A 56,841-nucleotide genomic window follows, 5' to 3' on the forward strand; every position below is an offset into this window, starting at 1 on the left:
CCGCTGTCGATCAGATACGCCACGTACAAACGGCGATAGAAACTGCTTTTGGTCTTGCTGACGTCCATCCCCACCTTCCTGGTTGCGTACGGTTAAGCCTGCATATCCCGCCACGTCAGGTACACCCGCAGATCGAACTCGATCTGGTGATACCCCGGCAGCATGTACTCGCACAATTTATAAAAAGCTTTGTTGTGATCGGACTCTTTGAAGTGCGCCAGTTCATGCACGACGATCATTTTCAGAAAATCCGGCGCGGCGTCCTTGAACAGCGAGGCGATACGAATCTCTTTCTTGGCCTTGAGCTTGCCACCCTGCACCCGCGACACCGTGGTGTGCAGGCCCAACGCGCGGTGGGTCAGGTCGAGGCGGTTGTCGAACAGCACCTTGTCGATGGCCGGCGCGTTGCGCAGGTATTCCTGCTTCAGGTCCAGCGCATAGCCGTACAACGCCTTATCGCTCTGCACATCGTGCCGGCCCGGATAACGCTGGCTCAGGTAATCGCCCAAGCGCCCTTCGGCGATCAGTTGGCGCACCTGATCCTGCAATTGCGCGGGATAGGCCTGGAGGTACTTCAACACAGTCATGGACGGGCGACACGGTTCGAAAAAAGGTGCGCCAGTGTAGCGAATTCAACCGGGCAGCGCGCTCCAGTCGAAGGGCTCGGCGAAGCTTGCCGCGTCTTCGGCGATCAATGGCCGGGCGACCAGGAAGCCTTGCACGTATTCGCAGCCATGAGCTTGCAGCCATTGGTATTGTTCGATGGTTTCGACACCTTCGGCGATCACCAGCAAACCGTACTGTTTGCACAGGTTGATCACGGTGCTGACCAGCGACGCGTCGCGGGCGGAGTCCGGCAATCGGGCGATGAGGTGGCGATCGAGCTTAAGCGTATCCAGTTCCAGATCCCGCAGATGCGCCAGCGAACAAGGCCCGGAGCCGAAATCATCCAGCGCCACGCGCACGCCGAGATTGCGCAGTAGGCGCAGTTGTTTGCGGGTTTCGTCAGGGTTCTGCATCAGCGCTTCTTCGGTAACCTCGACCTCCAATTGCCGAGGCTGCAACGCGTGGCGCTCCATCACCTGACGCAATTCGGTGACCAGATTCGGCAGGCTGAACTGGGTATTGCTCAGGCTCACGCCGAGCACCAGGTCTTCGGCAAACAAGGTTTCCCAGGCTTTACGCTGACCGGCACCGCGATGATAAATCCAGCTGCCGAGGCGACTGATCAGCCGCGCTTCTTCCAGCAATGGCAGGAACAGTCCCGGCGGCACATCGCCAACGCTCGGGTGCTGCCAGCGTAACAACGCTTCGAACCCGCGAATCTGGCCAGTGTCGATGGCCACTTGCGGCTGATAGACCAGATTGAAATCGCGGTTCTCGATGGCCGTGCGCACGCTTTCTTCCAGCATCAAACGCGAACGCGCGCGGCCATTCATTTCATGATCGTAGAAACGGTATTGCTGGCGACCCGCGCGTTTGGCTTCATACATGGCGATGTCGGATGCGCGGAGCAGACCGTCGAGGTTCGAACCGCAATCGGGAAAAGTGGCAATGCCAATACTCGCGCCGAGCGCGATATCCAGGCCTTCGATCTGCTGACAGATCGACACGCGTTCGATGAGTTTTTCGGCAATCTTTGCGGCTTGCTCGGGGAATTCCAGATCCAGCAGCGCGGTGAATTCATCACCGCCCATGCGCGCGAGGATGTCAAACGGCCGCAAGCATGCCTTCAGTTGCTCGGAAACCCAGCGCAACACACGGTCGCCGGCATCATGGCCCAGCGAGTCATTGACCCGCTTAAAGCCGTCGAGATCCAGATACATCAACACCCAACTGCTGTCGCTGCGTTCGCCGCGCAGCAGCAGATTTTCCACGGTCTGGTAAAAGCCTCGGCGATTGAGTAACCCGGTCAGAGGGTCGGTGACCGCCTGAAACTCCAGCTGCTGATGCAGATGGCGCACGACCGACATGTCCAGCACGGTCACCACCATTGCATGTTGTTCGGACGGTAACGTCGCGCAGGACAAGGCCACCGGCACTTGCTGCCCCGGCGCCGTACGCAGCAGCGCATCGTGCAGACGCAAGGTCTCGCCACGTTTGTAACTGGCATAAAATTCGGAATCGGCCCACACCGGAATGTGCGGTTTCTGCAGATAGTCGAGAAACTCCTGCCCCTCCAGTTCCTTCACCGGTGCGTTGAGCAAGCGCGAAATCGCCGGGTTGGCGAAGCGGATCACGCCATCTTCACCCAACACCAGAATGCCCTCGGCGGCGTTATCCAGCACCGAAGCATTGAAGGCACGCGCCACTTCCAGATCGTGACTCAGACGCTGCAAGGCACGGCGATTGCGCTGGTGTTCCAGCAACGCCTGAACCTTGGGCTTGAGAATCTGTGGGTCGAACGGTTTGAACAGGTAATCCACTGCGCCGCTGGCATAGCCCTTGATCACGGCATCCTGCGACTGCTCGTTGGCGGTGAGGAAAATAATCGGCGTGAGCCGCGTCCGCTGGCTACCGCGCATCAGCCGCGCGACCTCGAAGCCGTCCATGCCCGGCATCTGCACATCCAGCAGCACCAGATCGACGTCATGTTCGAGCAATAGACTGAGCGCCTCGAAACCGGAGGCTGCGGTGATGACTTGCCAGTCCTGACGCTGCAGCAACGCACGCATGCTTATCAGGTTTTCAGGGTAATCATCCACGATTAAAAGGACAGAGCTGCCTTCACCTGGCTGGGGTTGCGCGCATTCCATGCTGCTTCTCTTGTCGGGACTACAGGTCGGTTCCGGTAAAAACCGTAGACATACTGAGCGTTCACTCTAGTCCCGGATCGGTAAAAGCAATAGCTGTCATCAGGCCATCATTTAACCAAAGCCTCGATTTACCGACTAACGGTCAGCGCTGAGGCCCCCGGAAACCGGGAAAGATGGCATTTCGACAGGATGTTGACGCCAATCATCTGCCAAACGGGCGTTAACAAAAAATCCCTCTACGCTTATAAAGGCCGCCCGAAAAGGCGCGGGCTAGAGCTTCTGGCACCCGCGTTCAGGATGAACAGAGTGGAAAAACCGACATGATCGATCTCGCAACCTGGAACCTTAGCGTTCCTGTCGGCAGTCCGCCGTACACCGTCGAAACCGCCAAACTGGTGAAGGGCTTCAAGGATCAATACTTCCATTCCGACACCGGCACATTGTTCTTCTGGTCACCGGTTACCGGATCAAAAACCGAAAACGCCATCTACCCGCGCACCGAACTGCGCGAGACCTACAGCAACGGCAAGTTGCGCAACTGGTACTACCCCGACGCCGACAACTTGTTGCGCGCGACCGTCACGGTCAACAAAGTGCCCAGCTCCGGCAAAATCGTCATCGGCCAGATCCACGCTTATGAAAGCCAGAAGCCGATGGTCAAACTCGAATACCAATACAAGACCAAAACCGAGACCGGCAATCTCGTCATCAAGGTCCGTATGCACCCGGATGATGACGAAAGTCGTGTGATCACTCTGGCGACCGGGGTCAAACTGGATCGCGAATTCAATTACCTCATCCACCTCAGCCCCGGCGGTGCGTTGGGTGTAAGTGCGGCGGGGTATCAGTGGGATTCACAGATCAGTGCTACGTGGCGGAACAAGCCGTTGTACTTCAAGGCTGGGGTTTATGTGCAGGACAACACCGGGTACACCAGCGAAGGTGGCCAAGTGACCTTCTCCAAACTCGACATCGATCACGACAAGTAACCAATCCCCACTGTAGGAGCTGCCGAAGGCTGCGATCTTTTGATCTTGTTTTTGATTCTAAAAAGACAAAATCAAAAGATCGCAGCCTTCGGCAGTTGCTACCTTTAAACAGCGCTGTTTAGATTTGTCGGCGGTTACTTCCCGAAGCCTACAACAGCTTGCGTCGTTGCCTACGGGTACGCCAGAATCCGCCGGCTTGTGCGCCTGGCGGGCCATCGGTAACTTGATTCGCGTCACTGATTTCCAGTGATCGGGTTTAGTAGCCCGTGGTGTTTTTCAGTTATGTGCAAAGCGCATCCGTCGGTGATTGCTGTCCGACTTGATGGTGGCTGTGTGCAGGGCGCTTCGGCGCGCCGGTAAATGCTGAATACTCCCCGGTCTACTAACCTGCGCACAGCTGCCCCCCTTCTTTTAGTAGAGAGGGAGAAGCGGCTCCATCAGGAGTTTTCAGCTTATGACCAAATCAACGCCACACCCGCCGGTCATCGACCCGGCCTCCCCGTACGAATCCCCCGACTCAAAAAAACTCAACGACGCCGCCAAACGCGCCCTCGACCACTACCTCAACCCCGCCGCCCTTATCATGGCAAGCACCAACAACCCAGACCCCATGTACCTCGCCAATCCGAAATACAACACCGAGTCCTTGCTGGCCAATGCCGGCGAAACGTTGGGCTCAGCCAGCGAAATGCTCAACAACTTCGCGGCGACGCTCGATACCTCGCACCGCAAGACAGCGCTGGGGATCGCGCAGGTGGTCATGCTCGGTGAACTGGCGGTGAATCAGGCTCTGGACCATGTGGAGTTGAAAGAGTAATCATCACGCCAAAAAACGTTATTAACCCTCTGACCAATGAAACCCCATCTTATGATGGGTTTCCTTCAGTTTTCGATTAAGTGATCTCGCTCCGTTAGCTCCTTAACAACTAAAGGCTAGAGCGAAACATTATAAAAAACTGTCATTTATTACAGGTGACCACTTTTCTGCGAAGAATGTAGCCTTGTTGACGAAACAGATGATTAAGAACCTAAACAAATTAGGGTTTTCCCGGCTTCCTTCGCAACAATGGAGAGTTCAAATGTCCGACATTCCTGTAATCACACAGCCTGAACCCAACAAAAGTGGTTGGGGTACAACGCCCAGAATATTCGGTACTGCACCCGCAAACTCCAGCGTAGAGATTTTCCAAGTTGATAGCGGTAATAGATTGGGGGGGTGGAGTGGCCATCAACGGATTCTGGGCTATCGACATCAACATCCCGCCGAACCAGTGGTTTATGATTACCGCTCGCAGCTACCAAGTGTATGGCCAGTTCTCGAACTGGAGCCCTCCTTTTAATATTCATAGTTAACCGATGCAGCGTATTTCTCTTTAAAACTTGCAAAACCGCACCTACAAAAAACCCGCCTCTCGGCGGGTTTTTTAATTCAGCTAAAACACCAGCGGCTTAGTTAACCTTAGCGTTCAACTCACCCTTCAGATAACGCTGATACATCGCTTCCAAGGAGATCGGCTTGATCTTCGAAGCATTGCCCGCAGTGCCGAAGGCTTCGTAGCGAGCGATACATACATCACGCATCGCAGTAACAGTCGCGCCGAAGAACTTACGCGGATCGAATTCGCTCGGGTTGGTGGCCATCAGGCGACGCATGGCGCCGGTGGATGCCAGACGCAGGTCGGTGTCGATGTTGACTTTGCGCACGCCGTGCTTGATGCCTTCGACGATTTCTTCAACCGGAACGCCGTAGGTTTCTTTGATGTCGCCGCCGTACTGGTTGATGATCGCCAGCCACTCTTGTGGCACCGAGGACGAACCGTGCATCACCAGGTGGGTGTTCGGGATGCGCTTGTGGATTTCCTTGATGCGGTCGATCGCCAGCACGTCGCCGGTAGGTGGCTTGGTGAACTTGTAGGCGCCATGGCTGGTGCCGATGGCGATGGCCAGGGCATCGACCTGGGTGCGCTTGACGAAGTCAGCGGCTTCTTCCGGGTCGGTCAGCATTTGGCTGTGATCCAGAACGCCTTCAGCGCCGATGCCGTCTTCTTCGCCGGCCATACCTGTTTCCAGCGAACCCAGGCAACCCAGCTCGCCTTCTACCGAAACGCCACAGGCGTGTGCCATGGCCACGGTTTGTTGGGTAACGCGGACGTTGTAGTCGTAGTCAGTCGGGGTCTTGCCGTCTTCGCCCAGCGAGCCGTCCATCATCACCGAGCTGAAGCCCAATTGAATCGAGCGCTGGCAGACGTCAGGGCTGGTGCCGTGGTCCTGGTGCATGCACACCGGGATGTGCGGGAATTCTTCGATCGCGGCCAGGATCAGGTGACGCAGGAATGGCGCGCCGGCGTATTTACGGGCGCCGGCCGAAGCCTGAACGATCACCGGGGAGTCAGTCTTGTCAGCGGCTTCCATGATGGCGCGCATCTGCTCAAGGTTGTTGACGTTGAAGGCTGGAACGCCGTAGCCGAATTCGGCTGCGTGGTCCAACATCTGGCGCATGCTGATAAGTGCCATTGTGTGTGTCTCTCCCGGTTTAGGGTCGTTAATCGTGCCAGCCTGCCGGAGCGGCGGCGGCTATTCAAGTGATTGCAGATCGGGGGTTGAGGCCCGGTCTGGTGATTCGATAAAGCAAAATCCTGAGAACTCCACAGCTCCCACATTAGAACTGTGGTGTGTCAATTACTGCGCTTTGCAGCCGCGGCCGATCAGGTCACTGGTGGCGACCCAGTAGACCAGGCCTTCGTCACCTTTGACGTGAAACGCCAGCATGCCGTCGCTGTACAGCGTGCCCGAGGCGCCCGGCTCTTCTTTCAGACGGTAGACCTGATCACCGCCACCCAGCCGCACGTCGACCTCCTTCTGGCCGGCGTCGGCGTAACGCCACAGCACTTTGGCCTGGCTGTCGCAGGTCCAGGTCGTCCAGTTATCTGCCGGAGCAGATGACTGAAACAGGTTCAACTGCGCGCAACCGCCCAACAATGCCAACGCCGCAATGGCGATCAAGCCTTTCATCCGTGTACCTCGACTGACGGCGCACGCCGCCAGCCCTGAGTTAAAGAGTCAGACCCGTCAAGGACAACCATGTTCCTTGGCCGGGGTTTGCGTCTCGTACTTCTCCAGACCGTCCGGGCCCGAGCGCTTGTTCAGCACCGGGTTGGTTTCGGCCTGCCAGTCGGCCTGATAACAGCCCTTCTGCGACTCGCTCGGTGCGGGCGTGGCTTCGGCCTTCGGGTTACTCCCGCAGGCCGCCAGCGTACCGGTCAGCAACAACAGCGCTAACGACTTGACCATGTAAACACTCCTTTGCCTGGCCAAACGGGCGGCCTCAGGCCTTGGCCCGGCTTTCCAGGACTTCAACGGCTGGCAGCACTTTGCCCTCGACGAATTCGAGGAACGCGCCACCACCGGTGGAAATGTAGGAGATTTGCTCAGCCACGCCATATTTATCGATCGCGGCCAGGGTGTCGCCACCACCAGCGATGGAGAACGCCGAGCTTTCAGCGATGGCCTGGGCCAGCACTTTGGTGCCGTTGCCGAACTGGTCGAATTCGAACACACCGACGGGGCCGTTCCACAGAATCGTTTTCGACGATTTCAGCAATTCGGCGAAGTTAGCTGCGGTTTGCGGGCCGATGTCCAGAATCATGTCATCAGCAGCCACATCAGCGATCAGCTTGACGGTGGCTTCAGCGGTTTCAGCGAATTCCTTGGCAACCACTACGTCGACCGGCAATGGCACGCTGACTTTGGCAGCAATGGCGCGCGCGGTGTCGAGCAGGTCTGGTTCGTACAGGGATTTGCCAACCGGGTGACCGGCCGCTGCGAGGAAGGTGTTGGCGATGCCGCCGCCGACGATCAGTTGATCGCAGATCTGGCTCAGGCTGTTCAGCACGTCCAGTTTGGTCGAGACTTTGGAGCCGGCAACGATGGCTGCCATTGGCTGAGCCGGTGCGCCGAGGGCTTTGCCCAGTGCATCCAGTTCAGCGGCCAGCAACGGGCCAGCGGCGGCGACTTTGGCGAACTTGGCCACGCCGTGGGTCGAACCTTCGGCGCGGTGAGCGGTGCCGAAGGCGTCCATCACGAACACGTCGCACAGGGCGGCGTATTGCTGGGCCAGTTCGTCAGCGTTCTTTTTCTCGCCTTTGTTGAAGCGCACGTTTTCGAACAGCACGATGTCGCCAGCCTTGACGTCGGCGCCGCCGAGGTAATCAGCCACCAGCGGCACTTCACGGCCCAGAGCCTTGCTCAGGTAGTCAGCGACTGGCTTGAGGCTGTTCTCGGCAGAGAACTCGCCTTCGGTCGGACGGCCAAGGTGCGAGCAGACCATCACGGCCGCACCTTTTTCCAGGGCCAGCTTGATGGTCGGCAGCGAAGCCAGGATACGCGCATCGCTGGTGACAACACCGTCCTTGACTGGGACGTTGAGGTCTTCGCGGATCAATACGCGCTTACCTTGCAGATCGAGGTCGGACATCTTCAACACGGTCATGGGTCGCACTTCCTACGGTTTTTTTGAAGTTGCTGTTTGCAGATAGTGTTCTGCAACGTCCAGCATTCGGTTGGCAAAACCCCATTCGTTGTCGAACCAGGCCAGGATGTTTACCAGTTTGGGGCCGGAAACACGGGTCTGACTGGCATCGACGATGGCCGAATGTGGGTCATGGTTGAAATCACAGCTGGCATGCGGCAACTCGGTGTAGGCCAGCAGGCCTTTGAGCGGGCCGCTGGTAGCGGCCTCGCGCAGGATCCGGTTGATCTCATTGGCGTCGGTCGCGGTGGCGGTCTGCATCGTGATGTCGAGGCAAGACACGTTGACCGTCGGCACGCGTACGGCTTTGGCCTGAATTCGCCCGGCAAGTTCCGGCAGCAGGCGCTCGATACCCCGCGCCAGACCAGTGGACACCGGGATCACCGACTGGAACGCCGAACGGGTGCGGCGCAGGTCTTCGTGGTGATAAGCGTCGATCACTGGCTGATCGTTCATCGCCGAGTGAATCGTGGTGATCGACACGTAATCGAGGCCGATTGCCTTGTCGAGCAAACGCAACAGCGGCACGCCGCAGTTGGTGGTGCAGGAGGCGTTGGACACCAGCAGTTCGTCGCCGGTCAGGCAATCCTGATTGACGCCGTAAACAATGGTCGCGTCGACATCCGCCTCGCTGGCCATCGGCTGCGAGAACAACACGCGTGGCGCGCCGGCGTCGAGAAAGCGCTGGCCGTCTTCACGGGTGTTGTAGGCACCGGAACATTCGAGCACGAGATCGACGCCCAGCGACGCCCAATCGATGCCTTCGGGGGTGGCACTGCGCAGAACCTTCACGCAGTCGCCATTAATGTAGAGACAATCGCCTTCTACTCGCACTTCGCCGGGAAAACGGCCGTGGGTGGAGTCGAAGCGTGTCAGGTATTCGATGCTGGCCATGTCCGCCAGATCGTTGATCGCGACAATTTCAAACCCGGCTTTCTCGCCTCGCTCAAACAACGCACGCAAGACGCAACGACCAATCCGGCCATAGCCGTTGAGTGCAACTTTGAAGGGACGCGGTTGAGGCATGGGGTTCTCGATTACCGTGGTGAATCAGGCAGTGCGATGTTGCCTGAACCAACACTTTCGCGAGCAGGCTCGCTCCCACATTGGAATGCATTTCCCTGTGGGAGCGAGCCTGCTCGCGAAGGCGTCAGCTCAGACGACATCTTTTCTGGATCAGTCTTCCAGCAGCTCTTCAGCCTGACCCAGGATGTTTTCCAGGGTGAAGCCGAATTCTTCGAACAGTGCCGAAGCCGGAGCCGATTCGCCGTAAGTGGTCATGCCGATCACGCGACCTTCCAGACCCACGTACTTGAACCAGAAATCGGCGTGAGCCGCTTCGATGGCGATACGTGCGCTGACCTGCAGCGGCAGCACGTCCTGCTTGTATCCAGCGTCCTGAGCATCGAACACACTGGTGCAAGGCATGGAAACCACGCGCACTTTGCGGCCTTGCTCGGTCAGCTTGTCGTAAGCCTGAACCGCCAGGCCCACTTCCGAACCGGTCGAAATCAGGATCAGCTCAGGCTCGCCTGCGCAGTCCTTCAACACGTAACCGCCACGGCTGATGGCGGCGATCTGGCCGGCATCGCGTTCCTGGTGTTGCAGGTTCTGACGCGAGAAGATCAGCGCCGATGGGCCGTCCTTACGCTCCAGAGCGTTTTTCCAGGCCACGGCCGATTCAACGGCATCGGCTGGACGCCAGGTGTCGAGGTTCGGTGTGGTACGCAGGCTGGTCAGCTGCTCGATCGGCTGGTGCGTCGGGCCGTCTTCGCCCAGACCGATGGAGTCGTGGGTGTAGACGTGGATGACTTGCTTCTTCATCAGCGCCGACATGCGCACGGCGTTGCGCGCATATTCCATGAACATCAGGAAGGTCGCGCCGTAAGGCACCAGGCCGCCGTGCAGGGTCACGCCGTTCATGATTGCGGTCATGCCGAACTCGCGCACGCCGTAGTACATGTAGTTGCCGCTGGCATCTTCAGCGCTGACACCTTTGCAACCTTTCCACAGGGTCAGGTTGGAACCGGCCAGGTCAGCCGAACCGCCAAGCAGTTCCGGCAGCAATGGGCCGAACGCGTTCAGGGTGTTCTGGCTGGCCTTACGGCTGGCGATGGTTTCGCCTTTGGCCGCAACTTCAGCGATGTAAGCCGAGGCTTTTTCGGAGAAGTCAGCCGGCAGCTCACCGCTCAGACGACGGATCAGTTCGTTGGCTTCGATCGGGAACTCGGCGGAGTAAGCAGCGAAACGCTGATCCCACTCGGCTTCGGCCGCCCGGCCTTTTTCCTTGGCATCCCACTCGGCATAGATATCGGCCGGGATTTCGAACGGGCCGTGGTTCCAGTTCAGCGCCTGACGAGTCAGAGCGATTTCCGCGTCACCCAGTGGCGCGCCGTGGCAGTCTTCTTTGCCCTGCTTGTTCGGCGAACCGAAACCGATGGTGGTCTTGCAGCAGATCAGCGTCGGCTGCGCGCTCTTGCGCGCGGTTTCGATGGCGGTCTTGATCTCTTCCGGGTCGTGACCGTCAACGTTGCGGATCACCTGCCAGTTGTAGGCTTCGAAACGCTTCGGCGTGTCATCGGTGAACCAGCCTTCGACTTCGCCGTCGATGGAGATGCCGTTGTCATCGTAGAAGGCAATCAGCTTGCCCAGACCCAGAGTGCCGGCCAGGGAAGCGACTTCGTGGGAAATGCCTTCCATCATGCAGCCATCACCCAGGAACACGTAGGTGTGGTGATCGACGATGTCGTGGCCAGGACGGTTGAACTGCGCGCCCAAAACTTTTTCTGCCAGGGCGAAGCCCACAGCGTTGGCCAGACCCTGACCCAGCGGGCCGGTGGTGGTTTCAACGCCCGGGGTGTAACCGAATTCCGGGTGGCCCGGGGTGCGGCTGTGCAGTTGACGGAACTGCTTGAGGTCGTCGATCGACAGGTCGTAACCGGTCAGGTGCAGCAGCGAGTAGATCAACATCGAGCCGTGGCCGTTGGACAGCACGAAGCGGTCACGGTCGGCAAACGATGGATTGCTCGGGTTGTGCTTGAGGTAGTCGCGCCAAAGCACTTCGGCGATATCTGCCATACCCATAGGGGCACCGGGATGGCCGCTGTTGGCTTTTTGCACGGCATCCATGCTGAGGGCACGAATGGCGTTGGCACGCTCACGACGGCTAGGCATCGCTGATCTCCTGGGTTCTGGTAAGTCGAAACGGAAAAAAGGAGGGCATTTTCCCTCACCGGAGCGCCTCGGGGCAATGACAGATAGTCATCCGGGGGCGTTTTTCCAATGGATAGCGGCGCTTTCTATTGGTGAAACCTTTCCGCTACTCGTTTGTAGAGTTAACCGTTTCGTGAGAAGTGCCATTTATCGAGCAATATCAAAACTTTTTGATATTGCCCTTGCGAGGAATTCTCACCGTCACTAGACTGCGGCCCTATGAATTTACGCGTGCCTTCCATTCGCCACGACGATTGCGACGAGCTGGCGGCCCTGTGCAAGGCCGGCGGCGATCCGTTGCGGCTGAATGTATTGCGCGCCCTGGCCAACGACTCGTTCGGTGTACTGGAGCTGGCGCAGATTTTCGGCATCGGTCAGTCCGGCATGAGTCATCACCTTAAAGTGTTGGCGCAGGCAGATCTGGTGGCGACGCGCCGCGAAGGCAACGCGATTTTTTATCGCCGCGCCCTGCCCCACACCGGATTGCTCGGCGGCAAATTGCACGCGGCATTGTTAGAAGAAGTCGACAACCTCGATCTGCCTGACGATGTGCGAGCGCGCATCGAACAGGTGCACGGCCAACGTGCTGCGGCCAGCCAGGACTTTTTCGCCCGGGTTGCAGAGAAATTTCGCGCCCAGCAAGACTTGATCGCAGGCCTGCCGCAATACCGCGACAGCGTGCTGGCCCTGCTCGACAAACTGAACTTCGACGGTGCAGCCACGGCCATCGAAGTCGGCCCCGGCGATGGTGCTTTTCTGCCGGAACTGGCCCGTCGCTTCGGCAGCGTAACCGCGCTGGACAACAGCCCGGCGATGCTCGAACTGGCGCGTCAGGTATGTGAACGTGAACAGCTGGCTAACGTCAGCCTGCAATTGGCCGATGCATTGAACGGCACCAGCCTCAAGGCCGATTGCGTTGTACTGAACATGGTGTTGCACCATTTCGCCGCGCCGGCCGATGCGCTCAAGCACATGGCCGACCTGCTGCAACCGGGCGGTAGCCTGCTCGTGACAGAGTTATGTAGCCACAACCAGAGTTGGGCCAGGGAGGCCTGCGGTGATCTCTGGTTGGGGTTTGAACAGGACGATTTGGCCCGTTGGGCCACCGCTGCGGGACTCGTTCCCGGGGAAAGCCTCTATGTAGGCTTACGTAATGGTTTCCAGATCCAGGTCCGCCACTTTCAGCGACCGGCTGGCGACACTCACCATCGGTAAATTCAGGAAAACATCGAGATGAGCGAATACTCCCTCTTCACCTCCGAGTCCGTGTCCGAAGGACATCCGGACAAAATCGCCGACCAGATTTCCGATGCGGTGCTGGACGCCATCATTACCCAGGACAAACACGCACGCGTTGCCGTGGAAACTCTGGTCAAGACTGGCGTGGCCATCGTTGCCGGTGAAGTGACCACCAGTGCTTGGGTCGATCTGGAAGAGATCGTGCGTAACGTGATTCTCGACATCGGCTATAACAGCTCCGACGTCGGCTTCGACGGCGCGACGTGCGGCGTGATGAACATCATCGGCAAGCAGTCCCCAGACATCAACCAAGGTGTTGACCGTGCAAAGCCTGAAGATCAGGGCGCCGGCGACCAAGGCCTGATGTTCGGCTACGCCAGCAACGAAACTGACGTTTTGATGCCAGCGCCGATCACCTTCTCGCACCAGTTGGTGCAGCGCCAGGCCGAAGCCCGTAAATCGGGTCTGCTGCCTTGGCTGCGCCCAGACGCCAAGTCGCAAGTGACTTGCCGTTACGAAGGCGGCAAGGTTGTCGGTATCGACGCGGTTGTTCTGTCGACCCAGCACAACCCTGAAGTGTCGTACAAAGACCTGCGCGAAGGCGTGATGGAGCTGATCGTCAAGCACGTACTGCCTGCCGAACTGCTGAGCAAAGACACCCAGTTCCACATCAACCCGACCGGCCAGTTCATCATTGGCGGCCCGGTAGGTGACTGCGGTCTGACCGGTCGCAAGATCATCGTCGACAGCTACGGCGGCATGGCCCGTCACGGCGGCGGCGCGTTCTCCGGTAAGGATCCATCGAAGGTTGACCGTTCGGCTGCCTACGCTGGCCGTTACGTTGCCAAGAACATCGTCGCTGCCGGCCTGGCCGAGCGTTGCGAGATTCAGGTTTCCTACGCGATCGGCGTGGCTCAGCCGACTTCGATCTCGCTGAACACCTTCGGCACCGGCAAGATCAGCGATGACAAGATCGTCAAACTGGTCCGTGAAGTGTTCGACCTGCGTCCATACGCAATCACCACCATGCTTGATCTGCTGCACCCGATGTACCAGGAAACTGCAGCGTACGGCCACTTCGGTCGCACGCCAGAGACCAAGACTGTTGGCGAAGACACCTTCACCACGTTCACCTGGGAAAAAACCGACCGCGCCGACGCCCTGCGCGCTGCTGCTGGTCTGTAAGCTTTCCCCGGCGGTACCTAAAAGCCCCGCACGGTTCGCGCCGTGCGGGGCTTTTTCATGCCTGCAAATTTTAATTTAGCGCCGTTGCAACACCCCGAAAAACACCCGCCCAACCTCGCTCAAAATCCTGACTAACCTTGAGGAACACCCATGAGCAAGGACGCTCACGATGCGTTTGTGTTTGTTTGTTTTGCTGCACCTTGTATGCCTGACGGGCTACGCGTCTCAATGCCCCGACTGGTCACCCACCCAAGCCAAGCGCGAAATAATCGCCCTGCAAAAACAGGTCAATCATTGGGACGACGCCTACCACCGCGAAGGCCGCTCACTGATTGCCGATGAACTCTACGATCAATCGCGCCAGCGTCTGAGTGAATGGCGTGAGTGCTTCAAGCTGCCCTCGTCGCCCGAACCACTGCGCACAGCATCCGGCACCGTCAGCCACCCCATCGTCCACACAGGTCTGGATAAAATTCACAAGACCGAGGCCGTGGAAGCATGGTTGCGGGATCGCCAGGCTGTGTGGATACAGCCAAAAATCGACGGCGTCGCGGTGACGTTGATTTATCGCGAGGGCGTTTTGCAACAGGCAATCAGCCGAGGTGATGGGCTTCGTGGTCAGGACTGGACGACATCGGCGCGAACCATCAGAGCCATCCCGCAACGCCTCACACAACCGCTGGATCTGCTGGTCCAGGGCGAACTCTATTGGCGCCTCAGCGAACATGTGCAAGTCCGCTCGGGCAGCGTCAATGCGCGCGCCACCGTGGCCGGATTGATGAACCGTCAATCCTTGAATGCAGAACAAGCCAGCGGCATCGGACTGTTCGTCTGGGACTGGCCGCAAGGGCCACTGGATCTGCCCGAGCGACTCACCCAATTGGCGACACTGGGTTTCGCCACCATTGAACCGTACAGCCATCCCGTCAGCGACTTCGCAGCGGCGCAGAAATGGCGCGATCACTGGTATCGCTCGCCGCTGCCCTTCGCCAGTGACGGCGTAGTTCTGCGCCAGAGCCGGCGACCACCCGCCGAACGCTGGCAGGCTCGCGCGCCGTACTGGGCCGTCGCCTGGAAATACCCGTTTGCCCAAGCGTTGGCCGAAGTTCGCAAGGTCAATTTCAAAGTCGGTCGCACCGGACGCATCACGCCCGTACTGGAGCTCAAGCCTGTCATGCTGGATGACCGGGAGATCAGGCGAGTCAGTGCCAGTTCCTTGAAACGTTGGCAGGAACTGGACATTCGGCCCGGCGACCAGGTTGCGATCAGCCTTGCCGGCCTGACGATCCCACGGCTCGACAGTGTGGTTTTACGCGCCAGCCAACGGGCCGACCTCAACGTCCCTGACGCTGAAGACTTTCACGCGCTGAGCTGCTGGCAACCGACCGCAGGGTGCGAAAGCCAGTTTCTCGCCCGTTTGACCTGGCTCAGCGGCAAGCAGGGCCTGAACATGCATCATGTCGGCCGTGGTACTTGGGAGAAACTTCTCGAAACACGCCGCCTGAACAACCTGCTTGATTGGTTGACCCTCGATGCGCCAGAGCTTGCTAACATTGCCGGCTTCGGCGAACGCAGCAGCGCGCGTCTGATTGAAAGCTTTCACGGCGCCCGCCAACAACCGTTTCGCCAATGGCTCAAGGCCTTGGGCTTGCCGCCAACCGGTCAGGCACAACTGGCTGACTCGTGGCAGGCGCTGGCACAACGTGACACCGAACAATGGCAGGCAGAAGCCGGCATCGGCCCGGGACGCGCGGCGCAACTGAGCGCATTCTTCCGCGACCCGCAGGTGCTGGCCCTGAGTGAAACTTTACGCGCCGCCGGAATCGACGGTTTTTGAACATGCAATCCCGGCTGGCCGGGAACCCAACGGCGGCCGAGGCGCTCCAACAGCGCAGTGCCCAACCGACCCGATTGCCTTTGCACATGGAGCTTTTATGAAATTTCTCGCACCGCTCGCCATGCTGACCCTTTGCGGCGTGATGGCCGCCCCTGTGATGGCCGACGAAGATGCGCCGGGCCTGACCGGTTGTGCTGCCAAGAAGCAGGGCATCATGAATCAGATCGAACAGGCCAAATCGCGCGGCAATGCCGATCAGCAGGCAGGCCTGGAAACCGCACTGCGTGAAGTGACCGAACACTGCACCGACGCAGGCCTGAAGAAAGAGCGCGAAAAGAAGGTGCTCGATGCCAAGCACGAAGTGAGTGAGCGCCAGGCCGATCTCGACAAGGCGATGAAGAAAGGTGATGCGGAGAAGATCAACAAGCGCAAAGACAAACTGGCCGAGTCGCGTAAAGAACTGCAGGAAGCGCTGGACGAAATCGACAAATAAAAATTAAAAGATCGCAGCCAGCGGCAGCTGTTGCCCTGATCAATGCAGGGGCTGCAGCAGGCTGCGATCCTTTAAATATCAATGATCCCGAAACTGTTTATGGCAAGCGCTGCAGGCATCTTCAACTTTCTGCACCGCCGGTCCGAGATTGCTGACCTTGTACGGTTGAACCTGACTGGCGATCACCAATTCACCGGTGGCCGCTTCAAGGTTGCGGGCCATTTCCTGAAACTGCGCCTGTTTCTGCCAGACGTCGTCCTTGGCGCTGGTGTGATCTTCTTCGCGCACCTGCGGGAAATGCTTCCACGGCTCATGGGACAGCGCATCTAGCTTGGCCGCGCCTTCGGCAAATTTCGGCCCGTCGAACGGAATGCGTCCGCGCAACATGCCGCCAAGGTCTTCGCCGGTCTTGAGCATTTGTTTGAAGATGGCCTTGCGCTGGCCCAGCGGGGAATTCGGATCGACACCGCCACAGGCGGACAAGGTCAGACAGGCCAGCAATACAACAGCAATGCTTTTAAGAGTCATGGTGGCTTCAGGTCACGGAATTCGGCGGCCAGTATCCTCGCGTCACCGCCAAACACCAATAGCCCTATTAAAAATACGGGTTGCCTGAGCGCATGGAGCACTCGGCCAACCGGCACAGGAATCACTCCATGAACAGCCGCTTCAAGGCCTGGCGTCATCCACTGATTGCAACCTTGCCGATACTGGCAATCCTCGCCGGCTGCACTGGCGGCGAGCCCGCCAAGCCAAAAACCCACGCCTTGGCGACTTACTCCAGCGCCACTTGGGAAGCACTGCCGGCCGTGTCCGACAGCGACTTGGTCGCCGGTTTCGGCTCATGGCGCAGCGCTTGCACCCGACTCAAGGCTGATGCGGTCTGGGGCACCACCTGCGCGGCAGCGGCCAATGTGCCGCAGAGTGCCAGCGAAATTCGCGCGTTCCTCAAGCAGAACCTCGATGTCTACGGCCTGCGTGCCGAGAACGACAACCCTAACGGCTTGATCACCGGCTACTACGAACCGGTCTACCCCGGCAGCCTGACACCCACCGACGTAGCGAACGTGCCGGTGTACGGCGTGCCCGAAGACATGATCATCGTCTCGCTGGACAGCATTTATCCCGAACTCAAAGGTAAACGTCTGCGTGGTCGGCTCGAAGGTCGAGTGCTCAAGCCTTACGACGATGCCGCGACCATCGAATCCAAAGGCGTGAAAGCCCCTGTGGTCGCCTACCTGACCGATCCGATGCACCTGCAATTTCTGCAGATTCAGGGTTCGGGGCGGATTCAGACCGAGGACGGCAAACAGCTGCGCATCGCCTACGCCGACCAGAACGGTCACCCGTATCGTCCGATCGGTCGCTGGCTGGTCGAGCAAGGTGAGCTAAAGAAAGAAGACGTGACCATGAGCGCGATCAGCAACTGGGCAAAGGCCAATCCGTCGCGCATTCCGGAATTGCTCGGCAGCAACCCGAGTTACGTGTTTTTCACCCGCAACCCGGACAGCAACGAAGGCCCGCGCGGTTCGCTGAACGTGCCGTTAACCGCTGGCTACAGCGCAGCGGTGGATCGCAAGGTGATTCCGTTGGGCAGTTTGTTGTGGCTGTCGACCACGCGTCCGGATGGCACCGCACTGGTGCGCCCGGTGGCGGCGCAGGATACCGGCGGCGCGATTGCTGGTGAGGTGCGTGCGGATCTGTTCTGGGGCACGGGCGATGCGGCCGGGCAACTGGCCGGGGACATGAAACAACAGGGGCAGATCTGGATGCTATGGCCAAAAGGCGCAGCGCTGCCGCAAGTGCCGCAGGTTGCGGATACACCCAAGGATAAATCCTGAGTTCTTCGATGCCTGATCAGCAGCTTTCGCGAGCAGGCTCACTCCTACAGGGGAACGCATTCCAACTGTAGGAGCGAGCCTGCTCGCGAAGGGACCATCAGCAACACCAAAAAAGCATCAGACCGACACAAAGAAGAACGAAGCAATCAACCCCATCCCCACAAACCACACCAGCGAACGCAGCGCCGCCCAGTCCGCCAGATAGCAAATGATGTAGAGCAGGCGACTGGTGATAAACAGCACCGCCAGCACATTGACCGTCACCAGTTCCGCCGTGCCCACCAAGTGCGCAACGATTACCGCCGCGGCAAACGCCGGCGTCACTTCAAAACTGTTGAGTTGCGCCGCGTGTGCACGACGAGCGACGCCATCGACGCTGTCGAGAAAATCCCGCGGATCGGAATTGTCCCTGAGCCTGAACCCACCCGACGCCTTCGCCACAATCGTGCACACGTACGGCAGAAAAATCGCGATCAACACACACCACAGAGCTACCGTCATAACGCCGTCCTTTTTTCGATTTATAGAATTCGCGGGCCGTCAGAACTTCATGATCAGCATGCCAATCAACACCAGCCCACAGGCTAAGAGCCGCGGCCGGCCGAAAGGTTCTTTGAGGTAGCGCATCCCGAACAGCACCACCAGGATCACGCTGATCTCGCGCAACGCCGCCGCTTCGGCAATCGAGCCCAACTGCATCGCCCATAGCACCAGAGCGTAGCTGGCCAATACGCAGACGCCCACCGCCAGGCCCAGCCGCCATTGCTCTCGCCAGAACAGCATGAACGCCGGACGCTTGGCGCCCCATGCCAGCAACGGAAACGGCCAGGCACTAAGCAGCGTGACCCAGACCAGATAATCCAGCGGATGCGACCAGCGCCGCAGCGCCTGGCCATCGATGTAGGTGTAGCAGCCGATGCACAGGCCGATCAGCGCCACCACCGGGAGCATCGACCACGGCAAATGCTTGCCACCGCCGCCCTGCCATAGCAGGCACACCATGCCCAACGGAATCAGCATGATGCCGAAAATCTGCTGAGTGGTGAGCACTTCACCGGCGAAGATCAGGGTCAACGCCAGCACCACCAGCGGCGACAATCCACGCATCAACGGATAGACCAACCCAAGATCGCCGACTCGATATGCCTGAATCAGCAAATAGCGATAGAGCAGCTCAAACGCCGCCGACGCGAGAATCCACGGCCAGATCTCCATGGGCGGCAAGCTCACGAATGGCAAAGCAATGGCGACCACCAGCAGCGCCACGGTGTCCATGCATGCCACCACCAGCAGACGTTCGGCGCTGAACTTGATCAACGTATTCCACGTCGCATGCAACAGCGCCGCCATCAATACCAAAACTGTCGCCAGCACGTGTCACTCCTTGATTTTTTTGTTGACCCTACACCAATGCGTGCGGCTGACCAACGGAGAGGACGGATTGTGTCCTCACCCCGAATCGGCCCATCCAACCTCTGCACCGAAGATTCGGAGCGCTGTCTTTCCACCCTTCATCCAAAGGACCCCGGATGCTTGAACTTGTCGCCGCTTTCATCTGCCTCACCACCCTCTTGACCTTCGTCAACTTCCGTTTTATCGGTCTGCCACCGACCATCGGCGTGATGGTTACCGCACTGTTGTTCTCGCTGATCCTGCAAGGCCTGAGCGTGCTCGGCTATCCCGGCCTCGAAGAACGCGTACAGCAGCTGATCGGCCAGATCGACTTCGGCGATCTGCTGATGAACTGGATGCTGTCGTTCCTGCTCTTCGCCGGCGCTCTGCACGTTAACCTCAACGACCTGCGCAGCTACCGCTGGCCCATCGGTCTGTTGGCGACGTTCGGCGTATTGATTGCCACCACGGTGATCGGCAGCATCGCCTATTACATCTTTGCCCTGTTCGGCTGGCACGTGAGCTTCTTGTATTGCTTGCTGTTCGGTGCACTGATTTCGCCGACCGATCCGATCGCGGTGCTCGGCGTGTTGCGCACCGCCAACGCGTCGAAGCCGTTGAAAACCACGATCGTCGGCGAATCGCTGTTCAACGACGGCACGGCGGTTGTGGTGTTCACCGTGCTGCTGGGCATCGCCCAACTCGGCGAAACCCCGACCGTCAGCGCCACGGCGATGCTCTTCGTTCACGAAGCGATTGGCGGCGTGCTGTTTGGCGGGCTCATCGGTTATCTGGTCTATCGGATGATCAAGAGCATCGAGCAGCATCAGATCACCGTGATGCTGACATTGGCCCTGGTCATCGGCGGTTCGGCCATGGCCACCGAGATTCACGTTTCCGCGCCGATTGCGATGGTGGTCGCCGGTCTGATCATCGGTAACGTCGGGCGCAATCTGGCGATGAATGACATGACCCGCCGCTATCTGGACGGTTTCTGGGAGTTGCTGGATGACATGCTCAATGCGCTGCTGTTCGCGCTGATTGGCATGGAGCTGTTGCTGCTGCCGTTCAACTGGTTGCACATGGCCGCAGCAGGTTTGCTGGCGGTGGCGATTCTGCTGTCGCGCCTGCTCACCGTGGCCCCGGCGATTGTCCTGCTGCGACGCTGGCGGACAGTGCCCGCCGGCACCATCCGCATTCTGACCTGGGGCGGTTTGCGCGGCGGTGTCTCGGTGGCACTGGCGCTGGCCCTGCCGCTGGGCCCGGAGCGCGATCTGCTGCTGAGCATCACTTATATCGTGGTGCTGTCGTCGATCCTGTTGCAGGGCCTGACCATCGGCAAACTGGTCAAGTACGCGACTCGCAACGAGCCGGCGACCATCAGCGAAGCCGCTCACCACTGATCATTTTTTGATCTGCTGCGGATCAGGTTTCTCGGCCTGATCCGCAGACTCCTTCGGCGCCCCGCTTTCGCTGCGAATCTGCGCATGGCTGATCAGCGCGAAAATACAGCTGCCGCCGATGATGTTCCCCGCCAGCGTGGGACCGGCGAACACCGCCCAGAAATCACTCCACGGCAACTCGCCGGCAAACACCAGATACGACACCTCCGCCGAACCCACCACAATGTGGGTGAAGTCGCCGAGCGCCATCAAATAGGTGATGAGGATGATGATCCACATCTTCGCGCTCTCCATGGACGGGATCATCCAGACCATGGTGGCGATCATCCAGCCCGAAACGATGCCTTTGGCGAACATCTGGCTGGCATGGTTCTCCATGACTTTGCGGCCGATTTCGAGGAAGGCGTGGTCAGTCTTGGTGTCGAAAATCGGCAGTTCGAGCATCACGTACGCCACCAGAATCGTGCCGCAGAGGTTACCGACCAGCACCACCGTCCACAGCCGGATCAGCCGGCCGAAGTTTTTAAGGGTTGGTTTGGTCATCACCGGCAGAACGGCAGTCAGGGTGTTTTCAGTGAACAGTTGCTGACGGGCGAGAATCACCGCGAGGAAACCGGCGCAGTAGCCAAAACTGGCGATCACTTTGAATTCATCGCCCTCGGGCAGGCGCGAATTGAGCAAGCCCATGCCCATCAGCGACAGGCCCATGGTCAGCCCCGCCGCCAGCGCCGACCACCAGAGCGCGGCGATGCTGCGCTCCAGTTCCTGATCGCCTTGCGAGCGGATGATTTCATGCAGAACGGCCGCGCGGGGCGGCTGGTTTTTCTCGACTTCGTGTTGCTCTTTGGCCGAGAGATCGGGGGTCTTGCCGTCGGTGGGGGTGGTCATGGCGTGGGAACCGTGGGGGTGGTGTTTAGCTACGACTCCCGCGGCTCACGACTGTTCAGTGGCCAGATGAAGATTCGGTGGCTGCACCACCGCCATCGCTAGCAGGGCCAGCTCCCACAGGTAAAGCGTGAACCTTGTGGGAGCGAGCTTGCTCGCGAAGAAAGCACCGCCGATGTTATTTGGTGACTAACTCATCTTCCTGAAACTGGTCTTTCACATATTTGATTTCAGTGCGGCCATGCGGCGCCGGCAAGCCGTCTTCGCCGAGGTTCACAAACACCATCTTCTCAACGGTGAGAATGCTCTTGCGGGTGATCTTGTTGCGCACTTCACAGGTCAGGGTGATCGAGGTGCGGCCGAACTCGGTGGCGGTGATGCCCAGTTCGATGATGTCGCCCTGACGCGAGGCGCTGACGAAGTTGATTTCGGAAATGTACTTGGTCACCACGCGCTGATTGCCCAACTGCACGATGGCGTAAATCGCCGCTTCTTCGTCGATCCAGCGCAGCAGGCTGCCACCGAACAGGGTGCCGTTAGGGTTGAGGTCTTCGGGTTTTACCCATTTGCGGGTGTGGAAATTCATCTTCACTCCTGAGGTCTTGCCGAACGATGGGCGGTATCTTGGCAGACTGAGCGGTCAGGCTCCATGCGGCTTCGACTATGGTCGCCATTAACGATCTTCATCTGGCCGACAGAAACCCTTTGGAAGATCAGTCTAGACGGCTATAATCGCCACCGTTTCAAAACGGTCATCTCCAATTGGTACCGTTTTCCCGCCACCTGTCCGAGGGGCGCTGCAGCAGGTTCGACCTGTCAGGCTCGGATGGGGCGTTGACTGGCCACGGCCAGACACTAAACGCACAACGGCGCCCATTCGCATACATTACGAATGGAGGCTCTTCATGAGCGCTGTCAACACGCCTGCAGATTTTAACGACTACAAAGTCGCCGACATGTCCCTGGCTGCTTGGGGTCGTCGCGAAACCATCATCGCCGAATCGGAAATGCCAGCCCTGATGGGTCTGCGTCGCAAGTACTCCGGCGAACAGCCGTTGAAAGGCGCCAAGATCCTCGGCTGCATCCACATGACCATTCAGACTGCCGTGCTGATCGAAACCCTGGTTGCCCTGGGTGCCGAAGTGCGCTGGTCGTCCTGCAACATTTTCTCCACTCAGGATCAGGCCGCTGCCGCTATCGCTGCTGCCGGCATCCCGGTTTTCGCCTGGAAAGGCGAAACTGAAGAAGAGTACGAGTGGTGCCTGGAACAAACCATCCTGAAGGATGGCGCGCCATGGGACGCCAACATGATCCTCGACGACGGCGGCGACCTGACTCAGCTGCTGCACGACAAGTACCCACAAGTACTGGATCGCGTTCACGGCGTGACCGAAGAAACCACCACTGGCGTACACCGCCTGCTGGACATGCTGGCCAAGGGCGAGCTGAAAATCCCGGCCATCAACGTCAACGACTCGGTGACCAAGTCCAAGAACGACAACAAGTACGGCTGCCGTCACAGCCTGAACGACGCGATCAAGCGTGGTACCGACCACCTGCTGTCCGGCAAGCAAGCGCTGGTCATCGGTTACGGTGACGTGGGCAAGGGTTCGGCTCAGTCCCTGCGTCAGGAAGGCATGATCGTCAAGGTTTCCGAAGTTGACCCGATCTGCGCCATGCAAGCGTGCATGGATGGTTTTGAACTGGTTTCGCCGTTCATCGACGGTATCAACAACGGCACCGAAGCAAGCATCGACAAAGCGCTGCTGGGCAAGATCGACCTGATCGTGACCACCACTGGTAACGTCAATGTTTGCGACTCGAACATGCTCAAAGCCCTGAAGAAGCGCGCTGTGGTCTGCAACATCGGTCACTTCGACAACGAAATCGACACCGCTTTCATGCGCAAGAACTGGGCATGGGAAGAAGTGAAGCCACAAGTACACAAGATCCACCGTACCGGCCCGGGCGCTTTCGACGCGCAGAACGATGACTACCTGATCCTGCTGGCCGAAGGCCGTCTGGTGAACCTGGGTAACGCCACTGGTCACCCAAGCCGCATCATGGACGGCTCGTTCGCCAACCAGGTGCTGGCGCAGATCTTCCTGTTCGACCAGAAGTACGCCGACCTGTCGCCAGCCCAGAAAGCCGAGCGCCTGACCGTTGAAGTACTGCCGAAGAAACTCGACGAAGAAGTGGCCCTGGAAATGGTTCGCGGCTTCGGTGGCGTGGTCACGCAACTGACCAAGCAACAGGCTGACTACATCGGCGTGACCGTCGAAGGCCCGTTCAAGCCGCACGCTTACCGCTACTAAGTTAAGAGCAGCTGCGAGTTTCCAGCTTCAAGTGGCAAGCGAGGTCAAAAGCCAGACTTGCCGTGCGAAGCCTGAGGCTCTGCCATCATTTCAAAACAGCGTCAGGCTACAGGCTACTAGCACAAGAGATCAGCGCACCTCCGCTGCTCTTGCAGCTTGTAGCTTGTAGCTTGTGGCTGGAGGTCCCCTCCGATGTCTCAAGACCGTCGCTACAGCTTCGAGTTCTTCCCGACCAAGACCGATGCTGGGCATGAAAAACTGCTCGCCACTGCCCGTCAGTTGGCCACTTACAACCCCGACTTCTTTTCCTGCACCTATGGCGCTGGTGGTTCGACCCGTGATCGTACCCTCAACACCGTTCTGCAACTGGAAAGCGAAGTCAAAGTACCGGCCGCACCGCACCTGTCGTGCGTCGGCGACAGCAAGGACGACCTGCGCGGCCTGCTGAACGAGTACAAGGCTGCCGGCATCAAGCGCATCGTCGCCCTGCGCGGTGACCTGCCGTCCGGCATGGGCATGACCAGCGGTGAGCTGCGTCACGCCAATGAACTGGTTGAATTCATTCGTGAAGAAACCGGCGATCATTTCCACATCGAAGTGGCTGCTTACCCGGAGATGCATCCGCAAGCACGCAACTACGAAGACGATCTGGCCAACTTCGTGCGCAAGGCCCGCGCCGGCGCCGACAGTGCAATCACCCAGTATTTCTTCAACGCCGACAGCTACTTCTACTTTGTCGACCGTTTGCAGGCGCAGGGTGTCGATCTACCGATCGTCCCGGGCATCATGCCGATCACCAACTACAGCAAACTCGCGCGTTTCTCCGATGCCTGCGGTGCGGAAATCCCGCGCTGGATCCGCAAGCAACTGGAAGCCTACGGCGATGACGCCCAAAGCATTCAGCGCTTTGGTGAAGAAGTCGTCAGCGAGATGTGCGAACGCCTGTTGCAGGGCGGCGCGCCGGGGCTGCACTTCTATTCCATGAACCAGGCTGAGCCGAGTCTGGCGATCTGGAATAACCTGAAGTTGCCGCGTTGAAGCAGCTACAAGCTTCAAGCTGAAAGCTACAAGCAAGATCAAAAGATCGCAGCCTTCGGCAGCTCCTACACTGGTATTAATCACCCGTGTAGGAGCTGCCGAAGGCTGCGATCTTTTGCTTTTAAATGCCCGAAACAGAGCTTGTTCAGGCACTTTCTGGCTCTTTCGCGTTTCTCGTCGTAATCTCAAGCCATGCCTTTGATCACACAGTTATTCGCCGTGCTGGTTTTTGCTTGCCTGAGCTTTGCCGCTCAAGGCGAGAAGCTGCGTATTGTCACCGAGCCATGGGCGCCATACGTGTATGAAGACGGCGGCAAGAACCTTGGCCTCGACTACGAAACCACCGCGATCGTCTTCAAACGCCTGGGCATTGAGGTCGATTGGCAGTTTTTGCCATGGAAGCGCTGCCTGTCGATGCTCGAAACCGGTCAGGCCGATGGTGCGCTGGATATCTTTCACAGCGCTGAGCGCGACGCCACCCTGCTCTACCCGAGCGAACCGCTGTCGGACGTAGAGTTCGTGATGTTCTACGCCAACGATCGACCGCACCCGTTTACCAGACTCGAAGAACTCAAAGGCCTGACCATCGGCACTTCGCCGGGCTATCTATACAGTCCGGACTTCCGCGAGTCGACGTTGTTCACCCGCGAACCGGCACCTACCCATGAAGCCAACTTCGGCAAACTGGTGCGCGGCCGGATTGATTTGCTGATCACCGATCGCCGTGTCGGTCAGCATTTGCTGGATGAGTTGAATATCCGCGATCAAATCAGCGAAAACCCCACGGTTATTAGCCGCCAGAGCCAGTTTTTAGCGGTTCGGCGCAATGCCGGGATGGATTTGCTGGTGCAGCGTTTCGGTGCCGAACTCAAGCGTTTCAAGCGCGAACCGGCGTATGCCGAGCTCAGCGCACGCTACGGCGCTGCTCCGGACAGTGGCCCCTCGATGGATTCGGCGACTGCCAACGGCAAAACCGTTGAGCAGCAGGAAAGCAGCGCGCAGTGATTGCTCTGTTATACTCCGGCGTTCCCGCCAGGCTCACGCCCGGACGCCCGGAACCGTAACAGGCCTCTCGACCCGCTACAGCGCAGCTTTCAGCCCGCGCGAGCGCTCCAGACGCGCCTTCGGAACCGCAGCAGGACCGGACGGGATTGCGTCCTCTTAAACGCCATTCGCGCCAGGCAAGACTCCCATTGGGCCAAGCCCTAACTAAAACAGGATTACTCATGTCCTTTGCTTCCCTCGGTCTCTCCGAGGCTTTAGTCCGCGCCATCGAAGATGCGGGCTATACCGAGCCTACTCCGGTGCAACAGCGGGCCATTCCCGCCGTGTTGCAAGGTCGCGACCTGATGGTGGCGGCTCAGACAGGTACCGGTAAAACCGGCGGTTTCGCCCTTCCAATTCTGGAGCGGTTGTTCCCCAACGGTCACCCGGACAAATCCCAGCGTCACGGCCCGCGCCAACCGCGCGTACTGGTCCTGACCCCGACCCGCGAACTCGCGGCCCAGGTACACGAGAGCTTCAAGATCTACGCCCGTGACCTGAAATTCGTCAGTGCCTGCATCTTCGGCGGCGTCGGCATGAACCCACAGGTTCAAGCCATGTCCCGCGGCGTTGACGTGCTCGTCGCTTGCCCGGGTCGTTTGCTCGACCTCTGCGGCCAGGGCAGCGTTGACCTGTCCCACGTGGAAATCCTCGTCCTCGACGAAGCCGACCGCATGCTCGACATGGGTTTCGTGCACGACGTGAAGAAAGTTCTCGCGCGCCTGCCGTCCAAGCGTCAGAACCTGCTGTTCTCGGCGACGTTCTCCAAGGACATCACCGACCTCGCCGGCAAGTTGCTGCACAACCCGGAACGCATCGAAGTGACGCCGCCGAACACCACGGTCGAGCGCATCGAACAACGCGTCTTCCGTCTGCCGGCCAGCCACAAACGTGCGCTGCTGGCTCACTTGATCACCGCCGGCGCGTGGGAACAGGTGCTGGTCTTTACCCGCACCAAGCACGGTGCCAACCGTCTGGCCGAATACCTGGACAAGCATGGCCTGCCGGCTGTGGCCATCCACGGTAACAAGAGCCAGAACGCGCGCACCAAAGCGCTGGCCGACTTCAAGGCCAACCAGGTACGCATCCTGGTCGCCACCGACATCGCCGCTCGCGGTCTGGACATCGATCAGTTGCCACACGTGGTCAACTTCGAACTGCCGAACGTCGATGAAGATTACGTCCACCGTATCGGCCGTACTGGCCGTGCCGGTCGTTCGGGCGAGGCGATTTCGCTGGTCGCGCCGGACGAAGAAAAACTGCTGAAAAGCATCGAACGCATGACCAAGCAGAAAATCGCCGACGGCGACCTGATGGGCTTCGATTCGAGCACCATCGAAGCCGAGAAGCCGGAAGTGCGTGAGCGTCCGGACGTGCGCAACCCGCGCAATCCACGTGGCCCACGCGGCGACGGCCCGAATGGCGGCGGCGGTGGCGGCGGTCGTAAAGACAAAGGCAAGGACAAGGGCAAAGAGAAGCCGGCCGGTGAACGTGGCGAGCGCCCTGCCCGTCAGCAAAAACCGCGCGAAGGCACTCCGAGCCGTGAACAGCGTCCGAGCCAGCCGCCGCGTGCTGCAGCCGATCGCGCACCGGACGAATTCCTCGACGACGATATCGATAACTTCGGTAACCGCGTTGACTACGTGCCAAAGCCAGCCCCAGCCGGCGGCCGTGGTCGTCGTCCAGGCGCACCGGCTCAAGGTGCTGGCGCAGGTTCGGGCGCACCACGCGGCGGTCAGTCGCAAGGTCGTCAGAACGGCCCGCGCAACAGCAACGGTTCGAGCACCGGCACCCCACCGGGCAAACGCAGCGGCCCGCGTAACGGCGCACCGCGTGATGGTCAGCCGGCTCGTCGCGACGACGCTTCGTCCTCGCGCAACCGCCGTCCAGCCCGCGACGATCAGCCACGCAGCGAACCTGCCGTGCAGAACCCGCGCAGCAGCAATGGCCCGAAGATCATGCACAAGGAATCGAAAGCCGACCGCTTCCCGACGCCTGAGCAGCTCGATCAACTGCCAAGCCGCCCGCGTGGCGAAAAACCAGCGCTGCTGACCCGCAATCGCTGATTTGACGCTGCAATGAAAAATGCCCCGACTCGCAAGAGCCGGGGCATTTTTTATGGCGCCACAAATCCCCCTGAATCACCGCACATCCCCTGTAGGAGCCAGCCTGCTCGCGAAAGCGGTCATTCAGCCAACATCATTGCTGACTGACCCGCCGCCTTCGCGAGCAGGCTCGCTCCCACAGGGGATGTGTGTGTGACGAGCAATAAAAAACGCCCCCGGCCTTGCGACCGGGGGCGTTTTTGTGTGGCGGGGGAAAGTTATTTAACTTTCACGCCTTCCAGCGAGATGTCCAGATCCGCAGTTTGCGAGGTAGGACCTGGGCCCTTGATCCCGAAATCGTTCAGGTTGAGGGTGGTCTTGGCGTTGAAGCCAGCGCGCTCGCCGCCCCATGGATCCTTGCCTTCGCCGTTGAAAGTGGCCTTGAAGGTCACAGGCTTGGTCACGCCGTGCAGGGTCAGGTCGCCGGTCACGTCAGCAGTTTTTTCGCCGGTCGATTTAACGGCGGTGGAGACGAACTTGGCATCAGCAAACTTGCCAACGTCGAGGAAGTCTTTGCTGGCGATGTGCTTGTCACGCTCAGCGTGGTTCGACCACAGGCTGGCGGTTTTCACATCAACCGAGATCTTGCTGGCTTCAGGCTTGGCCGAATCCCACGAGAACGTACCGTCGAAATCCTTGAAAGTACCGTGGATGAAGCTGTAGCCCAGGTGGCTGATTTTCCAGTCAACGAAGGCGTGCTGACCTTCCTTGTCGATTTTGTAGTCCGCTGCCATGGCCTGAGCCGAGAGCAGTGCAGAACCGATTGCCAGAGCGGCCAGAGTCTTTTTCAACATGCTTTCTTTTCCTTTGAGTCGAGGTTGAATTTCAGGCTTTGCGACCGAGCATTCGTGTCAGGGTCGCATCACGATCGATAAAGTGGTGCTTCAATGCTGCCAACGCATGGAGACCGGAAAAAATTACCAGTGCCCACGCGAGCCACAGATGAATCACCCCAGCGGTATCTGCCTGATCCGGTAGCCCGGAAACCAGTGCAGGAACTTCGAACAGGCCAAACACCGGGATCCCGACACCGTCTGCGGTGGAAATCAGGTAACCGGCAAGCATCACAGCGAACAACGCCAGATACAGAAACCCGTGGCCGAACTTGGCGCCGATACGGGTCATCCGACTGTAGCTTTGCAGCGTCGGCGGCGGTGGGCTGATAAAGCGCCACAACACTCGCAACACCATCACAGCCAGCAGCACCAGACCGATGCTCTTGTGCAGATCCGGCGCTTCTTTGCGCCAACTGCTGTAGTAATCCAGCCCAACCATCCACAGGCCCAGCGCGAACAGCCCGAAGACCACCAGCGCCACGCCCCAGTGCATGAAGATGCTGACCCAACCATAGCGCGAAGAAGAGTTACGTAGCTGCATTGCCCAAATCCTGTGAGAACTGCGAACCAAGACTAGCGAGTTATCTATCGAATTAAAGCGGAAAATTTCGCTTTGAAATATCGAGAAATACGATCAAGAGTCTGTAAGTGGCGTGTTAAGGAAAGATTAAAGGGAAAAGTGTGGCGGGATGTTGTTTCTAAGCAATGGATTTTTGTTGGCAGAGCTGGCCCTATCGCGAGCAGGCTCACTCCTACAGTTGGCCGTATTCCAACTGCAGAAATGCGATCCCTTGTAGGAGTGAGCCTGCTCGCGATAGCGGTCTTACAGGCAAAAAAAAGCGCGGCATAAAAGCCGCGCTTCTTCATTCACCGCAAGGATTACTGCGCCTTGGTCTCGGTCGTTGCTGCCGGCTTGGCCGCTGGCTTCTTCGCCGGCTCAGCCTTCTTCGCTGCCGGTTTCGCCGCGGGCTTTTTCGCCTCAGTTTTAGCCGCAGGCTTCTTCGCCGCAGGCTTGGCCGCGGCTTTCTTCGCCGGTTCAGCTTTCACCGGGGTAGCAGGTTTCGGCGCTTCCACCGGAGCTGGCGCAGGTGCCGGGGTTGGCGCAGGCGCTGGAGCTGGAGTCGGCTCTGGTGCTTTTACTGGCTCAGGCTTCTTCTCGTCATCCGAACCGCCGAACAGATTAGTGAAGAAGTTGCCCTTCTTCGCCGCCACGGCACCCGCCGCGCCTGCCGCTGCTGCAGCCGGCACCACTTTCGCCGGTTCAAACGATTTGCCCGCCGCCAGGTCTTCAACCTGACTGGCCGCACGCTGGCCGGTGCGCAGTGCGCCTTCCAGGGTGCCCGGGTACAAGGTGTCGGTGTGTTCGCCGGCGAAGGTCACGCGTTGCAGCGGACGTTCCCACAGGCGCCAGAACTTGCTGATCTGGCCCGGGCCGTAAGCCAGGTACGCGCCGCCCATCGACGGGTCGGTGCTGTAGCGACGGATTTCATAACCGGTGAACGAGCCACGAGCCTGTGGATAAAACGCGTGCAGACGAATCAGCACCTGATCGACCATCTGCTTGTCGCCAAACGCCTGCATCACGCGAGCATTGTCGCCAGACAGGTTGATCACCACGTTGGCGCCGCCCTTCAGCGCAGGTTCGATCCACAACATGCCGAGACCGGTGTTGCTGTAGATCTCGCCGGACATCCGCGCCTTGCTTTCCCACACGGGCGTCTTGAACTTCAGCATGATCTGGTCGCGCCAGCCGTAGTTGGTGCCTTTGATCGCAGCCATGTGCTGGGCATCCAGCGCTGGCGTCAACGCAATCTTGTTCAGTGCACGCAGCGGCACGGCCAGCACCACGTAGTCAGCCTGATAGCCAACGCTGCCGACCTTGACGGTCACGCCGTCCTTGTCCTGATTGATCGCCGACACCGGCGAGTTGGTCTTGATGGTTTTGATCTGTTTGACGAACGCTTGCGCCAGCACCTGGCTGCCGCCGACCAGACGCGAAGCGCGCAGGTCACGGTCGGAGATGCCGCGATACACGCGGTTCTGCTGAGCGAAGTACAGCAGCGACAGACGCGACGGCTCGTCGTAGTGAGTGCGGATGTCCTGGTTGATCAGCTGACGCGCGGTGGCCGGCAGATTCTGCTTATCGAGCCAGCTCGATACGGTGATCTGATCCAGTGTGTGCAGGGTGTTGGTCGCCGCCGGGTTCTGCGGATCGTCGATCGAACGCGCCAGATCGTCGAGGGTTTTCTGGTAGCGCTTCAAGGCATCGGCGGTGGCCGGTTGCTTGGTCGCCAGATCGGCGGCGGAGAAATACTCACCGTCGATCAGGTAGCCCGGGGTACGCACGAACTCAGGTGCCGGCGTGGTGCCCAGCTTGAACGTCGAGACGTACTTGTTCAGCACTGGCTGGGTCTTGTCATTGCCGATCCACTCGCTGGTGGCCATGCCGGAGCGACCGCCCAGGCTCGGCTTGGCTTCCAGCAGCGTGACCTGCCAGCCTTTGTTTTGCAGTTCGTAGGCAGCAGTCAGGCCCGACAGGCCGCCGCCGATCACGATTGCAGTTTTACCCTTGGCCAGCGCTGTAACGCTGAACAGCCCCAACATCACTAGCGCACAGGCGCGCAGCCAACCGACAGACATTCAGCGAACTCCGGAAATACACGTAGGAAAAAGCAGTTTTGCGGGTCAGACGACCCAAAGAACCGCGAAGAATACGTTAGCCATCAAAACGCCGCCAGCGACGTCTATCGGCTCATACAAAGTAGCTCAATCGACACAATGGGTTGTCCCCACGCGATGCATTGCATAGGCTTGCGCGATTGTTTGCCCGCGCCTGACGCGAGCCGCCTCGAGGAGACTGTAAATGGGCCTGAATAATCAGTGGATGCAACGCGACCTCGCGGTGTTGTGGCATCCCTGCACCCAGATGAAAGACCACGAACAGCTGCCGCTGATCCCGATCAAGCGCGGCGAAGGCGTCTGGCTCGAAGACTTCGAAGGCAAGCGCTACCTCGACGCGGTCAGCTCGTGGTGGGTCAACGTGTTCGGCCACGCCAACCCGCGCATCAACCAGCGCATCAAGGATCAGGTCGATCAACTGGAGCACGTAATTCTGGCCGGCTTCAGTCACCAACCGGTGATCGAGCTGTCCGAGCGTCTGGTAAAGATGACGCCCGAAGGCCTCAATCGGGTGTTCTACGCCGATAACGGTTCGTCCTGCATTGAAGTCGCGCTGAAAATGAGCTTTCACTACTGGCTCAATCGCGGTCAACCGAACAAGAAGCGCTTTGTCACCCTGACCAACAGCTACCACGGTGAAACCATGGCGGCGATGGCGGTCGGCGACGTGCCGCTGTTCACTGAGACATACAAAGCGCTATTGATGGATACCATCAAAGTGCCGAGCCCGGATTGCTACGGGCGCCCCGAAGGCATGAGCTGGGAAGAGCACTCGCGCAACATGTTCGTCGCCATGGAACAGACACTGGCAGAGAATCATGACAGCGTCGCGGCAGTGATCGTCGAGCCGTTGATTCAGGGCGCCGGCGGCATGCGCATGTATCACCCGGTGTATCTGACCTTGCTGCGCGAGGCCTGCGATCGCTACGGCGTGCACCTGATTCTCGACGAAATTGCCGTTGGTTTCGGCCGCACCGGGACGATGTTTGCCTGTGAACAGGCCGGCATTCGCCCGGACTTCCTCTGCCTGTCGAAAGCCCTGACCGGCGGCTATCTGCCGCTGGCGGCGTGCCTGACCACCGACGAGGTCTATAGCGCGTTCTACGACGACTATCCAACCTTGCGCGCCTTCCTCCATTCGCACAGCTACACCGGCAACCCGCTGGCCTGCGCCGCGGCACTGGCGACGCTGGATATCTTCGAGCACGACAACGTGATCGAGAACAACAAGGCGCTGGCACAACGCATGGCCTCGGCGACGGCGCATCTGGTCGATCACCCGAACGTCTCCGAAGTGCGTCAGACCGGCATGGTGCTGGCCATCGAGATGGTCAAGGATAAGGCCACGAAAGAGGCCTACCCTTGGCAGGAACGACGCGGCTTGAAAGTGTTCCAGCATGCGCTGGAGCGTGGCGCGTTGCTGCGGCCGCTGGGTAGCGTGGTGTATTTCCTGCCGCCGTACGTGATCACCCCGGAGCAGATCGACTTCCTCGCCGAAGTCGCCAGCGAAGGCATCGACATTGCCACGCGTGACAGCGTTAGCGTGGCCGTGCCAAAAGACTTCCACCCCGGCTTCCGCGATCCGGGCTAACCGTAACTTCTCGTTCCCACGCTCCGCGTGGGCATGCAGCCCGGGACGCTCCGCGTCCCAAAGCGGACGCAGAGCGTCCATTGAGGCATTCCCACGCAGAGCGTGGGAACGATCTAATCTGAGAGACCCGAAATGAGACTGTCCCGCTTCTTTATCGACGCCCCCCTGAGCACCGGCGAACACGAATTGCCGGAGGCCCAGGCGCATTACATCAGCCGCGTGCTGCGCATGGCCGAGGGCGATGCGGTGCAGTTGTTCGACGGTTCCGGCCATGAGTTTCGCGGCGCCCTGCTGGAAGTCGGCAAGAAGCGCGTGACCGTGCAGATCGACGAGCAATTCGCCGGTCAGGTCGAATCGCCGCTGCACATCCACCTCGGCCAGGGCTTGTCCCGAGGCGAGCGCATGGATTGGGCGATTCAGAAAGCCACCGAGCTGGGCGTGAATGAAATTACGCCGATCTTCAGTGATCGCTGTGAAGTCCGCCTCAAGGACGAACGCGCCGACAAACGCCTGCTGCACTGGCGTCAGGTAGCGATCAGTGCGTGTGAACAGTGCGGTCGTTCGCGGGTGCCGGTGATTCATCCACCTGTGTTGTTGGCGGACTGGATCAAGCAGACTGAAGCCGAGTTGAAGCTGGTGCTGCACCCGGTGGCCGAGCCGTTGGTGAGCCATGCCAAACCGGCGACGCTGGCGTTCTTGATCGGGCCTGAAGGTGGGCTGACTGACGCCGAAGTCGAGCAAGCCAAAGGCAACGGTTTCCACGCCGCCCGCCTCGGCCCGCGGGTGTTACGCACCGAGACGGCGCCGGTGGTTGCGCTGGCGGTGGCTCAGCAACTTTGGGGTGATTTCTAAACCTTTTTGCCGGACTGATCGTTCCCACGCAGAGCGTGGGAACGATCAGTCAGCCGGGCTACAGGACATAAAACAGAATCGCGACAAAGTGCAGCAAACTCCCGGCAATCACGAACAAATGCCAGATCCCATGCGCATGCCGCAACCGGTGATCCAGGGCAAAAAAGATAATCCCCACCGTGTACAAAACCCCGCCCGACGCCAGCCAGGCAAACCCGGTCGTACCCAGCGCCGCAATCAACGGCTTCACTGCCACCAACACAATCCAGCCCATCACCGCGTAAATCACGATCGACAGAATCCGCGCCTCCGATCGCGGTTTGATCTCTTGCAGGATGCCGATCAGCGCCAGCCCCCAGACAATCCCGAACAGCGTCCAGCCCCACGGACCGCGCAGGGTCACCAGGCAGAACGGCGTGTAACTGCCGGCGATCAACAAGTAGATCGAAAAGTGATCGACCTTCTTCATGATTGCTTTCTTGCGCCCGCGCACGCTGTGGTACACGGTTGAAGCGCTGTACAGCACTATCAGGGTAAACGCGTAAATCGCCACACTGACAATCTTCCACGGGCTGCCGTCCAGGCAGGCGATCACCAGCATCCACACGCCGCCAACAAAAGCCGCCACTGCCCCGACCAAATGGGTCCAGGCGTTCAATCGTTCTCCGTGATACATGTATTGCTCACCTCACATTCGTTACCGCAGCGCGCAAGGCTCGGGCCTTGAGCGTAAAAGCGCAATGTTTCTGTTCAACACGGACCAGCGCACGTCGTGGTAATTGGGCACAATCGGCCGATACCAAAAAGAGTCCGCGCCATGCTGATCGACGAAGAATTGACCCTGAAAAAACTCGAGGTGTTCCTCGCTTTCATGCGCACCGGCAACCTCGCCCGCGCCGCGGCCGAGTTGCAGACCAGCAACGTCAGCGTGCACCGCGCCATTCATTCGCTGGAAAGCGCCCTGCGTTGCCCGCTGTTCAAACACGAAGGCCGCAACCTGACGCCGCTGGAAAGCGCTTATGTGCTCGAAGAACGCGCGCAGAAGCTGATCAGCGACGTCGTCGAAAGCGTACGCCTGACCCGCGAGGCGGCCGGGTTCTCCGCCGAACGCTTCAAACTCGGTTCGCTGTATTCACTGACAGTGAAAACCGTACCGCAACTGATCATGGGCCTGAAGATTCGCCGCAGCGAACTCAACATCGACCTGATCCTCGGCTCGAACATCGACCTGCTCTACAAGCTGAAGAACATGGAAGTCGACGCGATCCTGGTGTCGCTGGACGACAGCATCAACGACCCGGATTGCGAACAGATCCCCCTGTTCTCCGATGACATTTTCCTCGCCACGCCGGCGGATTCAAAGTTTGCCCAGCGCAGTGAAGTGGATCTGGCCGAAGTGCGCGATGAAACCTTCATCACCTTGACCCAAGGCTTCGCGACGCATCAGGACGGCAACCGGGTGTTCAAGCAGGCGGGGTTCGAGCCGAAGGTGGCGATGCAGGTGAATGACATCTTCACGCTGTTGAGCATGGTCAGCTCGGGGGTGGGTTATGCGTTGCTGCCGGGAAGGATTGCGGCGGTGTATGAGAACCGGGTGAAGCTGATTCCATTGCAGGAGAAGTACCGGTTGCAGCAGCACATTGGCGTAGTGTTTTTGAAAGCCAAGGAGAGGGATCCGAACTTGCTGGCGTTGCTGGCGGAGTGTCGGATGTATGCCAATCGGCAGATCACCCCATGATCGTTCCCATGCTCCGCGTGGGAATGCCTCAATGGACGCTCCGCGTCCGCTTTGGGACGCAGAGCGTCCCGGGCTGCATTCCCACGCAGAGCGTGGGAACGATCAGTTAGAGGCTCAGCCCACAATCCCGCGAACAATGAAGAACAACAGCGATGGCCCAAGCAAACACCCCAGCCCGGTATGGAAAGTAGCGGTCAACGCCCCATAAGGCACCAACCGCCGATCCGTCGCCGCCAATCCAGCTGTAACGCCGCTGACAGTCCCGGCCAAACCACCAAACACCATCGCCGAACGCGGGTTATCCAACCCCATCCAGCGCGCCGCGACCGGCGTGCCGACCATCACCAGAATCGCCTTGATCAACCCGGTGGCAATCGACAGCGCCATCACATCCGAAGTCGCGCCAATCGCCGCGCCAGTCACCGGCCCGACGATGTAAGTCACCGCGCCCGCGCCAATCGTGGTCATGCTCACCGCATCGCGGTAACCGAACGCCCAGGCCATGCACGCGCCGACAATGAACGGCAGGATAGTGCCCAGCAGCAAGGCGATCACACCAATCAACCCGGCCTTCTTCGCCTCGGTCGCCTGCACTTCAAATGCCGTGGCCACAATCGCAAAATCACGCAGCATCGCCCCGCCCATCAGGCCGATGCCGGAGAACAACGTCAGATCCGCCAGACCTTTCTGCCCGCCGGTCATGGTGCCGCCGACCCACGCCAATACCAGACCGATGACAATGGCAATCGCCGAGCCGTGAATGCGTCCGAACGTCAGGCGTTTGGACAGAATCACCGACACCCACATGATCACGCCGACGAAGGCAAATGCAGTGACCAGCCCGTTGTGTTCCAGACCTTTCTCGATGAGATCCCACATATCAGCGGCCTCCTACTGGCGTGCCGACCGGGGAGATTTCCGCCGGCTCGTCAGGCAATGGCTCGCCCTTATGAGTGCGGCTGATCAGCGCAATCGTAAAACCACAGACCACCACCGAACCAATCGCCGCCAGCACTGCGACCGTGCCGCCGTGCAGCGCGGTAACGACGTTCTGTTGCGCCGCCATCGCCACCACCACCGGGATGTACATGGCGCCCCAGAAGCCGACGCCCATCTCGCAATCCTTGGTCATGCCGCCGCGCTTCTGCATCCACAACCGCGCGCAGATCAACAGGATCATGGCGATGCCGACCCCGCCGACATTGGATTTGACGCCCAACAACACGCCGAGCATGTCACCCATGATCACCCCTGCCAGCGTACAGATCGCGAGCAGCGCCACACCGTAAATAATCATTGTTGTAGTCCTCAAAGTGCATCGTCGAATGTTGTTTTTGTTGTTCGAAGCTTGAGTCGCGGCGGTTTAGAGTTGGCGGCTACCCTCCTCACGCAACAGCGCTTGCAGGGTGTCGAGACGCGCACTGTCGAAGGCAGTCACGGTGCCTTGCTCGAACACCCGGCGCGCCAGCCCGGTCAGTACGGCGCCGGGCGGCAATTCGATCTGTAAACGCACGCCGCGCTCGTAGGCGCTTTGCACGGTGCCGCGCCAATCCACGACGCGACACATGTTGAAGGCGAGGTCGTCGCGCAGCGCTTCTACTTTGGTCACAGGGCGTGCGCGACTGCCGCTCAGGTAAGCGATTTTCGGGGTTTTCAGCTCAACCTTGGCGAAGGCTTCGGCGAGGGTTTGCGCCGGTTCGTCCAGCAGTGGGCAGTGCGACGGTACGCTCACCGCCAGACGTTTTGCCAGACCGGCGCCGCGACTGCGCGCCAGTTCGGCGACGGCTTGCATCGCCTTGTCGGAGCCAGCGATCACCACCTGGTTGTCGGCGTTGATGTTGGCCAGATACACCGGCGAATCTTCGCTGTGTACCTGCGCCAGCAACGTTTCGACTGTGGATAATTGCAGGCCGATGATCGCGGTCATGCCGTAGCCCTGTGGATAAGCTTGCTGCATCAGTTCACCGCGCAGGCTGACCAGATGTAACGCATCGCTGAAGCTCAACGCCCCGGCGACCACCGCTGCCGGGTAAGCACCGATGGACAGGCCCGCGACGTAATCCGCCGTGAGTCCGTCCTGCAACAATTGCCGTGAAGCTGCGACGCCAGCGATCAGCAGGCAGAGTTGAACCGCCCTTGTGGTGCGCAATGCTTGAGCAGAATCGAGCAGCAAAACAGCTTCACCAAGCACATCGCTGGCCTCGACCAAGGTCTCGCGGGGCAAGCGCTGAAGCATTCCCGCCTGCTGCGCGCCCTGGCCGGGAAACACCAGCAGACTGCTCACGCTGCCTGCTCCTGCGGGTTCCATGGATCAATCACCAGGCAAGCTTGATGAGCATTTTTCAGCATCACTCGCGTCGAAGCGCTGGCCCATTCACGCAGCGCCACGGCACCGAACGGTGTCTGCAATTGCATATCGACCCGGCACACGGCTTGATCGAAAATCGCGAGGAATTTGCGTGCCTGATTGCGGGTGATCAGTTGCGGTGTACGCACAATCAAATCGAGGTCGCTGGCCGCGTGCATCGCGGTGAAACCACTGGCCAATTCAAATCCGACACTGCCGCTGACACCCCAGACCCAACCGCAATCGTCGAGCATTGGCCGCAGTTGTTTGAGCGCCTGCATGACCGGCAGATCGCGCTCGCTGTCGACGTGACACAGCGCCTCCGGGCTGACCCGACAGGCAATCGAATCGACCGCCATAACCGCTGCCAAGCGCTGCTCACGCAATACACCGCGCACGCCGACCGCGACGTAACCTTCCTCGCTCAACGCCCGCCGCACTACCACCGGTTGTCCGGCGGCCAGTGACTCGACCGCCCACAGCGGCGCATCCGCCGGCAACTGCGCCGGGGTCATGCCCCAGAGCAGGTCGTGGGCCAGAGGCGTGTTCACCACTGCGCCCTCAACAGTTCGCGAACCTTGCTGGAGGCCGCACGATTTTTCGCGCCGAGACGATTGCTCAGATCAGTGCTGGCGACATCACCGATGGCTTGCTTCAGGCACTCGTTAACTCTCGAAAGATCCTCCGACGTCGGCTGTTCAATCTGCTCAACCGACAGGGTTTCCCAAAGCAATCCGAGGCTCGCGTAACTGTCGATGTCATAAGCCATCGGCGGCACACTGGCGGCCAGCGCCTCCAGTTCCTCAACACTGCGCAACGTCACCCGCGCCGCCGACGCCTTGCCCATTGCATGCACCATCACGCCGGGATCGCGCAGCGCGATCAAACGATTGGCCTGATAACCATGCGCCAGAAAAGCCCCGGACATAGCCTTGCCCACCAGCAATGCAATCACCGGATGCCCAGCCAAACGCGCGCGGGCATAACTGTCCGCCGCACCGGCCAGCGCCTGATGGATGCCGAGGGCTTCTTCGCGACGACCATAAGCCTGGCTCGGCACATCGACGATGGCGATGATCGGGCGCTTCTGCGCCTTGTCACGATCAGCGCTGATCGCATCATCCACAGCCTTGGCCAGACCCCAGCCCTCAAGCAACCCGACTTCGCCCTTGCGAGCACGCGGAAAACGATTGTCCGGATCAGCGACCACAGCGATGAAGCGCCCCAGCTCACCGTCAGCAACCTTCAACGAGTGCGGCAGCCCTTCAACGCTTGTAGCGCCCGCGCTCAAGGCTTTGAACCAGTTCAAACCGCGCAGTGAATAACCGCTCATGAGCGCTCTCCTTGATACAGATCGCGAACCACCGACGGTTCGATTTGCGGGTCAGTGTTCAGACTGCCGAGGCGCTGCAGAAACCATTCGGCGCGCTGGCTGCGCGGCTGCGCCGGCAAACCCTGCTGCAGTAATTCACCGACCTGCTGACGAATCTGCGCCACGTCATCGGCGACATAACGATCCACCAGACCACTGGCGAAACGCTGCTCGCCACCGGTCAGGCTCCAGATGAAGGGGCGGTCGCGAGAGTCATATTCTTCGATCCCCGCTTCCTGTTCGATGACCTGCGGGCCGTTCAAACCTAGGCGCGCTTCCTGAGTCACCAGCAAATAACTGCACAGCGCGGCAGCAATCGACATGCCGCCGAAACATCCAACGCTGCCCGCCACCACACCGACCACCGGTTGGTACTGCTGCAAATCGACAATCGCCGCATGAATATCAGCAATCGCCGCCAGCCCGAGATTGGCTTCCTGCAAACGCACACCACCGGTTTCCAGCAGCAACACCGCGCGGGTCGGAATGCCTTTGCGGTTGTCTTCAGCCGCCAGTTCCAGCGCGCCGGCAATCTTCGCCCCGCCGACTTCACCGAGGCTGCCGCCCTGAAACGCACCTTCAATCGCAGCGATGACCACCGGCAAACCGTCGAGGCTGCCCTTGGCAATCACCACGCCGTCATCGGCCTGCGGCACCACGCCCTGACGTTCCAGCCACGGCGACATCACCCGTTGAAACGGGTCGAGCAATTCGCGAAAGCTGCCGGCATCGAGCAAGGCTTTCGCCCGTTGCCGCGCGCCAAGTTCGACGAAGCTGTGTTTGTTGAGCAACGCGGCGCTGTCAGTCATGGCCGATCTCCTCGAAACCTTGTTCCAGACGCAAACGCACCACCCCCGGCGTCGCGCCGAAATCGTGGATATCGATGGCCATCGCCGGCGGCGTGGTGCCGTCGAACATCCGCGCAAACAGGTGCTGCCAGCGCAGCTGCGCGCCGTTGACCGAGGTCTGCACATTGATCGTCAGCTTGCCGGCCAGACCTGGTTCGATCAGCACTTCCAGATCACCCGAGCCAACACAACCGACCAGCGCACGACCGCGTGGCGGCTGCCCGGCGGGGAATTCAAACGATAGGGTTTCCATCAAAACGCTCCCTGAAGGATGCCGTTGTGCTCGATACGATCGAGCAGCAGCGTGGCGGCGAGCAAGTCGGCGGCGCCACCGGGCGAGGCATTCAATGCGATGAGTTGTTGATCCAGTTCGTGCAGCCGGCGGCGACCGCTGAGGCTGGCGCTGCCGCCAGCGTCGAGCACCGCTTGTGCGCCTGACTGCATGGCGTGCAGGCCCTCTTCACCGGCGCGGTAGAGCACGCAGGTGTCGGCCAGATTGGTCATGATTGCGAGCAAGGCGTCGAGCCGGGCGTTCTGCTCGCCGTGGCCATTGGCGCGGCTGCGCTTGAGTTGTGGCAGGCCGCGTTGCAACACCGATGGGAAGCCGAGTTGCGCTTCTTCACGAGCACCGCGTGCGCCGTAACGCAGGGCGACTTGGGCACCGTGGCTCAAAGGTTTTGGTGCGTAGCGGTCATCCAGCAAGGCTAGGCGTGCGGCGCGCAGAGTGACGGCATTGACGCTGGAGGATTGCGTCTCCAGTGCAGCGGCGGTCACCAACAGACCCAAGGCCCAGATCGCTCCGCGATGTGTGTTCACACCGTTGGTGGTGGCGAGCATGGCTTGCTCGCCTTCACGGCCGATGCGGCCAATCGCTTCGCGCAACGTTGAATCGACTTCGCCGATCTCGACCGCCGTCTCAGCCATTTCCTTGAACGCCGGCCACAACGACAACGCCGACGCGTGCATCAGGCCCAGGTGCAGATCGGTGTGGGCGCCACTGCCGCGACGGTCGACCAGCGCCGGTTTCGGCGACAGATCGGCTTCGTCGATCAAGGCGTCCACCGCCAGATCAGCCAATCGATCAGCCAGGGACAGCGGTTTCGCTTGCAGGTTAAATGCGTGCATTACCAGCTCCTGAATTTCGCGGGCGGGTTGTACAGGCCGCCGGACCACTCGACCAGATCGGCCACGCTCTTCGCCGCGAGCAGTTCGCGAGTGGCGTCGGTGCGGCGGATGCCGAGGTCTTCGGGCAAGGCGATCAGGCCTTCACGGCGCATGCGTTCGGTGTCTTTCGGGTTGTGGCGCAGGCCGATGGCGGTGACGCCGGCGACCGCTGCGATCATCGCTTGGCGTTCTTCCAGCGAGCGCGCCTTGTACAGGTAGGCGATGCCTTCTTCGGTGAGCAGGTGGGTGACGTCGTCACCGTAGATCATGATCGGCGCCAGCGGCATGCCGCTTTTCTTCGCCACTTCGACCGCGTCGAGGGTTTCGACGAAGGTCGGTTTGCCGCCCTCCTGGAACGTCTCGACCATTTGCACCACGAGTTTTTTGCCGCGTTCGAGCATCGGTTGCTGCGAGTCGTCATGACGCATATCGAGCCACGCCGGGGTGCCGTGACGCCGACCGCGCGGGTCGTGGCCCATGTTTGGCGCACCGCCGAAACCGGCGAGGCGGCCTCGGGTCACGGTCGAGGAATGGCCATCGCCATCGACCTGCAACGTCGCGCCGATAAACAGATCCACCGCGTATTGCCCGGCGAGTTGGCAGAACATTCGGTTGGAACGCAGTGAACCGTCGCGGCCGGTGAAGAACACGTCCGGGCGCGCGGCGATGTAGTTTTCCATGCCCAGTTCGGTGCCGAAGCAATGCACGCTTTCCACCCAACCACTCTCGATCGCCGGGATCAATGTTGGGTGCGGGTTGAGCGTCCAGTTGCGGCAGATCTTGCCTTTGAGGCCGAGGGATTCGCCGTAGGTCGGCAGGATCAGCTCGATGGCGGCGGTGTTGAAACCGATGCCGTGGTTGAGCGACTGCACGTTGTGTTTTTCGTAGATGCCGCGAATCGCCATCATCGCCATCAGCACGTGCACAGGTTTGATGTGGCGTGGGTCGCGGGTGAACAGCGGTTCGATGTAGAACGGCTTGTCGGCGACCACGACGAAATCGACCCACGACGCGGGAATGTCCACGCGCGGTAGCTCGCTGACGTCGTCGACCAATTGGTTGACCTGGACGATGACAATGCCGTCGCTGAACGCGGCCGGTTCGATCAGTGCCGGGGTGTCTTCGGTGCTCGGGCCGGTGTAGATATTGCCGGCGCGGTCGGCCATGAACCCGGCCGAGAGCACGACGTTGGGGATCAGATCCACCACCAGCCGGGCGTAGAGTTCGATGTAAGTGTGGATCGCACCGATTTCCAGCATGCCGTCTTCCAGCAGCTGGCTGATGCGCAGGCTCTGGGTGCCGGCGAAGGAGAAATCCAGCTTGCGGGCGATGCCGCGTTCGAACAGGTCGAGGTGCTCGGAGCGACCGACGCTGGGCATGATCATGTGCAGATCGTGGAGTTTTTCCGGGTCGGCTTTGGCCAGCGAGCGCGAAAGGAAATCCGCCTGCTTCTGGTTGTTGCCCTCCAGCACCACGCGGTCGCCGGGATGGATCAGCGCTTCGAGCGCGGCGACGATCTTGTCGGTGGGCAACACCACACCGTCGGCCAGCCCGCGCACCTTGTCGAGGCGGCGCTGCTTCTCATCGCGCCGCCGCGTCCAGCGCGAGTCGGGGGAAATTGTTGTTGTCATGCTCACTCCACGGGGTTAGCTGTCGTGGAGTTAAGGTAGGCGTGTGGGATGGGGGCATCAATCAAGCGCGGTGGTGAATCATTACGCTGAGCGTAATGGTCACTGCTCGCGAAGAGGCCAGCCGAAGCAGCGCAAATTCTGGATCAGCCCGCCGATGATCGTTCCCACGCTCTGCGTGGGAATGCCTCAACGGACGCTCTGCGTTCGGCTTTTTGGGACGCGGAGCGTCCCGGGCTGCATTCCCACGCGGAGCGTGGGAACGATCAACCCAGGATCAGTGAACGAGCCCCGCATCCACCAACAACTTCTCCAACCCCAACAAGTCCGGCACCTTCGCTACCTGCTCCCCCACCTGCACCGCCGCCTGCTCCAGCGAGCACAACGGCACATCGACATAGCTCAACTGACTGTCGAGCTTGTACGACCGCGGAATCCCCTGCACCAGCAGCGCAATGAACTTCAACTCCGGCAATCCACCCAGCGCATTAAGAATCACGATCCGCGCGCGCTCGCCAATGACAATTTTCTGCCCGCACGCCGACTCGAAACTCAGGAGCGGAATCTGCCGCTCACGCCACTTCACGCGCCCCAGATACCACGGTGGCGTATCCAGATCGAAGGCGCTGGCCTGGTAATCAATCAATTCAGCAACAGCGACGTTAGGCAGGATCAAATTGCGATCCGCCAACGGCAGCAACAACCCGGTCAGTTGGCTGGTGCGCTGATTATGCCGGCGCTCATGCATGTTTCTTGCTCCACTGGGCAATGCTTTCAAGCAGCACCGACTCTTGATACGGCTTGCCGAGGTAGTCGTTGACGCCAATCGCCATCGCGCGATCGCGGTGTTTCTGCCCGGTGCGCGAGGTGATCATGATGATCGGCAGGTGTTGCAGGCGCTCGTCATTGCGCACCTGGGTGGCGACTTCGAAGCCGTCCATGCGCGGCATTTCGATGTCGAGCAGCATCAGGTCGGGCATGTGCTCTTCGAGGAGCAGCATGGCGTCGACACCGTCCTTGGCGGTCAGCACGTTCATGCCGTGGCGTTCGAGCAAACGGCTGGTGACCTTGCGCACGGTGACCGAGTCATCCACCACCATCACCAGCAGCGGCTTGTGCGGTTCGCTGTCGATCTCCGGCAGCGCCGGTGTCTGCGCAACCCGCGATTGCATCGCCCGAATCGGCGCGAGCAAATCGAGAATCAGCACCACCCGGCCATCGCCGAGAATCGTCGCCCCGGACACGCCCTGCACTGCCGCGAATTGCGCGCCCAGGCTCTTGACCACGATCTCCCGCGTACCGGCCATGGTGTCGACCTGCACCGCGATGCGCCGGTCGTTGTAATGCACCAGTAGCACCGGCAATGGCAGATTCTGGCCGAGCAGTTTCGGTCGTGGCGCGGTTTTCAGCAGTTCGCCGAGGTAGCACAGTTCATAGGTCTGGCCGCCGTACTGGTAACGCGGCGGATCAACGCGGAAGTGAGCTTCCAGATCATTCGGCAACACGCGAACAATGCCTTCGATGGTGTTCAGCGGAATCGCGTATTGATCCTCACCACACTGCACCATCAACGCGCGATTGACCGATACGGTGAACGGCAGCCGAATGCGGAAATGCACGCCCTGTCCCGGTACCGAATCGATACTCATGCTGCCGCCGAGCTGCCGCACCTCTTCGTGTACCACGTCCATGCCGACGCCGCGCCCGGAAATCTGGGTAATCTTTTCCGCTGTGGAAAACCCCGGCTGAAGGATGAACTGCAACACGTCGCGGTCGCTGATCTCGGCTTCCGGCGCGAGCATGCCGCGCTTGATTGCCTTCTTGCGCACCGCTTCCAATGGCACCCCGGCGCCGTCATCGCGAATGTCGAAAACGATGTCGCCGCCCTCGCGGGACAGGTCGAGCCTGATCTGCCCTTGCGCCGGCTTACCCGCTGCCAGCCGCACCTCGGCGGACTCCAGACCATGGTCGACGGCATTGCGCAGCATGTGTTCCAGCGGCGCGGCCATGCGCTCGAGCACGTTGCGATCCATCTCGCCTTCAGCGTTGCCGACGACGAAGGCAACGTCCTTGTCCAGCTCTTCAGCGACCTGACGGACGATGCGTTTCAAGCGCGGCAACATGCGCTCGAACGGCACCATGCGCGTACGCATCAGGCCTTCCTGCAATTCGGTGTTGATGCGCCCCTGTTGCTGCAACAGGTTCTCGGCGTCGTGGTTGCGGCGGTCGAGGGTTTCCTTGAGATCGAGCAAGTCCGATGCCGATTCGAACAGCGCCCGCGACAGTTGCTGCAACTGCGAATGGCGATCCATTTCCAGCGGGTCGAATTCTTCGTAGCCGAGGCGTTCGGCATCGACTTGCTGACGGCTGAGAATCCGCCCCTGGGTTTCGGTGTCGAGGCGGCGCAACTGATCGCGCATGCGTTCGATGGTGGTTTCCATCTCGTTCAGGGCAATCTGCGCGTCGTTGACCTGCTGTTCGATACGGCCACGGAATATCGAGGTTTCCCCGGCCAGATTGACCAGTTCATCGAGCAATTCGGCGGAGACCTTGACCATGTCCGCGCCAATATCCGGTGCCGCCGCTTCAGTCTTGACCGCAACAGGCAGCACTGGCGGCGTTTCTACCGTCAGCGGATGGCTGAAATTCTGAATCGCATTGATCAGCCGATCGGCCGGTGGACACGGCTGGCCCGCGCGCACGCCATCAAGCATTTGCGCCAAGCGATCATGCCCGCGCTGCACCAGCGCAAAAAGCTCCGCCGATGGCTGCAACGCGCCGCTGGAAAGACTTTCGTAAAGGTATTCCAGCTCATGGGCGAGGTCGCCGATCGGGCCGATCTCGACCATCCGCGCGCCACCCTTCAGGGTGTGCAGATCGCGCAGCAGGGTTTCCACTTCCTGACGATTGCCCGGCTCGGCCTGCCAGCGCAGCAGCGCGGCACCGGAGTTTTCGATGATGTCGAAACCTTCTTCGAGGAAGATTTCCAGCAGTTCCGGGTCGTGACCGGCGCTGTCGTGATCGGTTGTTGCCGGCGATGCTTCCGCAACGTTCTGACCTTGGCGGACCTGACGGATGACTTCGATCAGATCCTCTGCCGGGGTCAGTGGCTGATGGTTTTGCAACTGATCAAGCAACAGCGCCAAGCGGTCATGGCTCTTGAGCAGCAAACGCCCCAGGCTTTCGCTGTAGTGATAACGACGATCGACCAGACCTTCGTAAAGGCTTTCCAGCTCCTGGGCCAGATCGCCGATGGCCTCGACTTCGGCCATCCGCGCGCCGCCCTTGAGCGTATGCAAATCCCGTTGCAACGAGGACAGCGGCGCAACGTTGTCAGGGTCGCTGAGCCAGCGCTGCAAGGCTTGGCCTGAGCTATCGAGAATGTCCACGGCCTCTTCAAGGAAGATCTCGACAATCTCGTCATCGGGCTCAAGCGCCGTTGCCTTTTGCTGCAACTCAGCGGTGGCGCTGCCCAGTTCTCGGATGCTCAAGGTACGGCTGCCGTCGCTGCGAATCAGGCCCATGGAAGAAGGATCGAGGCTCTGATCGAGCAGATCATGCAGGGCCCGAATACGTTCTGGCTGCGGCGTGACTTCCTGACCCGCCGCCAGTTCGTCGAGCATGTTGATCAGCGCTTCGTGAGCGTTTTGCGCTTCCTGGAAAAACCGTTCGCTGACCGCCAGGCTGCTTTCTTCGACCGCGCCATAGAGGTCGAGCAAGGCTTCACACAGCACGTCGACCGGCAGCAGATCGGCCATGTGCGCGCCTTCGCCGAGGGTGGTCAGTTCATCCAGCAAGGCGCTGAGTTCCTGACGCTCGCCGGGATGTTGCTGCCATCGCTGCAAGAGGTTTTCGGCATCGAGGAGGATGTCCATGCCCTGAGCGAGGAAGTTGTTGATCAGTTGCGGATCACGCTTGATACGCAAGCCGGTATTCGGTGCATTGAGGATGGTTTCCAGGCGTTCCGCGAGCAGCGTGTCGGTGCGTTTGATCAGCGACTGCGCCCCGACAATCGGCGCCAGCGGATCATGCTTGAGCTGGCGCAAGCCGATACGGAACAGGCCCTCGGCTTCGAGCAGTAATTCCACTTCGTCGAGGTCCAGCGGCAACTGATGCGCTTTGAATTCGCGGGCGAGTTGATCGAGCGACGCGGCCAGCTCGGCAATCGGCAATACGCCCGCCATCGAGGCGCTGCCCTTGAGCGTGTGCAGGGCGCGCTGCAATTCATCGCTGGCCTGTAGCGGCACATGCTCGGCGGCTTGATCGAGAAAACGGTTGAGGCTGGCGAGGTGGGTTTCGGCTTCTTTGCGGAAGATCTCCAGCAACAGCGGATCGAGCGCCGCGACATCGTCGACGTCTTCGGCGGCCAACGGCTCGTCACCTTTGGCCAAAGCGTGGGCACGGGCAGCGAGTTGATCGACATCGCTGCGCTGCCGTTGGCTGTTGGTGGCGAATTCGCTGATCAACTCGGGCAGCAACAGCACGGTGTCGGTCAGCACTTGCTGCGCCACCGAGCCCGGTTCGACACTTTGTTCGAGCACACGGTTGAGCAGGTTTTCCACCGACCACGCCAGCTCGCCGAGGATCAGCGCACGGACCATTCGCCCGCTGCCCTTCAAGGTGTGAAAGGCGCGACGCAGCTCGGTCAGCGCATCGCGGTCCTGCGAATTGGCGATCCAGCGCGGCAAGTATTCGTGGAGGACTTCGAGGACTTCATCGGTCTCTTCGAGGAACACTTCGCGCAGTTCATCGTCGACCGGTTCTTCATCAGCCGGCGGCGGCATCAGGCTGCCGGGCGTGCTCAATGCCGGCGGGTTGAGCGCTGAAACCGGGCTGGCCAGAACGTCGGCCAGCGATTGGACAATCTCGGGATCGTCGAGCGCCTGCATGTCCTGCATCACCAGCGCTTCGCTGGGGCTGAGCACGTCTTCGAGCACTGGCACATGCTGGGCACCGGGCTGCTCGTCGGGGAAGAAACCGAGGCTAGCGAGGGACTTCTGCGCGACATCCAGCAGTTGCTCGCCCGGTGCCTGCGGGTCATCGCTCAAGCGTTCCAGGTAATACTCGAGGCTGCTGATGACATCGGCCAGATGATCGAGTTGTTCCCAACCCGGCTCGTGCGGATCGAGCAGCAGATGCTCGCGGATAAAACCGTTGCAGGCTTCGACCAGACTCGCCGCACGGCTGAGTGGAATCATCGCCAGCGCACCGCGCACTTGAGTCAGCAGCGCCGGCAGCGGTTGCAGGTGCTGGCGATCCCAATCGGCGTCGATGTAGTCGACGATCATGTCCTTGGCCTGTTGCAGGCAGATGCGCGCTTCCTTGATGACGATCTGATGGATCTGCGTCAGGTCGGTGGTCGGCAGGCGCGAATCTTCCGGACTTTCCGGCTCGACGGTGCCGACCATGCCGGCCAGCGTCGCTTCGACGTAGAGCAGCGCGCCGGCGACGTCCATCAGGATTGCGTCATTCGGTTCGCGCTGGCCCTGAGCGAGGCTGAGCACCACCGCCAATTGATCGATGATCACTTTGCGCGGTTGGCCGAAACCGAGCACGGCGAGGGTGTCGGCGATCTGCCGCAACGGCGCCAGCAAACTCTCAAGATCCGAGGTGTGCTGGCGGTCGCTGCGCACGAACAGATCGAGGCGTTCCTTGACCCGCACCAGTTCCTCACACAGCGCTGCCAGCACCGAGCGCATCGCATCGCGGTCGGGGCCGGCCAGGCGCGCGCGTTCTTCGTCGACCATCGCGCTGTCGGGCAACGCGTCGTCCAGCGAGTAGCGATCTTTCATGGTCAGCATCTGCCCGGTGGGATGTTCGGCTTTGGCAATATAGAACAACAGGCTTTTCAGCAGCTCCGCCGGCGCCGGCTGATTGAGTCCGGCCATGCCCTGATCGAGCAGGCGCTTGAGTTCTCTATCGGCGTCCTTGAACAGGCTGCGCAGCGCCGGGCTGTTGGCGATCACGCCTTCGCGCATGCCTTCGACCAGCGCCGAAGCGACCTGCCAAAGTGGGCTCAGGGGTGAATCGCCGCTCAGCGCTTCGAGGCGAGTAAAGACTTTCGCCAGATAGTCGAGATGCGTCTGGTCATCCTGTTCACGGAGCAAACCGACCAAAGCCATTTGCAGCATCTGGCGTAATTTACGCAGCACGTTCGGCAACTCTGCTGGCTCTAGCAGTGCCAGCGCATCAGCGCTCAAGGGCGGCAGTTCGGGCAGTTGCGGGCTGAACAGGCTGGTTTCCGAGAGCAGGCTTTCGCCACGGGCGCTGCGCAGATCGTTGATCAGCGGCAGCACCACCAACGGCAGATCTCGGCGGGCGCGCTGTACGCGGTCGAGGTAGATCGGCAATTGCCCGAGGGCTTGCAGCAACAGGTGCAGCGCTTCGTCGCGATGGCTGACGCGTTCGTGTTGCAGGGCTTCGACCAGATGCTCCATCTCTTCGGCGAGCAATGCAGCGCCGTAGAACTCGACCATCTGCAAACTGCCGTGGACCTGATGGATGTAATCCAGGCACTCGTCCAGCCCCGGAAAGGCCTGCGGATCATCAAGCACGGCTTCAATCGCCTGATGCGCCAGCCTCAGCGTTTCGGCAATTTCGCCCTTGACCCATTCGAGGGCCACATAGTCGTGCCGATCACCCATAACCACTCCACTCACGCTTTATCTGTCGCCGCCGGCAAGGTGAATCCGGACACCGAACGCCGCAGCTGACTGGCCATTTTCGCCAGGTTGCCGATGCTTTCGGCGGTGGCCGTAGAGCCGGACGAGGTCTGCGAGGTGATCTGCTGGATCACATTCATCGTCAGCGAGATCTGCCCGGCCGACGAGGTCTGCTGCTGCGCCGCGTTGGAGATGCTTTGAATCAGCGCCGCGAGGGTCTTCGACACTCCTTCGATTTCTTCCAGGGCCACACCGGCATCCTGCGCCAGTCGCGCGCCGCGCACCACTTCGGTGGTGGTTTGTTCCATGGAAATCACGGCTTCATTGGTGTCGGTCTGGATCGCCCGCACCAGGGTTTCGATCTGGCGGGTGGCGGCTGAGGAGCGTTCGGCGAGGCGCTGCACTTCGTCGGCCACCACAGCAAAACCGCGCCCGGCATCACCGGCCATCGACGCCTGAATCGCGGCGTTGAGGGCGAGGATGTTGGTCTGGTCGGCGATGTCGTCGATCAGGCTGACGATGTCGCCGATTTCCTGTGACGACTCGCCGAGGCGCTTTATGCGTTTGGCGGTGTCCTGAATCTGTTCGCGAATGTTGTCCATGCCGTGGATGGTGTTGTGCACCACCTCGTTGCCCTTGTTGGCGATCTCCACCGAGCGCTCGGCTACGGCCGAGGATTCGGCAGCGTTGGCCGAGACCTGATCAATGGATTCAGCCATGTCGCTGATTGCCGTCGACGCTTCGGAAATCTGCTGGGCCTGATGCTCCGAGGCCTGCGCCAGGTGCATCGCGGTGGCTTGGGTTTCCTGTACGGCGGCGGCGACCTGGCCGGCGGTGAGGTTGATGGTCGCGACCAGATCGCGCAGTTGGTCGACGGAGTAGTTGATCGAGTCGGCGATGGTCCCGGTGAAGTCTTCAGTCACCGAGGCGGTCACGGTGAGGTCGCCATCAGCGAGGTCTTCGATTTCGTCGAGCAGGCGCATGATCGCGTTCTGGTTGCGCTCGTTCTTCTCGGCGGTTTCGCGCAACTGGCGATTGGTCTCGCGGACCATCACCAGACCGATGAGGATGATCGAGGCCAGCGCCAGCAAACCAAGGACGTAGCCGCCGATGGTGTCGGTGTTGCGCCCGCCGGCAAGGTTTTCGAAACCGGTGGCCAGGTGCGAGGCTTCATCGAGCAGCGTCTGCGAGAGGCTGAAGATATTGCTCGCCGATTCGCGAACCTTGAACAGCTCTGGCGAGGTTTCGAGGATTTCATCCACCGAGCCGGAAACGAACTGGAACAGCTCGGAGATTTCACTCAAACGCGCACGGGCGTCACGGTCTTCGACCTGGCTGATCTTCAGCGCCGGATTGCCTTGCAGCATGCCGTTAAGCACCTGACCGAAACGCGTGGCATCGCGGCCAAAGGCATCGGCGGCTTGCTGAGAGTTTTCGTCGCCGGCGAGCACGGTGTTGACCGCGCCGAGGATGCGTTCAGCCAACAGCGACTGACGTTGGGCCATCGCCACTTGTGCCGCCGGAGCACCACGCTGGAGGAGAATTTCGACGACTTTTTCGTATTCGATCTGCAACTGCGGCACGGTTTCGGCCAGGGTCGCGGCGACCTGATGCAGCGACAGCACGGTCTGTTCGCTGGAGAGAATGGCGTCGGTGTTTTTCAGCAAGCGTTCCCAGTCGAGCTGCACGGCGCGCATCTCCGGGCGCACGGTGGCGGGCGCTGGCGGCAGGCCGGTGACCGGGTCGCCCTTCTTCAGGTAACCCCAGCGCTGGGCGAAATCGTTGCGCGCATCGCTGAGCAGCTTGAACGCGGCAGCCTTGCCGGCGGCGGCTTCGGTGGCGTTCTTGGCGATGCGTTGCGAGAGCACGCGCAGTTCACCGGCGTGGCCGATGTACTGTTTGTCGTAGTTCGCCTGGGTGTTGAGGTAAGCGAAGTTGGCGAACAGCAGCATGATGAACACGATCAGTGCGATGAACAGCACGATGATCTGCGAGCGACTGCGCGATCCTTCCGCCGGCTTGCCTGTTTTTGCTTTTATCATCGGTCCTCGCCCTTAACCCACACCTTTGAGGCCTACTGCAATCCCTGTGGGAGCGAGCCTGCTCGCGAAAGCGCTGGGTCAGCCAATATTTGTCTTGCCTGACACGCCCTCTTCGCGAGCAGGCTCGCTCCCACAGGGGACGGTGTTGAATCTGTTATATCGCGACGCTCATGAACACCGGGGATTTCGCCAGGGCAAACAGGCTGAACACCCGCCAGTTTTGCTCGCGGCGGAAATAGCCTTTGACGAACTCGGCCTTCGAGCCCTGGCGTTTGCTGATCGACAGCGGTTCAAAGCTGTTCTGCTCAAAGTGCTGCAGGCCGATGACTTCATCGACCATCAACCCGGCGAACACATCGCCATGTTCCACCACCAATACCCGCCGCTGTTTACGCAGCGGCGACAATTCATGGCCGAAAAAGCCGCACAGATCCATGATCGGCAACAGCCGCCCACGCAGGTTGGCCACGCCTTTGACCCATGGCTTGACCCCAGGCAACTGGGTGAAGCGTGGTTCGTGCAGTACTTCGCTGACTTCGCCCATCGGCGCCACGTACCAATGCTCGCCGAGGCGAAAGCCGATGCCGCTCCAGCGATCCTGGCGCGCCGGTTGCGACGGCAAGTCCGCCGCCAGCACGCGGCAGCGCTGGTCGATTTGCCAGAGCAGTTCGAACGCGGTCAGCGATTCGCTCATGGTTGCGCGATCAGCCTTTGAGCACGTTGTTCAGGGTCTTGATCAGGGTGTCTTCGTCGACCGGTTTGGTCAGGTAGTCCTTGGCGCCCTGACGGGTGCCCCAGACCTTGTCGGTTTCCTGATCCTTGGTGGTGATGATGATCACCGGGATATGACTGGTCTCGGCATCCTTGGTCAACTGGCGGGTGGCCTGAAAACCATTGAGGCCGGGCATGACGATGTCCATCAATACCGCGTCGGGTTTTTCCTGACGGGCCAGGGCCACGCCGTCGGCGCCGTTTTCGGCCTTGAGTACTTCATGGCCGTGCTTTTCGAGCATGCCGGTGAGTTTGTACATTTCAGTCGGCGAATCATCGACGATCAGGATACGTGCCATGGTTTTCCCCATTTTTTCTTGTCGACGCGCGGCCCGCTGGCCGAGCGTCTCTGTACGTGTCTTACTGCGGCAAAACGGCGGCAAAGCCCGGAACGTGGGCCTGGATCGCGTTGAGCAGTTCTTCCTTGCTGAAAGGCTTGGTCAAAAATTGATCGGAACCGACAATCCGCCCCTTGGCCTTGTCGAACAGCCCGTCACGCGATGACAGCATGATCACCGGCGTGGCTTTGAACGCACTGTTGTTCTTGATTAAAGCGCAGGTCTGATAACCATCCAGACGCGGCATCATGATGTCGACAAAAATGATCCCGGGGTGGTTATCGGCGATCTTCGCCAACGCGTCGAAACCGTCAATCGCCGTGATCACTTCACACCCGACATTCTTCAGCAATGTTTCGGCGGTGCGACGAATCGTTTTCGAGTCGTCGATCACCATGACCTTCAAGGCGCTGGACTGCTGTTCCATAAGAGGGCTCTACCGTCGCCTTTGCGAATCAAATTGTCCGTTTTGCGATGAGTAATGGCTGGAAACCCTTGATGCTCAAGGGCCAGCACCGCTTGGCAGCCTTTTTAGCACAGTCTCCAGATGCAATCTATCGACGGGTTTTTCCTTGACCGAAAACCCGCCCGGCGCCACTCTGGCGGCACTTTTTCAATACCGATCCGGTAGCCAATTTTCGAGGAAAACCCAATGAGCGTTCGCGTCGGGATTGTCATGGACCCTATCGCCAGCATCTCCTATAAAAAGGATAGCTCGCTGGCCATGCTGCTGGCCGCGCAGAAGCGCGGCTGGGAACTGTTCTATATGGAACAGCGCGACCTGTATCAGGGCGAAGGTCAGGCACGGGCGCGCATGAAGCCGCTGAAAGTCTTCGCCAACCCGGAAAAATGGTTCGAACTGGACGCCGAGCAGGACAACCTGCTGAGCGATCTCGACGTGATCCTGATGCGCAAGGATCCGCCGTTCGACATGGAGTTCGTCTACTCCACCTACCTGCTCGAACAGGCTGAAACCGCTGGCGTGCTGGTGGTGAACAAGCCGCAAAGCCTGCGCGACTGCAATGAAAAGCTGTTCGCCACGCTGTTCCCGCAGTGCACGCCGCCGACCATCGTCAGCCGCCGCGCCGACGTGCTACGCGAATTCGCCGCCAAGCATGGCGACGTGATCCTCAAGCCGCTGGACGGCATGGGCGGCACCTCGATCTTCCGTCACCGCGCGGGCGATCCGAACCTGTCGGTGATTCTGGAAACCCTGACCGCCCTCGGTGGCCAGCAGATCATGGGCCAAGCCTACCTGCCGGCGATCAAGGACGGCGACAAACGCATCCTGATGATCGACGGCGAGCCGGTGGATTACTGCCTGGCACGGATTCCGGCGCAGGGCGAAACCCGTGGCAACCTGGCTGCCGGTGGCCGGGGTGAAGCGCGTCCGCTAACAGACAAGGATCGCTGGATCGCGGCTCAAGTCGGCCCGACGTTGCGTGAGAAAGGCCTGCTGTTCGTTGGCCTCGATGTGATCGGCGAAAGCCTCACCGAAATCAACGTCACCAGCCCGACCTGCATCCGTGAAATCGATAATGCGTTTGGTACTGATATCGGCGGCATGCTGATGGATGCTATCGAGAAGAAGCTGCAAGCCACGAGCCGCAAGCCGCAAGCTTGAAGTCAGCGGTGTGCAGCTTGTCGCTTGAAGCTAGTCGCTTGCAGCTAAAAACCAACATTGCGTTATCATGCCGAGCCCGTAAAAACGCGATGTTGGTTTTTCTGTCATGACCCTCCCGTCCGATCTGCCCGCAGAACTCGCCCACCGTGGCGTGCGCCCGGCCGATCGCCTCGGTTTTACCCTGTTTCTCGCGGCGCTGATTCATTTGGCGCTGCTGCTTGGCGTCGGCTTCACGATGGTCGAGCCCAAGCAAATCAGCAAAACCCTGGAAATCACCCTCGCCACCTTCAAGAGCGAAAAGAAGCCGGAGAAGGCTGACTTTCTCGCGCAGGAAAATCAGGAAGGCAGCGGCACGCTGGACAAGAAGGCGATCCCGAAGACCACCGAAGTGGCGCCGTTCCAGGACAATCAGGTCAAGAAAGTCACCCCGCCCCCGGCCGCCAAGCCAGAAGTGCAGGAAGCCGCGCCCAAGGCTGCGGTGACTACGGTTGCGCCGAAGCCGAAAAAGGCGCCGACCAAGAAAGAAGAAACCAAGACCGAGGTCAAACCGACGGTCGACGCGCCGGAATTCGACAGCTCGCAGCTGTCCAGTGACATCGCCAGCCTCGAAGCCGAACTGGCCAAGGAACAACAGCTGTACGCCAAGCGCCCGCGTATTCACCGTTTGAGCGCGGCTTCGACCATGCGCGACAAGGGTGCCTGGTACAAGGACGACTGGCGCAAGAAAGTCGAGCGCATCGGCAACCTCAATTACCCCGAAGAAGCACGGCGCAAGCAGATCTACGGCAATTTGCGCCTGATGGTGTCGATCAATCGCGACGGTTCACTGTACGAAGTACTGGTGCTGGAATCGTCCGGCCAGCCGTTGCTGGATCAGGCGGCGCAGCGCATCGTCCGGTTGGCGGCACCGTTTGCCCCGTTTACCGGCGATTTGTCGGATATCGATCGGCTGGAAATCATTCGTACCTGGAAATTCGCCCGGGGCGACAAGCTCTCGAGCAATTGAATGCACCGCATAACCCTCTGTGGGAGCGAGCCTGCTCCCACATTGGATCGGTGTGTTGCTTGCATCTCCAGCTTGTCAGTTTGCCCCCCGAACGCCACACTAGCGCACATGAAAAACGTCAGCCCCAGCTACCTCAAGCATCAATTCCTGATCGCCATGCCACACATGGCCGACCCGAACTTTGCCCACACCTTGACCTACATCGTCGAGCACACGGCCAATGGCGCTATGGGGATTGTGGTCAATCGACCGCAAGAGCTGAATCTGGCCGACATTCTTGAGCAATTGCGCCCGGACATCGACCCGCCAGCACTGTGCCAGCACGTGCCGATCTTCATCGGCGGCCCGGTGCAGACCGATCGCGGTTTCGTCCTGCATCCGGCCGGCAAGACCTTCCAGGCCACTGCGCAACTGGACGGCGATCTGGCCCTGTCGACCTCGCAGGATGTGCTGTTCGCCATCGCGGACGGCGTCGGCCCGGCAAAAAGCCTGATTGCCCTCGGTTACGCCGGTTGGGAAGCCGGGCAACTGGAAGCCGAACTGGCCGACAACGCTTGGCTGACCTGCCCTTACGACGCCGACATCCTCTTCAACACCAGCAGCGAACTGCGACTCGAAGCGGCGGCCAAGCACCTGGGGATCAACCTCAGCCTGCTGACCAGTCAGGCAGGTCACGCCTGATGGCCCTGCGCCTGATTCTCGGCTTCGACTACGGCACCAAACAGATCGGCGTCGCGGTCGGCCAGGTGATTACCGGCCAGGCCCGCGAGCTGTGCACCTTGAAGGCACAGAACGGGGTGCCGGACTGGAACCAGGTCGAAGCCCTGATCAAAGAATGGAAGCCCGACGCCGTCGTCGTTGGTCTGCCGCTGAACATGGACGGCACACCGAGCGACATGTGCGTACGCGCGGAAAAATTCGCCCGCCGCCTCAATGGCCGCTTCAACCTGCCCTTCTATACCCACGACGAGCGCCTGACCACGTTCGAGGCCAAAGGCGAGCGCCTGGCCCGTGGCGGCCAGAAAGGCAGTTACCGCGACAACCCGGTGGATGCCATCGCCGCCGCTCTGCTGTTGCAGG

52 protein-coding genes and 1 riboswitch (2 of these 53 only partly in view) are annotated in these 56,841 nt (G+C 60.1%); of the genes, 19 read left to right on the forward strand and 33 right to left on the reverse strand.

The window, feature by feature from the left end:
• The 3 genes in view from ACQ4OE_RS06410 to ACQ4OE_RS06420 are tightly spaced (at most 45 nt apart) and all read right to left on the reverse strand, a layout consistent with a single transcriptional unit that may run on beyond the window.
• Positions 1-68, reverse strand: partial view of a winged helix-turn-helix domain-containing protein gene (locus ACQ4OE_RS06410; protein ID WP_430946133.1) — the 5' portion only. It extends 229 nt beyond the left edge of the window; 68 of the gene's 297 nt are visible here — the first part of the coding sequence; it begins with the start codon at positions 66-68; its stop codon lies off the left edge, out of view.
• Between the two features lie 24 nt (positions 69-92).
• On the reverse strand, positions 93-587 hold the full coding sequence (locus ACQ4OE_RS06415; protein WP_430946134.1) for a M48 metallopeptidase family protein: 495 nt from the start codon (positions 585-587) through the stop codon (positions 93-95).
• Between the two features lie 45 nt (positions 588-632).
• A complete protein-coding gene (locus tag ACQ4OE_RS06420; RefSeq protein ID WP_430946135.1) occupies positions 633-2,756 on the reverse strand; it encodes a putative bifunctional diguanylate cyclase/phosphodiesterase in 2,124 nt (707 codons plus the stop codon).
• A 320-nt stretch (positions 2,757-3,076) separates the two neighbouring features.
• On the opposite strand from ACQ4OE_RS06420, the gene ACQ4OE_RS06425 reads away from it, so the two are divergent.
• Both ACQ4OE_RS06425 and ACQ4OE_RS06430 read left to right on the forward strand, forming a co-directional pair.
• The gene (locus tag ACQ4OE_RS06425) at positions 3,077-3,745 is read left to right on the forward strand and encodes a polysaccharide lyase family 7 protein (protein ID WP_430946136.1); all 669 of its coding nucleotides are present in this window, start codon (positions 3,077-3,079) and stop codon (positions 3,743-3,745) included.
• Positions 3,746-4,199: 454 nt separating this feature from the next.
• The gene (locus ACQ4OE_RS06430) at positions 4,200-4,562 is read left to right on the forward strand and encodes a DUF6124 family protein (protein ID WP_430946137.1); all 363 of its coding nucleotides are present in this window, start codon (positions 4,200-4,202) and stop codon (positions 4,560-4,562) included.
• Between the two features lie 632 nt (positions 4,563-5,194).
• On the opposite strand, the gene fba is transcribed toward ACQ4OE_RS06430, so the two are convergent.
• The 6 genes from fba to tkt all read right to left on the reverse strand — a co-directional run bounded on the left by fba (position 5,195) and on the right by tkt (position 11,447).
• Positions 5,195-6,259, reverse strand: coding sequence for a class II fructose-bisphosphate aldolase (gene fba, locus ACQ4OE_RS06435; RefSeq protein ID WP_008081027.1), 1,065 nt, complete (start codon positions 6,257-6,259; stop codon positions 5,195-5,197).
• A 165-nt stretch (positions 6,260-6,424) separates the two neighbouring features.
• Positions 6,425-6,757, reverse strand: a complete 333-nt coding sequence (locus tag ACQ4OE_RS06440) for an MliC family protein (protein ID WP_430946138.1) — start codon at positions 6,755-6,757, stop codon at positions 6,425-6,427.
• A gap of 57 nt (positions 6,758-6,814) precedes the next feature.
• Entirely contained in the window at positions 6,815-7,036 is a 222-nt protein-coding gene (locus ACQ4OE_RS06445) for a hypothetical protein (protein WP_064119176.1), read from the reverse strand.
• Between the two features lie 34 nt (positions 7,037-7,070).
• Positions 7,071-8,234 (reverse strand): phosphoglycerate kinase, encoded by a 1,164-nt coding sequence (locus tag ACQ4OE_RS06450; protein WP_430946139.1) that lies wholly within the window; start codon positions 8,232-8,234, stop codon positions 7,071-7,073.
• Between the two features lie 12 nt (positions 8,235-8,246).
• Positions 8,247-9,299 (reverse strand): erythrose-4-phosphate dehydrogenase, encoded by a 1,053-nt coding sequence (gene epd / locus ACQ4OE_RS06455; protein ID WP_430946140.1) that lies wholly within the window; start codon positions 9,297-9,299, stop codon positions 8,247-8,249.
• A 150-nt stretch (positions 9,300-9,449) separates the two neighbouring features.
• Positions 9,450-11,447, reverse strand: coding sequence for a transketolase (gene tkt / locus ACQ4OE_RS06460; RefSeq protein ID WP_430946141.1), 1,998 nt, complete (start codon positions 11,445-11,447; stop codon positions 9,450-9,452).
• A 258-nt stretch (positions 11,448-11,705) separates the two neighbouring features.
• Between tkt and ACQ4OE_RS06465 the strand changes: the two genes are divergently transcribed.
• The 4 genes from ACQ4OE_RS06465 (at position 11,706) to ACQ4OE_RS06480 (ending at position 16,240) form a co-directional block, all read left to right on the forward strand.
• A complete protein-coding gene (locus ACQ4OE_RS06465) occupies positions 11,706-12,701 on the forward strand; it encodes an ArsR/SmtB family transcription factor (RefSeq protein ID WP_430946142.1) in 996 nt (331 codons plus the stop codon).
• An 18-nt stretch (positions 12,702-12,719) separates the two neighbouring features.
• Positions 12,720-13,910: a methionine adenosyltransferase gene (gene metK / locus ACQ4OE_RS06470; RefSeq protein ID WP_008081040.1), complete on the forward strand. Its 1,191-nt coding sequence runs from the start codon at positions 12,720-12,722 to the stop codon at positions 13,908-13,910.
• A gap of 169 nt (positions 13,911-14,079) precedes the next feature.
• Entirely contained in the window at positions 14,080-15,747 is a 1,668-nt protein-coding gene (gene ligB, locus ACQ4OE_RS06475) for an NAD-dependent DNA ligase LigB (RefSeq protein ID WP_430946143.1), read from the forward strand.
• A gap of 97 nt (positions 15,748-15,844) precedes the next feature.
• Positions 15,845-16,240 carry a DUF1090 domain-containing protein gene (locus tag ACQ4OE_RS06480; protein ID WP_430946144.1) on the forward strand — a complete coding sequence of 132 codons (396 nt, stop codon included), beginning with the start codon at positions 15,845-15,847 and terminating at the stop codon, positions 16,238-16,240.
• 78 nt (positions 16,241-16,318) lie between these two features.
• Here the strand turns inward: ACQ4OE_RS06480 and ACQ4OE_RS06485 are convergent, their stop codons facing one another.
• The gene (locus ACQ4OE_RS06485) at positions 16,319-16,768 is read right to left on the reverse strand and encodes a cytochrome c (RefSeq protein ID WP_122594716.1); all 450 of its coding nucleotides are present in this window, start codon (positions 16,766-16,768) and stop codon (positions 16,319-16,321) included.
• A gap of 128 nt (positions 16,769-16,896) precedes the next feature.
• Between ACQ4OE_RS06485 and mltA the strand changes: the two genes are divergently transcribed.
• Entirely contained in the window at positions 16,897-18,081 is a 1,185-nt protein-coding gene (gene mltA / locus ACQ4OE_RS06490; protein WP_430946145.1) for a murein transglycosylase A, read from the forward strand.
• Positions 18,082-18,198: 117 nt separating this feature from the next.
• On the opposite strand, the gene ACQ4OE_RS06495 is transcribed toward mltA, so the two are convergent.
• Together ACQ4OE_RS06495 and ACQ4OE_RS06500 are read right to left on the reverse strand one after the other, a co-directional pair.
• Positions 18,199-18,582: an MAPEG family protein gene (locus tag ACQ4OE_RS06495; RefSeq protein WP_122594714.1), complete on the reverse strand. Its 384-nt coding sequence runs from the start codon at positions 18,580-18,582 to the stop codon at positions 18,199-18,201.
• 39 nt (positions 18,583-18,621) lie between these two features.
• The gene (locus ACQ4OE_RS06500) at positions 18,622-19,455 is read right to left on the reverse strand and encodes an EamA family transporter (RefSeq protein ID WP_430946146.1); all 834 of its coding nucleotides are present in this window, start codon (positions 19,453-19,455) and stop codon (positions 18,622-18,624) included.
• 155 nt (positions 19,456-19,610) lie between these two features.
• Between ACQ4OE_RS06500 and ACQ4OE_RS06505 the strand changes: the two genes are divergently transcribed.
• Positions 19,611-20,876, forward strand: coding sequence for a cation:proton antiporter (locus ACQ4OE_RS06505; RefSeq protein ID WP_430946147.1), 1,266 nt, complete (start codon positions 19,611-19,613; stop codon positions 20,874-20,876).
• Here the strand turns inward: ACQ4OE_RS06505 and ACQ4OE_RS06510 are convergent, their stop codons facing one another.
• Positions 20,877-21,764 carry a formate/nitrite transporter family protein gene (locus ACQ4OE_RS06510; RefSeq protein WP_122594711.1) on the reverse strand — a complete coding sequence of 296 codons (888 nt, stop codon included), beginning with the start codon at positions 21,762-21,764 and terminating at the stop codon, positions 20,877-20,879.
• Between the two features lie 175 nt (positions 21,765-21,939).
• Positions 21,940-22,347 carry an acyl-CoA thioesterase gene (locus tag ACQ4OE_RS06515; RefSeq protein WP_016984776.1) on the reverse strand — a complete coding sequence of 136 codons (408 nt, stop codon included), beginning with the start codon at positions 22,345-22,347 and terminating at the stop codon, positions 21,940-21,942.
• Between the two features lie 197 nt (positions 22,348-22,544).
• A riboswitch (S-adenosyl-L-homocysteine riboswitch) is annotated at positions 22,545-22,643 on the forward strand.
• A 23-nt stretch (positions 22,644-22,666) separates the two neighbouring features.
• On the opposite strand from ACQ4OE_RS06515, the gene ahcY reads away from it, so the two are divergent.
• The 4 genes from ahcY to ACQ4OE_RS06535 all read left to right on the forward strand — a co-directional run bounded on the left by ahcY (position 22,667) and on the right by ACQ4OE_RS06535 (position 28,224).
• Positions 22,667-24,076: an adenosylhomocysteinase gene (gene ahcY / locus ACQ4OE_RS06520; RefSeq protein ID WP_430946148.1), complete on the forward strand. Its 1,410-nt coding sequence runs from the start codon at positions 22,667-22,669 to the stop codon at positions 24,074-24,076.
• 192 nt (positions 24,077-24,268) lie between these two features.
• A complete protein-coding gene (gene metF, locus ACQ4OE_RS06525) occupies positions 24,269-25,114 on the forward strand; it encodes a methylenetetrahydrofolate reductase [NAD(P)H] (protein ID WP_122594708.1) in 846 nt (281 codons plus the stop codon).
• A 192-nt stretch (positions 25,115-25,306) separates the two neighbouring features.
• Positions 25,307-26,119, forward strand: a complete 813-nt coding sequence (locus ACQ4OE_RS06530; protein WP_430946149.1) for a substrate-binding periplasmic protein — start codon at positions 25,307-25,309, stop codon at positions 26,117-26,119.
• A gap of 221 nt (positions 26,120-26,340) precedes the next feature.
• Complete coding sequence (locus ACQ4OE_RS06535; protein WP_430946150.1) at positions 26,341-28,224, forward strand: DEAD/DEAH box helicase; 1,884 nt, start codon at positions 26,341-26,343, stop codon at positions 28,222-28,224.
• Between the two features lie 257 nt (positions 28,225-28,481).
• Here ACQ4OE_RS06535 and ACQ4OE_RS06540 read toward each other — a convergent pair whose 3' ends face one another.
• The 3 genes from ACQ4OE_RS06540 to ACQ4OE_RS06550 all read right to left on the reverse strand — a co-directional run bounded on the left by ACQ4OE_RS06540 (position 28,482) and on the right by ACQ4OE_RS06550 (position 31,739).
• Positions 28,482-29,057 carry a YceI family protein gene (locus tag ACQ4OE_RS06540; protein ID WP_007913714.1) on the reverse strand — a complete coding sequence of 192 codons (576 nt, stop codon included), beginning with the start codon at positions 29,055-29,057 and terminating at the stop codon, positions 28,482-28,484.
• A 31-nt stretch (positions 29,058-29,088) separates the two neighbouring features.
• The gene (locus tag ACQ4OE_RS06545) at positions 29,089-29,640 is read right to left on the reverse strand and encodes a cytochrome b (protein WP_007913713.1); all 552 of its coding nucleotides are present in this window, start codon (positions 29,638-29,640) and stop codon (positions 29,089-29,091) included.
• A gap of 338 nt (positions 29,641-29,978) precedes the next feature.
• Complete coding sequence (locus ACQ4OE_RS06550; protein ID WP_430946151.1) at positions 29,979-31,739, reverse strand: flavin monoamine oxidase family protein; 1,761 nt, start codon at positions 31,737-31,739, stop codon at positions 29,979-29,981.
• A 223-nt stretch (positions 31,740-31,962) separates the two neighbouring features.
• Between ACQ4OE_RS06550 and ACQ4OE_RS06555 the strand changes: the two genes are divergently transcribed.
• Both ACQ4OE_RS06555 and ACQ4OE_RS06560 read left to right on the forward strand, forming a co-directional pair.
• Positions 31,963-33,369 (forward strand): adenosylmethionine--8-amino-7-oxononanoate transaminase, encoded by a 1,407-nt coding sequence (locus tag ACQ4OE_RS06555; RefSeq protein ID WP_430946152.1) that lies wholly within the window; start codon positions 31,963-31,965, stop codon positions 33,367-33,369.
• A gap of 132 nt (positions 33,370-33,501) precedes the next feature.
• Entirely contained in the window at positions 33,502-34,221 is a 720-nt protein-coding gene (locus ACQ4OE_RS06560) for a 16S rRNA (uracil(1498)-N(3))-methyltransferase (RefSeq protein WP_007913710.1), read from the forward strand.
• A gap of 58 nt (positions 34,222-34,279) precedes the next feature.
• On the opposite strand, the gene trhA is transcribed toward ACQ4OE_RS06560, so the two are convergent.
• Positions 34,280-34,897, reverse strand: a complete 618-nt coding sequence (gene trhA, locus ACQ4OE_RS06565; RefSeq protein WP_122594702.1) for a PAQR family membrane homeostasis protein TrhA — start codon at positions 34,895-34,897, stop codon at positions 34,280-34,282.
• Between the two features lie 141 nt (positions 34,898-35,038).
• Between trhA and ACQ4OE_RS06570 the strand changes: the two genes are divergently transcribed.
• Entirely contained in the window at positions 35,039-35,959 is a 921-nt protein-coding gene (locus ACQ4OE_RS06570; RefSeq protein ID WP_122594701.1) for a LysR family transcriptional regulator, read from the forward strand.
• Positions 35,960-36,073: 114 nt separating this feature from the next.
• Here the strand turns inward: ACQ4OE_RS06570 and madM are convergent, their stop codons facing one another.
• The 15 genes from madM to pilG form a co-directional block, all read right to left on the reverse strand.
• On the reverse strand, positions 36,074-36,838 hold the full coding sequence (madM, locus tag ACQ4OE_RS06575) for a malonate transporter subunit MadM (protein ID WP_095049482.1): 765 nt from the start codon (positions 36,836-36,838) through the stop codon (positions 36,074-36,076).
• A 1-nt stretch (position 36,839) separates the two neighbouring features.
• On the reverse strand, positions 36,840-37,256 hold the full coding sequence (madL, locus tag ACQ4OE_RS06580; protein ID WP_430946153.1) for a malonate transporter subunit MadL: 417 nt from the start codon (positions 37,254-37,256) through the stop codon (positions 36,840-36,842).
• Positions 37,257-37,322: 66 nt separating this feature from the next.
• Positions 37,323-38,243: a malonate decarboxylase subunit epsilon gene (mdcH, locus tag ACQ4OE_RS06585; protein ID WP_430946154.1), complete on the reverse strand. Its 921-nt coding sequence runs from the start codon at positions 38,241-38,243 to the stop codon at positions 37,323-37,325.
• Positions 38,240-38,860 (reverse strand): malonate decarboxylase holo-ACP synthase, encoded by a 621-nt coding sequence (locus tag ACQ4OE_RS06590; protein ID WP_430946155.1) that lies wholly within the window; start codon positions 38,858-38,860, stop codon positions 38,240-38,242. Before ACQ4OE_RS06590 ends, mdcH begins: the two co-directional genes overlap by 4 nt.
• Entirely contained in the window at positions 38,854-39,639 is a 786-nt protein-coding gene (gene mdcE / locus ACQ4OE_RS06595) for a biotin-independent malonate decarboxylase subunit gamma (RefSeq protein ID WP_430946156.1), read from the reverse strand. The genes ACQ4OE_RS06590 and mdcE overlap by 7 nt, the downstream gene beginning before the upstream one ends.
• Positions 39,636-40,487, reverse strand: coding sequence for a biotin-independent malonate decarboxylase subunit beta (locus tag ACQ4OE_RS06600; RefSeq protein WP_430946157.1), 852 nt, complete (start codon positions 40,485-40,487; stop codon positions 39,636-39,638). The genes mdcE and ACQ4OE_RS06600 overlap by 4 nt, the downstream gene beginning before the upstream one ends.
• Positions 40,480-40,779 (reverse strand): malonate decarboxylase subunit delta, encoded by a 300-nt coding sequence (locus tag ACQ4OE_RS06605; protein WP_007913697.1) that lies wholly within the window; start codon positions 40,777-40,779, stop codon positions 40,480-40,482. The genes ACQ4OE_RS06600 and ACQ4OE_RS06605 overlap by 8 nt, the downstream gene beginning before the upstream one ends.
• Positions 40,779-41,651: a triphosphoribosyl-dephospho-CoA synthase gene (locus ACQ4OE_RS06610; protein ID WP_430946158.1), complete on the reverse strand. Its 873-nt coding sequence runs from the start codon at positions 41,649-41,651 to the stop codon at positions 40,779-40,781. The genes ACQ4OE_RS06605 and ACQ4OE_RS06610 overlap by 1 nt, the downstream gene beginning before the upstream one ends.
• The gene (gene mdcA, locus ACQ4OE_RS06615) at positions 41,651-43,321 is read right to left on the reverse strand and encodes a malonate decarboxylase subunit alpha (protein WP_430946159.1); all 1,671 of its coding nucleotides are present in this window, start codon (positions 43,319-43,321) and stop codon (positions 41,651-41,653) included. Before mdcA ends, ACQ4OE_RS06610 begins: the two co-directional genes overlap by 1 nt.
• A 274-nt stretch (positions 43,322-43,595) precedes the next feature.
• Entirely contained in the window at positions 43,596-44,066 is a 471-nt protein-coding gene (locus tag ACQ4OE_RS06620) for a chemotaxis protein CheW (protein WP_430946160.1), read from the reverse strand.
• Entirely contained in the window at positions 44,059-49,962 is a 5,904-nt protein-coding gene (locus ACQ4OE_RS06625; protein WP_430946161.1) for an Hpt domain-containing protein, read from the reverse strand. Before ACQ4OE_RS06625 ends, ACQ4OE_RS06620 begins: the two co-directional genes overlap by 8 nt.
• An 11-nt stretch (positions 49,963-49,973) precedes the next feature.
• Positions 49,974-52,022 carry a methyl-accepting chemotaxis protein gene (locus ACQ4OE_RS06630; protein ID WP_430946162.1) on the reverse strand — a complete coding sequence of 683 codons (2,049 nt, stop codon included), beginning with the start codon at positions 52,020-52,022 and terminating at the stop codon, positions 49,974-49,976.
• A gap of 154 nt (positions 52,023-52,176) precedes the next feature.
• Positions 52,177-52,716: a chemotaxis protein CheW gene (locus ACQ4OE_RS06635; protein WP_430946163.1), complete on the reverse strand. Its 540-nt coding sequence runs from the start codon at positions 52,714-52,716 to the stop codon at positions 52,177-52,179.
• 10 nt (positions 52,717-52,726) lie between these two features.
• Positions 52,727-53,092, reverse strand: a complete 366-nt coding sequence (pilH, locus tag ACQ4OE_RS06640) for a twitching motility response regulator PilH (protein ID WP_008084306.1) — start codon at positions 53,090-53,092, stop codon at positions 52,727-52,729.
• A gap of 61 nt (positions 53,093-53,153) precedes the next feature.
• Positions 53,154-53,558, reverse strand: coding sequence for a twitching motility response regulator PilG (gene pilG / locus ACQ4OE_RS06645; RefSeq protein WP_007913673.1), 405 nt, complete (start codon positions 53,556-53,558; stop codon positions 53,154-53,156).
• A gap of 225 nt (positions 53,559-53,783) precedes the next feature.
• Between pilG and gshB the strand changes: the two genes are divergently transcribed.
• From gshB to ruvX, 4 genes are all read left to right on the forward strand, one after another.
• On the forward strand, positions 53,784-54,755 hold the full coding sequence (gshB, locus tag ACQ4OE_RS06650) for a glutathione synthase (protein ID WP_150731672.1): 972 nt from the start codon (positions 53,784-53,786) through the stop codon (positions 54,753-54,755).
• 106 nt (positions 54,756-54,861) lie between these two features.
• Entirely contained in the window at positions 54,862-55,761 is a 900-nt protein-coding gene (locus ACQ4OE_RS06655; protein ID WP_122594686.1) for an energy transducer TonB, read from the forward strand.
• A gap of 108 nt (positions 55,762-55,869) precedes the next feature.
• Positions 55,870-56,442, forward strand: a complete 573-nt coding sequence (locus ACQ4OE_RS06660) for a YqgE/AlgH family protein (protein ID WP_158953386.1) — start codon at positions 55,870-55,872, stop codon at positions 56,440-56,442.
• Positions 56,442-56,841, forward strand: the 5' portion of a protein-coding gene (ruvX, locus tag ACQ4OE_RS06665) for a Holliday junction resolvase RuvX (protein WP_064589634.1). It continues 38 nt past the right edge of the window; the window shows 400 of its 438 coding nt (coding positions 1-400); it begins with the start codon at positions 56,442-56,444; its stop codon lies beyond the right edge, outside the window. Before ACQ4OE_RS06660 ends, ruvX begins: the two co-directional genes overlap by 1 nt.

It is taken from the genome of Pseudomonas sp. WC2, from assembly GCF_050586545.1.
GTDB lineage: Bacteria > Pseudomonadota > Gammaproteobacteria > Pseudomonadales > Pseudomonadaceae > Aquipseudomonas.

Bases quoted from the DNA above. Each gene is read 5' to 3' on its own strand.
- ACQ4OE_RS06415 (WP_430946134.1), bottom strand. From the start codon at position 587: ATGACTGTGTTGAAGTACCTCCAGGCCTATCCCGCGCAATTGCAGGAT.
- ACQ4OE_RS06485 (WP_122594716.1), bottom strand. From the start codon at position 16,768: ATGACTCTTAAAAGCATTGCTGTTGTATTGCTGGCCTGTCTGACCTTG.
- ACQ4OE_RS06445 (WP_064119176.1), bottom strand. From the start codon at position 7,036: ATGGTCAAGTCGTTAGCGCTGTTGTTGCTGACCGGTACGCTGGCGGCC.
- ACQ4OE_RS06420 (WP_430946135.1), bottom strand. From the start codon at position 2,756: ATGGAATGCGCGCAACCCCAGCCAGGTGAAGGCAGCTCTGTCCTTTTA.
- ACQ4OE_RS06450 (WP_430946139.1), bottom strand. From the start codon at position 8,234: ATGACCGTGTTGAAGATGTCCGACCTCGATCTGCAAGGTAAGCGCGTA.
- ACQ4OE_RS06605 (WP_007913697.1), bottom strand. From the start codon at position 40,779: ATGGAAACCCTATCGTTTGAATTCCCCGCCGGGCAGCCGCCACGCGGT.
- ACQ4OE_RS06570 (WP_122594701.1), top strand. From the start codon at position 35,039: ATGCTGATCGACGAAGAATTGACCCTGAAAAAACTCGAGGTGTTCCTC.
- ACQ4OE_RS06465 (WP_430946142.1), top strand. From the start codon at position 11,706: ATGAATTTACGCGTGCCTTCCATTCGCCACGACGATTGCGACGAGCTG.
- ACQ4OE_RS06535 (WP_430946150.1), top strand. From the start codon at position 26,341: ATGTCCTTTGCTTCCCTCGGTCTCTCCGAGGCTTTAGTCCGCGCCATC.
- ACQ4OE_RS06560 (WP_007913710.1), top strand. From the start codon at position 33,502: ATGAGACTGTCCCGCTTCTTTATCGACGCCCCCCTGAGCACCGGCGAA.
- ACQ4OE_RS06660 (WP_158953386.1), top strand. From the start codon at position 55,870: ATGAAAAACGTCAGCCCCAGCTACCTCAAGCATCAATTCCTGATCGCC.
- ACQ4OE_RS06510 (WP_122594711.1), bottom strand. From the start codon at position 21,764: ATGACCACCCCCACCGACGGCAAGACCCCCGATCTCTCGGCCAAAGAG.
- ACQ4OE_RS06625 (WP_430946161.1), bottom strand. From the start codon at position 49,962: ATGGGTGATCGGCACGACTATGTGGCCCTCGAATGGGTCAAGGGCGAA.
- ligB (WP_430946143.1), top strand. From the start codon at position 14,080: ATGCGTTTGTGTTTGTTTGTTTTGCTGCACCTTGTATGCCTGACGGGC.
- pilH (WP_008084306.1), bottom strand. From the start codon at position 53,092: ATGGCACGTATCCTGATCGTCGATGATTCGCCGACTGAAATGTACAAA.
- metF (WP_122594708.1), top strand. From the start codon at position 24,269: ATGTCTCAAGACCGTCGCTACAGCTTCGAGTTCTTCCCGACCAAGACC.
- ACQ4OE_RS06480 (WP_430946144.1), top strand. From the start codon at position 15,845: ATGAAATTTCTCGCACCGCTCGCCATGCTGACCCTTTGCGGCGTGATG.
- ACQ4OE_RS06495 (WP_122594714.1), bottom strand. From the start codon at position 18,582: ATGACGGTAGCTCTGTGGTGTGTGTTGATCGCGATTTTTCTGCCGTAC.
- ahcY (WP_430946148.1), top strand. From the start codon at position 22,667: ATGAGCGCTGTCAACACGCCTGCAGATTTTAACGACTACAAAGTCGCC.
- trhA (WP_122594702.1), bottom strand. From the start codon at position 34,897: ATGTATCACGGAGAACGATTGAACGCCTGGACCCATTTGGTCGGGGCA.
- madM (WP_095049482.1), bottom strand. From the start codon at position 36,838: ATGTGGGATCTCATCGAGAAAGGTCTGGAACACAACGGGCTGGTCACT.
- ACQ4OE_RS06555 (WP_430946152.1), top strand. From the start codon at position 31,963: ATGGGCCTGAATAATCAGTGGATGCAACGCGACCTCGCGGTGTTGTGG.
- fba (WP_008081027.1), bottom strand. From the start codon at position 6,259: ATGGCACTTATCAGCATGCGCCAGATGTTGGACCACGCAGCCGAATTC.
- epd (WP_430946140.1), bottom strand. From the start codon at position 9,299: ATGCCTCAACCGCGTCCCTTCAAAGTTGCACTCAACGGCTATGGCCGG.
- ACQ4OE_RS06430 (WP_430946137.1), top strand. From the start codon at position 4,200: ATGACCAAATCAACGCCACACCCGCCGGTCATCGACCCGGCCTCCCCG.
- ACQ4OE_RS06550 (WP_430946151.1), bottom strand. From the start codon at position 31,739: ATGTCTGTCGGTTGGCTGCGCGCCTGTGCGCTAGTGATGTTGGGGCTG.
- pilG (WP_007913673.1), bottom strand. From the start codon at position 53,558: ATGGAACAGCAGTCCAGCGCCTTGAAGGTCATGGTGATCGACGACTCG.
- mdcE (WP_430946156.1), bottom strand. From the start codon at position 39,639: ATGAGCGGTTATTCACTGCGCGGTTTGAACTGGTTCAAAGCCTTGAGC.
- ACQ4OE_RS06545 (WP_007913713.1), bottom strand. From the start codon at position 29,640: ATGCAGCTACGTAACTCTTCTTCGCGCTATGGTTGGGTCAGCATCTTC.
- tkt (WP_430946141.1), bottom strand. From the start codon at position 11,447: ATGCCTAGCCGTCGTGAGCGTGCCAACGCCATTCGTGCCCTCAGCATG.
- ACQ4OE_RS06515 (WP_016984776.1), bottom strand. From the start codon at position 22,347: ATGAATTTCCACACCCGCAAATGGGTAAAACCCGAAGACCTCAACCCT.
- gshB (WP_150731672.1), top strand. From the start codon at position 53,784: ATGAGCGTTCGCGTCGGGATTGTCATGGACCCTATCGCCAGCATCTCC.
- ACQ4OE_RS06440 (WP_430946138.1), bottom strand. From the start codon at position 6,757: ATGAAAGGCTTGATCGCCATTGCGGCGTTGGCATTGTTGGGCGGTTGC.
- madL (WP_430946153.1), bottom strand. From the start codon at position 37,256: ATGATTATTTACGGTGTGGCGCTGCTCGCGATCTGTACGCTGGCAGGG.
- mltA (WP_430946145.1), top strand. From the start codon at position 16,897: ATGAACAGCCGCTTCAAGGCCTGGCGTCATCCACTGATTGCAACCTTG.
- mdcA (WP_430946159.1), bottom strand. From the start codon at position 43,321: ATGACAACAACAATTTCCCCCGACTCGCGCTGGACGCGGCGGCGCGAT.
- ACQ4OE_RS06620 (WP_430946160.1), bottom strand. From the start codon at position 44,066: ATGCATGAGCGCCGGCATAATCAGCGCACCAGCCAACTGACCGGGTTG.
- ACQ4OE_RS06425 (WP_430946136.1), top strand. From the start codon at position 3,077: ATGATCGATCTCGCAACCTGGAACCTTAGCGTTCCTGTCGGCAGTCCG.
- ACQ4OE_RS06630 (WP_430946162.1), bottom strand. From the start codon at position 52,022: ATGATAAAAGCAAAAACAGGCAAGCCGGCGGAAGGATCGCGCAGTCGC.
- ACQ4OE_RS06655 (WP_122594686.1), top strand. From the start codon at position 54,862: ATGACCCTCCCGTCCGATCTGCCCGCAGAACTCGCCCACCGTGGCGTG.
- metK (WP_008081040.1), top strand. From the start codon at position 12,720: ATGAGCGAATACTCCCTCTTCACCTCCGAGTCCGTGTCCGAAGGACAT.
- ACQ4OE_RS06610 (WP_430946158.1), bottom strand. From the start codon at position 41,651: ATGCACGCATTTAACCTGCAAGCGAAACCGCTGTCCCTGGCTGATCGA.
- ACQ4OE_RS06540 (WP_007913714.1), bottom strand. From the start codon at position 29,057: ATGTTGAAAAAGACTCTGGCCGCTCTGGCAATCGGTTCTGCACTGCTC.
- ACQ4OE_RS06505 (WP_430946147.1), top strand. From the start codon at position 19,611: ATGCTTGAACTTGTCGCCGCTTTCATCTGCCTCACCACCCTCTTGACC.
- ACQ4OE_RS06530 (WP_430946149.1), top strand. From the start codon at position 25,307: ATGCCTTTGATCACACAGTTATTCGCCGTGCTGGTTTTTGCTTGCCTG.
- ACQ4OE_RS06635 (WP_430946163.1), bottom strand. From the start codon at position 52,716: ATGAGCGAATCGCTGACCGCGTTCGAACTGCTCTGGCAAATCGACCAG.
- ACQ4OE_RS06600 (WP_430946157.1), bottom strand. From the start codon at position 40,487: ATGACTGACAGCGCCGCGTTGCTCAACAAACACAGCTTCGTCGAACTT.